This window comes from Pseudomonas sp. FYR_2 (assembly GCF_043106425.1).
Classification (GTDB): Bacteria; Pseudomonadota; Gammaproteobacteria; order Pseudomonadales; family Pseudomonadaceae; genus Aquipseudomonas; species Aquipseudomonas monteilii.
This window is the reverse complement of record NZ_JBICMM010000047.1, coordinates 54,128-111,798: the sequence shown is the minus strand read 5'-3', so window position 1 is coordinate 111,798 and position 57,671 is coordinate 54,128. Positions and strand designations below refer to the sequence as shown.

The window sequence follows — 57,671 nt, the reverse complement described above, 5'->3', positions numbered from 1 at the left end:
CCGGTGGCAAGGGCAAGGTACCGGCAACAATCCATAACTTGAGGTCACGGGCGGTGCGTTTCAACCATGGCAGGATCGGCCCTTCGCCCAACGCTTCGGCTCGGCCGATGGCAGCGGCATCCTTACGGCCCATGGCAGCGAAATTTTCTGGCAGCACCGCCAGCCGTGCGCCGCCCATCGCGGCCTGCTCCAACAGGGCACCGGCACGCTGCAGGTTGGCCAGCACATCGTCCTGGCTGACCATCTGGATTACCGCTGCCTTCATGGGCACTCCTAGCGGGATTTCTCGAAAGGTTTCACAAAGGTGATTCTAGGCTCTTTAACCGGTCCTTCGACACGGTAGTGCACACTGGCAAAGCGCGAAACACGGTCACCGATCAACCGATCGACCAGGAACAAGGCGCCACCTACGGCCGGCGCGCCGACAATCAGTGCCGCCAGCGGCAGGTTGTTCGTCACCGGCAGGCTCACCTGCAGGTTGGCGTCGATCCGGTCGCCTAGCATGTCCAGGGTCCCATCCAGCTCGAAATTGCTCGACGGGCCGGTCACGCTGATGGGCTCGCGGGTCACATACACCCCGTCACTGGCCACCAGCAGCCCCTTGACCCGGTCATAGGCCAGGCCTTTGTCGAACAGGTCGGAGAAGTCCAGACGCAGGCGTCGACCAATGGAGTTGAAGTTGAGCAGGCCAAATACCCGCAACGCCTGGGCGCTGCCCTCAACCTCGACGAACTGGCCGGTACGCAGTGCCGCGTCCATGCTGCCCGAGAAGCGCTTCAGCCCCACCGCAGCCGGCGAACCCGGCCAGCGGCCATCCACATCCAGGCGGAAATCGCGGCTGGTCACGGTCGGCGCAAAGCCCCAGGCCTTGAGTACATCGGCCAGGTTCTTGCCGTCCAGGCGCCCTTTGTACCAGCTGCTGGTCTTGCCAGTTTCGCCTTCCCAGCCACCACCGCCGTCGATACGCAGGCCTTTGAAGTCGAGGTCGATATCACTGGCGCTAACACCACGCGCGGTGGGTCGCAACTTGATCGAGGCACTGCCGAACAAGTCGTCGCCGCGGTACAGCTTGTCGATGCTCAGGTCCAGCGCCGGGACCTTGCGCGGGTCGAACTCGGCCAGCGGATCGGGGCCATCCTCGGCTTGCGCCTGGGCAGGGTCGGCCGCCGGCAAACGCAAGGTTTGCATGCGCACCACCATGGGCGAACCTTTGGCATCCGGCACGCGTGCGTTGCCTATCACTTCCTTGCTGTCAAGGCGCAGGTCCCAAGCCTGGCCGCCTCGTGCCAGCCTCACCACTGCCTGATTCAGGTCCATGCCAAAGGCTTTCAACTGGCCAATGCTCAGGTCTACGCTTTGCAGGTTTTGCCGCGCGCTGCCACCGGGGTCGTCGCCCGCCAGGCGTGCTGCCTGCTCTTGCCAAGGTGCCAGGTCCAGCGCCTCCAAACGGCCACGTACCCGCAACCCTTGACCGCCCGGCAGTTGAGCGTTACCGGCGCCCAGCAGCAACTCACCGCGCCCCTGGGCCAGTGCGTCGGCCGGCGCGGAATAGGCAAAGCGGGCAAGGTCGGTGTAGGCAGCATCGAAGCGACGCTCCGTCCCCTGCAGGTTCATGCTGAAACGGCTGTCGCGGGTATCTGCCCCCGCTTTGCCGAACGGTGCCGGCAGGTCGATCGCCAGGCCCTTGAGGTTGGAAGTGACGTTCAGGCTGTTTTCCCGGCTACCCAGGTTGACCTGTAGCTGGTAAGGCAAGTCGCCGGAGGCCGGCAGGGCCTGCTTGAACTGCAGCCATTCGGTCAACGCCTTGAGCGACACCTGGCCATTGGCATTAATGCGGGTCTGCATCTGGCCGGCCTGGCCTTCAGCAGTGATTTGCGCCGTTACCGGCTTGCCGAAGGCTTGCAGGCTGATGCCCTTGCCGCTCAGGCCTTTGTCGAAATCAAAGCTGAAATCACCCTTCAGGCGGTTCAACTCCAGGCTCGGCGGGGCGACTTTCAGGCGCGCCTCGTTGGTGGCGAAGTCCACCTGCACTTTCGGTCGCAGCCCATGGGCCAAGGGGATATCGAGCTTGACCTTGCCCGTCAGCGGCCCTTCACCCTCCCAGCCGGCGAACATCTCACCGGTGCCGATTGGCGCTTCCTTGAGAATCTTCAGCCCGTCACCCAGGGTGCCGTCGAAGTCTCCATCCAGGTACAGGTGGCTGTGCTGGTCACCGTCGACATGCGGGATATCGACCGTCACATCGCTGACCTTGGTATCGAGCAGCACGCCGCGTTGGGCCTTGATGCGAACACCGCTGTCCTCGATGAACACATCGCCATCCACGTGCTGAACCTGCGGCCAGCCAGGCTGGAAGTCCAGGGCGGCATCACGCACCTTGAAGAACAGGCTGATACTGCGCGCTTCAGGAGCCGCGCCATGATTCAGCGAGCCCTGGTACTGGAAGTAGCCTTCATCCACCGTGCCTTTGATGATGGCGCTGCGCAACCACTCGTCGAGGGCGGGGCTGAGCACCTCGGGCAAGTACTTGGCGGTATAGCGGCCATCGCCTTCGGTCAGGCCGACGCGCAGGTCCATGTAGTCCTCGCGGCCTTCCTCGAACAACAGGCGAATCAGGAAATCACCGGCGATCTTGCCCTCTTCGCCCAGCACCTTGAGGTACGGCGCTATCAGGGTGAAACCGTCTTTGTCCAAGGCCCAGGTCAGGCGTGCATTGGCCTTCTGGTAGTGCCAGGGCTTGGCGAAGATCGGGTACAGATGCAGCATGAACGCCTCAGTATCCAACCGCAGCTCACCATGGCCCAGGTCGCCACTGATGCTGCCGCTGACGTTACCGGCAGCCGGGGCATTGTGATAGGCATCGAAACCGACCTTTTCCAGGTTGGCCTCGAACTGCAGGCGTTTGTCGCCCTCGGCTTTCGGCCGGGCCTCCAGGCGCACATTGCGCAGCGCGCCGGTTACCTTCAGGCCATCGACCACAGCCATGACGTTGTCAGGCAACGGCGCCAAAGCATCGATCAGCGGGGTCAAGGGCGTGAGGTCGAGCCGGTCGGCCTGCACCCGCCAGTTTTCATCGGCTGCGTTCTCGCCCGGGCGCTGCTGCAACTGCAAGTGCGACTCCCAGCGGGACTCGCCGATGTCCATGGCCAGGGAGTCGACCACCACATCGAAGCCTTGATCCCGGCGCTGGAACCAGGCGCCCAGGGCCAGGTTGCTCAGCGTGGCAGCCTTGCGGCCGGTATAGGCACCCCGCAGTTCAGGCGCATTAAGCCGCACCACAGCCTGCTGCAACTGCCCTTTGCGCCAATCGACCCAGAACTCGCCGCCCGCTCGCAACGCGTCAGCTTGCCACTCACCGAGCAGGCGTGGTGGCAACCAGCGCGCCCAGTCACTTTGCGGCAGGCTCAGGTAGGCCTCCACCTGGCCATCACGCCAGGCCTTGGCTGACACACGGCTTTGCAGGTTCAGCGACAGAGGCTGGCCATCGGGCAAGGTGGCGCGCAACTCCAGCACTTGCCGTGAAGCACCCGCCTTCAGGCCGGCGCTGACATAGGTGAGGGTGAGCGGGTCACGCTGCCAGGGGTGCAAGGTGACCTGGCTGTCGAACACATCGACGCGGCCCAATTGACGCAGGCGCTGCAGCAGGTCGGCGGGGTCGAGTGGTGCGTCGTCTTTTTTCGGCAGGCCTTCGAGGTTCCAGGCGCCCTGCTCGTTCTCGCGCAAGATCAGTTGCAGGCCGCCCAGCTGAATACGCGCCAGGCGCACTTCACGGGCGGTAAGGCTGGCCCAGACATCAGGCACCACCTTCACGTCATCCAGGCGCAACGCCGTAGCGCCTTCGCCCAGTTGCAGGTCGCGCACCCGCAGCACCGGAGCCAGCCCGCTCCAGCGGCCCTCAAGGGCACCGACATGCACCGGCAGGCCCAGCGCCTGCTCGGCCTTGCTTTCCACATCGGCGCGGTACTCGGCCACCAGCGGCACCAGTTCGCGACCGAGGCTGACATACAGCGCCACCAATACCGCCAACAGGGCGCATAAGCCCAGCCCCCAGCGGGTCAAGGCGACAAGAACGCGGGTCAGACGTCCCATGGCCATGGCCCTCCAAGTCGTTTATCCATGATGGCCGGCGGCGGTTTTGCCAGCCCGACCATCCTGCGGCGTGTTCTGGAAGAACTCAGAGCAGCACCACGTCGTATTGTTCCTGCGAATACATCGACTCAACCTGGAAGCGAATGGTTCGACCGATGAAAGCCTCCAGCTCAGCGACGTTGCCAGATTCTTCATCCAGCAGCCGGTCGACCACCTTCTGGTTGGCCAGTACACGGTAGCCCTCAGCCTGATAGGCCCGGGCCTCACGCAGGATCTCACGGAAGATCTCGTAACAAATGGTCTCGGGGGTTTTCAGCTTGCCGCGCCCCTGGCAGGCCAGGCACGGCTCACACAGCACCTGCTCCAAGCTTTCACGGGTGCGCTTGCGGGTCATCTGCACCAGGCCCAGCTCGGTAATACCGATGATGTTGGTTTTGGCGTGATCACGCTCCAGCTGTTTTTCCAGGGTGCGCAGCACCTGGCGCTGGTGCTCTTCATCTTCCATGTCGATGAAGTCGATGATGATGATGCCGCCGATGTTGCGCAGGCGCAGTTGCCGGGCAATGGCAGTGGCGGCTTCCAGGTTGGTCTTGAAGATGGTCTCTTCCAGGTTGCGATGACCGACGAACGCGCCGGTGTTCACATCGATGGTGGTCATTGCTTCGGCCGGATCGACCACCAGGTAGCCACCCGACTTGAGCGGCACCTTGCGCTCAAGCGCACGCTGGATCTCGTCTTCAACGCCGTACAGGTCGAAGATCGGTCGCTCGCCCGGGTAGTGCTCGAGGCGGTCGGCGATTTCCGGCATCAGTTCGCCAACGAACTGCATGGTTTTCTGGAAGGTTTCCCGCGAGTCGATACGGATCTTCTCGATTTTCGGGTTGACCAGGTCACGCAGCGTGCGCAGGGCCAGGCCCAGGTCTTCGTAGATGACCGTGGGCGCACCGCACGTCTTGATCTGGGTGCCAATCTGCTCCCACAGGCGACGCAGGTAGCGGATGTCTTGCAGAATTTCTTCAGCGCGCGCGCCTTCTGCGGCGGTACGCAGGATAAAGCCACCGGCATCCTTGATGTTTTCGCTTTCCATGCAGTCGCTGACCACCTGCTTGAGGCGATCACGCTCGGCTTCGTCTTCGATCTTCAGCGATATGCCAACATGGCTGCTGCGGGGCATGTACACCAGATAGCGCGAAGGGATCGACAACTGGGTGGTCAGGCGCGCGCCCTTGGTGCCGATCGGGTCTTTGGTCACCTGCACCACCAAGGCCTGGCCTTCGTGGACCAGGGCGGTGATGTTCTCGACCGCCGAGCCTTCGCGCTGGGAAATTTCCGAGGCATGGATGAACGCCGCGCGCTCCAGGCCGATGTCGACGAAGGCCGCCTGCATGCCCGGCAGCACGCGCACCACCTTGCCCTTGTAGATATTGCCAACGATGCCACGGCGCTGGGTGCGCTCGACGTGCACCTCCTGCAGTACCCCGTTTTCCACCACCGCCACGCGTGACTCCATCGGGGTGATGTTGATCAGGATCTCTTCACTCATGGCACGTTCTCGTCAAGGATGTTCGGTAATGATGGATCGCAGTGGGGTGGCTGGCTAGCGCGGCGCTGATACTCCGTGTTGCTGCCAGCACGCGATGGAAAACGCATCCAGCAGGCGCGCAGTTTCGAATAGGGGCAGGCCGACCACGGTCGAGTAACTGCCCATCAGTTCCCTGACGAAGACTGCGCCCAGGCCCTGGATGGCGTAGCCGCCGGCTTTGTCATGGGGCTCACCGGTGGCCCAGTAGCGCTGCGCTTCTTCTGGGCTGATGGCACGGAAATAGACATGAGTACCTACGCACACGTCCAGGCAGCGAGCGCCGTCGGTCACGGCCACGGCGGTGATCACCTGATGATGGTCATCTGACAGCTGCGCGAGCATGGCCAGCGCGTGTTCGCGGTCACGGGGCTTGCCAAGGATCTGGCCGCCAATCGACACCACGGTATCGGCACCCAGCACCACACCGGGGCCGTTGAGCCCGGCCAAGCCGGCAGCAGCCTTCGCACGGGCAAGGCGCAGGGCGTACTCGGAGACGCCTTCATCCGGCAGCGGGGTTTCGTCGACAGAGGCACTGACAACGGAAAAGTCGACGCCGATCTGAGCTAACAGTTCGCGCCGACGGGGTGAGCCAGAAGCCAGGTAAAGCGGGGTCATCGGACATCTCCCTGTCAGTGGCACCGTGGCCGTCAATTGATGTGCAGGCGTCGGCGTGCGTCGCGCAAGGCAAAGCTTATCCATGGCCAGAGCAGTGCACTGATCACGGCCGACCAGACCAGTGCCAGGGTCGGCAGGCGGTTACCGGTGAGCGCGCTGAGCCACAGCTGAACCAGCTGGGCGATACCGAACACCACCAGGATCACCAGGCTCTGCTGCCACATGGGGAACATGCGCAAACGCTGTTGCAGTGACAGCACGAGGAAGGTGATCAGGGTGAGAATAAGCGCGTTTTGCCCAAGCAGGGTACCGTAGAGCACATCCTCGGCCAGGCCAAGCACGAATGCCGTGGTCATGCCGACTTTGTGCGGCACGGCGAGGGTCCAGAACGATACCAGCAAGGCCAGCCACATGGGGCGGAACACTTCCATGAACTGAGGCATGGGCGACACGCTGAGCAGCAGGCCGATGGCGAAGGTCAGCCAGATGAACCAGCCGTTGTTGCGGCGCGACGCTGCCATCACGGCCTCCTGGGTTGAGCGGTTGCCGCTGGCGCCGCAGCCGGTGTGGCAGGTTGCGCTGCGTGTGTGGCGGGCTTGGTCACTGCCGGCGCGGCCTGCTCGGGTGCGGCTGTGCCCTGCCCGGCTGCCGGCGCCCCCTTGCGATCGGCCTCTTCCTGAGCGATGGCGGCATCGGTGGCGCGCTCTTCAGGGGTGCGGCGATCACTGAACACCAGCAACATGTAGCGGCTGCGGTTCAGCGCGGCAGTAGGGATGGCACGCACGATAGCAAACGGCTGGCCGGAGTCGTGGATCACTTCGTTGACCGTGGCAACGGGGTAGCCAGCCGGGAAACGCTGGCCCATGCCGGAGCTGACCAGCAAATCCCCTTCCTTGATGTCTGCCGTATCGGCCACGTGACGCAGCTCCAGCCGTTCGGGGTTGCCGGTACCGCTGGCAATGGCGCGCAGGCCGTTACGGTTGACCTGTACCGGAATGCTGTGGGTGGTATCAGTGAGCAGCAGCACCCGTGAGGTGTAGGGCATCAACTCGACCACCTGGCCCATCAGGCCACGCGCATCGAGTACCGGCTGGCCCAGGAACACGCCGTCACGCTCACCCTTGTTGATCAGGATACGGTGGGTGAATGGGTTGGGGTCGACACCGATCAGTTCGGCCACCTCGACCTTTTCGTTAACCAGTGCCGATGAGTTGAGCAACTCGCGCAGGCGCACGTTCTGCTCGGTGAGGGCTGCCAGCTTCTGCAGGCGCCCCTGCAACAGCAGGGCTTCGGTCTTGAGTTTCTCGTTTTCGGCAATCAGCTCGTTGCGGCTGCCGAACTGCCCCGCCACCCCTTGCCAGACACGCTGCGGCAGGTCGGTGATCCAGTAGGATTCCATGAGCACCAGGCCCATTTGGCTGCGCACAGGTTTAAGCAGGTCGAAACGCGCGTCGACAACCATCAACGCGACCGACATCACTACCAGAACAAGCAGGCGCACGCCCAGCGAAGGGCCCTTGGAGAAAAGCGGTTTAATGGGCCGTTCCTCGTGGACGACTCAGGAGGTCATTGGACATGGGACAACGCACCAGCCTGGTTGCGGGTTGACGGATACGGCGCCCTGAACGGGCGCCAGCCCAGCACATACAGGTAGCACTGTGCGTACTGCCTGTAAACCGGGCGCTCGCGAACAGCAAGTGGGATCACTCGCTGGAGAGCAGGTCCATCGCGTGCTTGTCCATCATCTCCAGAGCGCGACCGCCGCCACGGGCGACACAGGTCAGCGGGTCTTCGGCGACGATCACCGGCAGGCCGGTTTCCTGGGCCAGCAGCTTGTCGAGGTCACGCAGCAGCGCGCCACCGCCGGTCAGCACCAGGCCACGCTCGGCGATGTCCGAAGCCAGCTCAGGCGGCGACTGCTCCAGAGCGCTCTTGACCGCCTGAACGATGGTCGCCAGCGATTCCTGCAGCGCTTCGAGCACTTCGTTGGAGTTCAGGGTGAAGGCACGCGGTACGCCCTCGGCCAGGTTACGGCCACGCACGTCGACTTCGCGCACTTCGCCGCCCGGGTAGGCGGTACCGATTTCCTGCTTGATGCGCTCGGCGGTGGACTCACCGATCAGGCTGCCGTAATTGCGGCGCACGTAGGTGACGATGGCTTCGTCGAAGCGGTCGCCGCCAACGCGGACGGATTCGGCATAAACCACGCCGTTCAGCGAGATGAGGGCGATTTCAGTGGTACCACCACCGATATCGACGACCATCGAACCGCGGGCTTCTTCAACCGGCAGGCCGGCACCGATGGCAGCAGCCATGGGCTCTTCGATCAGGAACACTTCACGGGCACCGGCACCCAGGGCCGACTCGCGAATGGCGCGGCGCTCCACCTGGGTCGACTTGCACGGCACGCAGATCAGCACACGCGGGCTTGGCTGCAGGAAGCTGTTCTCGTGAACCTTGTTGATAAAATATTGCAACATTTTTTCGCACACGCTGAAGTCGGCGATGACGCCGTCCTTCATCGGACGAATGGCAGCAATGTTGCCAGGCGTACGGCCCAGCATGCGTTTGGCTTCGGTACCGACGGCGACAACGCTTTTCTGGTTGCCATGGGTACGGATGGCAACAACCGAGGGCTCATTCAGGACGATACCGCGCTCACGCACGTAAATAAGGGTGTTGGCAGTACCCAGGTCGATGGAAAGATCGCTGGAAAACATGCCACGCAGTTTCTTGAACATGGGAAAGTGACCCTGGGGAAAGCGTGGGTAAAAAAGTGCGGCAAACTCTAACAATGGCAGGGATTTTGGGCAAGGAGCCAATATGTTAAATTGGCTGTTTTTCCGAGCACGCCAGCAGAAATTCGCGGCCGTTAGACCGTCAGAAAGCTGACATGTTCCTCACTGCGGACCCAAATTCCGTTCTTTGTTTCCCCTGGAGATCCCCATGGCGCTTGAACGCTGCGATGTGGAAAAGATCGCCCATCTGGCCCGCCTGGGCCTGAATGATGGCGAACTGCCACGCATTACTGACGCCCTGAACAGCATTCTCGGGCTGGTCGACCAGATGCAAGCGGTCGATACCACTGGCATCGAACCCCTGGCCCACCCCCTGGAGGCCAGCCAGCGCCTGCGCCCCGACCAGGTCACCGAAAGCAACCAGCGCGATGCCTACCAGGCAATCGCGCCGTCGACCGAAAGCGGTCTGTACCTGGTTCCCAAAGTCATCGAGTAAGGGATAGAGCCTGCCATGCATCAATTGACCCTGGCCGAGATCGCCCGCGGACTCGCCGACAAGTCGTTTTCTTCCGAAGAGCTGACCGGCGCCCTGCTGGCGCGCATCAAGCAGCTCGACCCGCAGATCAACAGCTTCATCAGCGTCACCGAAGACCTGGCCCTGGGCCAGGCGCGTGCCGCCGACGCCCGTCGCGCCGCTGGCGAAACCGGCGCGCTGCTGGGTGCACCCGTCGCCCACAAGGACCTGTTCTGCACCAACGGTGTACGCACCAGCTGCGGCTCGAAGATGCTCGACAACTTCAAAGCGCCGTATGACGCCACCGTGGTCGCCAAGCTGGCCGAAGCCGGCATGGTCACCCTGGGCAAGACCAACATGGACGAGTTCGCCATGGGTTCGGCCAATGAATCCAGCCACTACGGCGCGGTGAAGAACCCGTGGAACCTTGAACACGTTCCGGGCGGTTCGTCGGGTGGTTCGGCCGCTGCCGTGGCTGCACGCCTGCTGCCGGCCACTACCGGCACCGACACCGGCGGCTCGATCCGCCAGCCGGCAGCACTGACCAACCTCACCGGCCTCAAGCCGACGTACGGTCGCGTTTCGCGCTGGGGCATGATCGCCTACGCCTCCAGCCTCGACCAGGGTGGCCCGCTGGCCCGCACGGCCGAGGACTGCGCCCTGCTGCTGCAAGGCATGGCCGGTTTCGACGTCAAGGACTCCACCAGCATCGAAGAGCCGGTGCCGGACTACAGCGCCAACCTCAACGCCTCGCTCCAGGGCCTGCGCATCGGCCTGCCGAAGGAATACTTCGGCGCCGGCCTCGACCCGCGCATCGCCGACCTGGTCCAGGCCAGCGTCAAGGAGCTGGAAAAGCTCGGCGCCGTGGTCAAGGAAATCAGCCTGCCGAACATGCAGCACGCCATCCCGGCCTACTACGTGATCGCTCCGGCTGAAGCCTCCTCCAACCTGTCGCGCTTCGACGGCGTGCGCTTCGGCTACCGCTGCGAAGCACCGAAGGACCTCACAGACCTGTACAAGCGCTCCCGTGGCGAAGGCTTCGGTGTTGAAGTACAGCGCCGTATCATGGTCGGGACCTACGCCCTGTCGGCCGGCTACTACGATGCCTACTACGTGAAGGCGCAGCAAATCCGCCGCCTGATCAAGAACGACTTCATGGCCGCCTTCAACGACGTCGACCTGATCCTCGGCCCGACCACGCCAAACCCGGCCTGGAAGCTTGGCGCCAAGAGCAGCGACCCGGTCGCCGCCTACCTGGAAGACGTCTACACCATCACCGCCAACCTGGCGGGCCTGCCGGGCCTGTCGATGCCCGCCGGCTTCGTCGATGGCCTGCCGGTCGGCGTGCAACTGCTGGCGCCGTACTTCCAGGAAGGCCGCCTGCTCAACGTCGCGCACCGCTACCAGCAAGTGACCGACTGGCACACCCGCGCCCCCAACGGCTTCTGAGGAATTCACACATGCAATGGGAAGTTGTGATCGGGCTGGAAATCCACACTCAGCTCGCCACCCAGTCGAAGATCTTCTCCGGCAGCGCCACCACCTTTGGCTCCGAGCCGAACACCCAGGCCAGCCTGGTTGACTTGGGGATGCCCGGCGTACTGCCGGTGTTGAACCAGGAGGCCGTGCGCATGGCGTGCATGTTCGGCCTGGCCATCGATGCCGAAATCGGCAAGCGCAACGTGTTCGCGCGCAAGAACTACTTCTACCCGGACCTGCCCAAGGGTTACCAGATCAGCCAGATGGACCTGCCGATCGTCGGCAAGGGCCACCTGGACATCGCCCTGGAAGACGGCACCATCAAGCGCATAGGGGTCACCCGCGCGCACCTTGAGGAAGACGCCGGCAAGAGCCTGCACGAAGACTTCAGCGGCTCCACCGGCATTGACCTGAACCGCGCCGGCACACCACTGCTGGAAATCGTCTCCGAGCCTGACATGCGCAGCGCCAAGGAGGCCGTGGCCTACGTCAAGGCTATCCACGCACTGGTGCGCTACCTGGGCATCTGCGACGGCAACATGGCCGAAGGCTCGCTGCGTTGCGACTGCAACGTGTCGATCCGCCCGAAAGGCCAGGCCGAATTCGGCACCCGCTGCGAGATCAAGAACGTCAACTCGTTCCGCTTCATCGAGCGCGCGATCAACAGCGAAATCCAGCGCCAGATCGACCTGATCGAAGACGGCGGCAAGGTGGTGCAGGAAACCCGCCTGTACGACCCGAACAAGGACGAAACCCGCTCCATGCGCAGCAAGGAGGAAGCCAACGACTACCGTTACTTCCCCGACCCGGACCTGCTGCCGGTGGTCATTGAGGACAGCTTCCTCGAAACCGTCCGCGCCGGCCTGCCGGAACTGCCACCGCAGAAGGTCGAGCGCTTCCAGAGCCAGTACGGCCTGTCGGCCTACGACGCCAACGTGCTGGCGTCGAGCCGCGAACAGGCTGACTACTTCGAAGAAGTGGTCAAGATCGGTGGCGATGCCAAGCTGGCCGCCAACTGGGTCATGGTCGAGCTGGGCAGCCTGCTGAACAAGCTGGGCGTCGAAATCGACCAGGCACCGGTCAGCGCCGCACAGCTGGGTGGCATGCTGTTGCGCATCCGCGACAACACCATCAGCGGCAAAATTGCCAAGACTGTGTTCGAGGCCATGGCCGCCGGTGAAGGCGATGCCGACAGCATCATCGAGAGCAAAGGCCTGAAGCAGGTCACCGACACCGGTGCGATCGACAAGATGCTCGACGAGATGCTGGCAGCCAATGCCGAGCAGGTCGAACAGTACCGCGCGGCCGATGAAGCCAAGCGTGGCAAGATGTTCGGCTTCTTTGTCGGTCAGGCAATGAAAGCCTCCAAAGGCAAAGCCAACCCGGGGCAGGTGAACCAATTGCTCAAGGCCAAGCTCGAAGGGTGATTGTTTTACCCCTGTAGTCCTGCGAGGGCTTCGCCCTCGTTCGCGAGCAAGCTCGCTCCCACAGTTACAGCGCCGCTGTCACGGGCGGTGATATACCTGTGGGAGCGGGCTTGCCCGCGAATGGCCACACCGGAGCATTTAAATTGCTGAAACGATCACTGAGCACCCTTGCCCTCTTCTCCTTGCTGGCCGGCTGCGCCAGCCACGACATCGACCCACGCGGTTATGACAAAACCGGAACCGCCTCCTATTACGGTTCACGCCACCACGGCAAGCGCACCGCCAGCGGCGAACCCTTCAACCAGCATGGCCTCACCGCCGCCCACCGCAGCCTGCCTTTCGGCACCCGCGTACTGGTGACCAACATGGCCAACCAGCGCAGTGTGGTGGTACGCATCAACGACCGTGGCCCACATACCCGCGGCCGGCTGATCGACCTGTCACGCGCCGCCGCAGAAAAAATCGGCATGCTCCGTAGCGGAACAGCGCGCGTGCGAGTACAAGGGCTTAGCGACTGACGCGACAGGAGTCCGACCATTTTCGACCTGGCCACCCTTCCCACCTTCAGCCTCCTGCAACTGGGCATCGCCCTGGTGTTGCTGGTTGGCGGCGCCGAGTTGCTGGTGCGCGCCGCGCTGCGCCTTGCCCAGCGCCTTCACGTACGCCCGCTGATCATCGGCCTGAGCCTGGTGGCCTTCGGCAGTACCGCGCCACAACTTACCGTAAGCCTGCAGGCTGCCTACCAGGGCGCGCCGGACGTGGCGGTGGGCAGCGTAATCGGCAGCAATATCTTCAACGTGCTGGTCATTCTTGGCCTGGCCGCGCTGATCATTCCCCTGCGCGTGTCGCGCCAACTGGTGCGCCTGGACATTCCGCTGATGATCATCGCCAGCGGCCTGGTCTATGCGCTGTCTGCCAACGGCCACCTGGGCCGGGTTGAAGGGGGGCTGTTGCTTCTGGGCCTGGGCGGTTACCTGGCGATGCTCTGGCACCAGTCGCGTCACTATGCCCGTACCTACCCTGCCCCGGACAGCGCAAAAACCGGTGCCGGGCGCTTCTGGTCCGGCACGCTGCTGCAGGTGCTGGCCGGCCTTGGCTTGCTGAGCCTGGCGGGCCACCTGCTGCTGGAGGCCGCTGTGGAGGTTGCCACCGACCTGGGCCTGTCCGAACGCATCATTGGCCTTACCGTTGTCGCCATCTGCACCTCCCTGCCTGAGCTGGCCGCCGCGCTGATTGCCGCCCTGCGCGGCGAACGGGAAATCGCCGTGGGTACGGTGATCGGCAGCAACCTGTTCAACCTGCTGGCTGTATTGGGCCTGACCGCACTCGTCACGCCCGAGCCGCTGTCGATTTCACCCAATGCGCTGTCTTTCGACCTGCCAGTGATGCTCGGCGTTGCGGCACTGAGCCTGCCGGTGTTTTATTCCGGCTATCGCGTCACCCGTGCCGAAGGCCTGGTATTCCTTTGCCTGTACCTAGCCTACGGCCTGCACGTAGCAGCCTTTACCATGGGGATGCCGCTGGCTGGTCGACTTGAACATTTGATGCTGTTCTATGTACTGCCGGTGCTCGCCGTGGTGCTGCTGTTCACCACTGTGCGCGCCTGGCGTCGCCAACACTAAGGAAAACAACATGGCTGATAGCAACAAGACCGGCGAACAGATTCGCCGCCAGGTAATGGGCGATGCATTCGTCGACCGCGCACTGGGCAATGCCACCGACTTTACCCAGCCGCTACAGGACTTTGTCAATGAACATGCCTGGGGCAGCGTATGGGCCCGCGAGGGGCTACCACTGAAGACCCGCAGCCTGATTACCCTGGCCACGCTGACAGCACTCAAGTGCCCGCAAGAGCTCAAGGGGCATGTGCGCGGGGCATTGAACAATGGCTGTACGGTGGAGGAGATTCGCGAGGCGTTGCTGCATTGCGCAGTGTATGCGGGAGTGCCGGCAGCAATTGATGCCTTCAGGGCGGCACAGGAAGTGATCGACAGCTATCAGTAGTTGCCTGCACCGGCCTCTTCGCGGGCAAACCCGCCAAGAGGCCGGCACTGCCTTACTTGGCTTGGCGAGCCTTCTTCATCTTGAAGGCCACCCACAGCACCAGGATCCACCCCGGGATCAGCATCACCGAAATGCGGATCGGCGGCGTCAGGTACATCACCACCAGAATCAGCACGATGAACGCCAGGCACAGGTAGTTGGTCAACGGGTGCCCCCAGCTCCTGTAGAACGGGGTAATGCCTGCGGCCAGCTTGGCCTTGCGGAATTTCAGGTGGGTAATACTGATGCTCGCCCAGTTGATGACCAATGCCGACACCGCCAAGGCCATCAGCAAGCCAAAAGCCTCACCCGGCATCAGGTAGTTGATCACCACGCACAGGCCGGTGGCAAAGGCCGACACACCCAATGCAGTCAGCGGCACGCCGCTGCGGCTCACTTTCAGCAATTGACGCGGCGCGTCACCCTGGCTGGCCAGGCCGAACAGCATGCGGCTGTTGGCATACACACAGCTGTTGTACACCGACAGCGCGGCCGTCAGCACCACGATGTTGAGGATGGTCGCTACCAGGTCGCTGTCCAGCTCGTGGAAGATCATCACGAACGGGCTGCCGCCCTGCACCACCTTCTGCCACGGGTACAGCGACAGCAGCACCGCCAGGGCACCGATGTAGAAGATCAGGATGCGGTAAACCACCTGGTTGGTGGCCTTGGGAATGCTCTGGCGAGGGTTGTCAGCCTCGGCAGCGGTGATACCCACCAGCTCCAGGCCACCGAACGAGAACATGATCACCGCCAGCGCCATCACCAGGCCAGTGACACCGTTAGGGAAGAAGCCGCCGTATTGCCACAGGTTGGCCACGCTGGCATCCGGGCCGCCATGGCCGCTGCTCAGCAGCCAGGCGCCAAAGCCGATCATGCTGACGATGGCGACCACCTTGACCAGGGCGAACCAGAACTCCATCTCGCCGTAGACCTTTACCTGGGTCAGGTTGATGAGGTTGATCACCACGAAGAAGATCGCTGCCGTGGCCCAGGTCGGGAACTCTGGCCACCAGTACTGCACGTAGATACCCACCGCAGTCAGCTCGGCCATGCCGACCAGCACGTACACCACCCAGTAGTTCCAGCCCGACACGAAGCCGGCGAACTCGCTCCAGTACTGGTGGGCGAAGTGGCTGAAGCTGCCGGCGACCGGCTCTTCCACCACCATTTCGCCCAACTGGCGCATGATCAGGAAAGCCATCAGGCCAGCGATGGCATAACCCAGCAGAACGGAAGGGCCGGCCAGCTGAATGGTCTGGGCGATACCCAGGAACAACCCGGTACCGATGGCCCCACCCAGCGCGATCAGCTGGATATGGCGATTCTTCAGCCCGCGCTGTAACCGCTCGGGCGTGCTCTGGTCTTGCATGAAGTGTCCTTTAGCTCAGTGAGGCTGTGTTTTTTGTGTTGTTTGCAGTCAAGGATCTAGATCCATCCGCCCCACTGCAAGATGAAAATGCCGATATTGGTGGTGATCGCCGCCATTAGCGTGGTAATTACGATGATCGACGCTGCCAGCTCATGGTTACCATTGGCCGCTCGCGCCATCACATAGCTGGCGGCGGCGGTCGGGCTGCCGATGTACAGGAACAGGATACCCAGCTCCGCACCCCGGAAACCGCACAACCATGCGCCAAGGGTACCGAGCAGTGGCAGCCAGACCATCTTCACCAGGCTGGCATCGATGGCCAGCCTGCCACTGTCGCGCAACGCCGCCAGCGACAGTGTGCCGCCAATGCAGATGAGCGCCAGCGGCAGGGTCATCTGCGCCAGGTAATCGCCCGAGGTCAGCAGCCAGTTGGGCAGCGGCACCTGGCCGTAAGCCATGGGCGTGGCTACCAATACGCTAATGATCAACGGGTTGCTGAAAATGCTCTTGCAGATGCTCCACGGGTCGGACTTGAGGTCCGGGCTGTACACCGCCAGCACCAATGCCGACAGCGAGTTGTACATGAGGATGACCAGGCCGGCGAGCACCGCCCCCAAGGAAATACCATAGTCACCGTACAGGCTGGCGGCCAAGGCCAGGCCGATCACGCCGTTATTGCCGCGAAACGCGCCCTGGGTATAGATGCCGCGCTCTGCCAGCGGGCTGCGCCAGATGGCCAGGCCCCAGGCGATGGCGAAACCGACCAGGGTGGCGACGATAAAGTAGAGGATGACACCCGGTTTTACCGCAGAGGCCAGGTCGGCGTGGTAGATGCCGAGAAACAGCAGCGCCGGCATGCAGACGTTGAACACCAGTTGCGAGGCGACGCGATTGAAATTGTCATCGATCAGATGGATGCGTTTGAGCAGTACGCCCATGAACAGCATGGCGAAGACCGGTGCCGTGATGTTCAGCGTCTGGATAAGAAGGGCGAGCATGCGCAAGCGATCCTGGAGGGGGTTGCCGTTAGGGGGCTAATGATACGCCAACGGCTGGGATTTGCGGGGATCGCGGGGTGTTATAGAGAAATTTCTGTCAGTGCCGGCCCTTTCGCGACGGTTCGGCGCGAAGGGGCCAGCACTGCCAATAAAGAATCAGCGCCGAACCGGCCGCTTCTGCAATTTGCGCTGTAAAGTCCGCCGGTGCATGCCCAGCGCCCGCGCAGTGGCTGAGATGTTGCCCTCGTGCTCATTCAACACGCGCTGGATGTGCTCCCACTGCAGGCGGTCGACCGACATCGGGTTTTCCGGCACCAGGGTATCCAGGTCGGTGTGCTCCGACAGCAGCGCCGCCAGCACATCATCGGCATCGGCCGGCTTGCACAGGTAGTTGCAGGCGCCCCGCTTCACCGCCTCCACCGCCGTGGCAATGCTCGAGTACCCGGTCAGGATCACCACGCGCATTTCCGGGTCCAGTTCCAGCAGCTTGGGCAGCAGCACCAGGCCCGAGTCACCGTCCATCTTCAGGTCCAGCGTGGCGTAGTCCGGCAGGTCCTGCTGGGCCAGGATCAAGCCCTCCTCGGCAGAACTGGCAGTGCTCACGCGGAAACCGCGGCGGCTCATGGCCCGGGCCATGACCCGGGTGAAGGTGGCATCGTCATCCACCAGCAGCAGGTGCGGCAGCTCTTCGCTTTCGACCTGGTTTTCTTCGCTCATCATTCATCTCCTCGCTTGCCATAGGGCAGGCGCAGTTCGGTCAGGGTGCCACCCTGTTCATGACTATAGAGTTTCACCGAACCGCCCGCACGGGTCACGCTGGCCTTGCTCAAGAACAGGCCAAGGCCGAAGCCTTTGCCTTTGGTGGTAATGAAGGGTTTGCCGATGGCTTCGGCAATGGCCGGCGGCACGCCCGGGCCGTGGTCGCGGATGCTGATGACGATGTCGTGGGCGTCCCAGTCCAGGCGCACCTCCAGGTCATCGGGGCAGGCATCGGCGGCATTGTTCAACAGATTCAGCAACGCCTGGGTCAGGTCCGGTGGCGGAGTCAGGCGCGGCACTTTGCCGTCGCGCAGGCGCTGGAAGCGGTAACTGGCTTCCGGGCGCATCAAGTGCCAACGGTTCAGCGCCTCGTCCAGCCAGGCGGTCACGTCCTGCTCCACGATAGCAAGGCGACGGTTGGCTTCGGCGGCACGCACCAGCTGCTGCAACGTCTCTTTGCACAGTTTTACCTGGTCTTGAAGGATTTGCAGGTCTTCTTGCAGCAACGGGTCGGCGTGGTCCTGGCGCATTTCATTCAGTAGCACGCTCATAGTCGCCAACGGCGTGCCCAGTTCATGGGCGGCGCCAGCGGCCTGGGTGGCCACGGCCAGTAGCTGCTCGTCTCGCAGGCTTTCTTCCCTGCGCTCGGAACGCAGTTGCTCCTGGCGGCGCAGCTCTTCGGCCATGCGCGCGGCAAAGAAGGTGATCACCGCTGCGGCCAGGGCAATACTGAGCCACATGCCGTACACCTGCATCTTGTCCCGCGCCATCGGCAGGCCTTCGAGCGGGTAGAACTGCACCAGCAGCAGGCTGTAGGCCGTCAGGGCAATGCCCGAAAGAATCAGCGAATACAGCCACGGCAAGGTCACCGCAGCAATCGCCAGCGGTACCAGGTAATACGACACGAACGGGTTGGTCGAGCCACCTGAGTAATACAGCAAGGCACTGTGGATCAGCAGGTCGCAGGCCAGCTGCAGGGCATATTCCATTTCGGTGACCGGCAGCGACAGGCGCAGGCGCAGCGCCGTGAAGGCGCACAGCAGCGAGGACAAGGCCAAGGTGCCAGCCAGCGACAGCCAAGGTAAAGGCAGCAGTTCGGTCCAGTAGGCAACGCCCACGGAGCCTGCCTGGGCAGCCAGGACCAGGACCCGAATGACGGTCAGGCGCCAGAGGTTCTGGCGGGTAGCAGACAGCGGTTGTACGGCGGCGAGCATGAGCTCTCCTGATGAGTGCTCCAGAAAAATCGGCTGGAGTATACCGAAGCCGGGCGCCTCGCTGCAGCGATGCGGCAAAGCGCCACACTTTGTCACAGGTTCATGATGGCACTTTTGAACCCACTACACTGTTGCCGGTCAGATGGGCCATGCGTGGAATGGATGACCAGACCCCACGCCTTTTATTGCCAAGGAGTACCACATGCAAATCCCTCGTCGCGGCGCCGCCCTTGTCCTGTCTTGCGGCCTACTCGCCAGCCTGCCGGTGCTGGCTGCCGATGAACCGCGTTACAACCAGGTATCGCTGCGTGCCGAAGTCAGCAAGGAAGTGGCGCGTGACCTGATGGTCGTCACCCTGTACAGCGAAGCGCAGAACACCGACCCGGGCAAGCTCGCCAAGCAGATCACCGAAGCCATGAACAAGGCCGTGCAGCAGTCGCGTCAGGTCAAGGATGTGAAGATCAGCCAGGGCAGCCGCAACAGCTACCCGGTCTATGACAGCAAGGGCCAGAAGATCACCGGCTGGCGCGAGCGCGCCGAGCTGCGCCTGGAAAGCGCCAACTTCCCGGCCCTGTCCCAGCTTACCGCTGACCTGCTGCAAGAACTGAAAATGGGCGGCATGGACTTCTCCATTGCCCCGGCCACACGCAAGGCCAGCGAGGATGCACTGCTCAAGGACGCGGTCGATGCCTTCAAGGCGCGTGCGCAACTGGCCACCGAGGCGCTGGGCGGCAAGGGCTACAAAGTGGTCAGCCTGAACCTCAACAGCAGCGGCTACCCGCGCCCGTACCTGCGTAGCGCACCGATGGCAATGAAGGCCATGGGGGCTGACGAGGCGGCGCCAGCGCCGGATATCGAGGCGGGTACCAGTGAAGTGAGCATGAATGCCGATGGCTTGATCGAAGTGCAGATGCCCTGACAGCCACAAGCTTCAAGCAGCAAGCGACAAGTGGACCGTGAACACCGTCTGCTTTGCCTTGCAGCTTGAAGCTTGCCACTTATAGCTGTTTTTCAGACCTTTCCTACGCACCACAAAGGTGCCTCCTACATTTACCCCCGCCCCGAAACATTCTGCAAAATGCCATCATTTTGCCTGCGCAAACGTTTAACTTCGTCGAAAGTTACAACGATGCGACATCCATGTACGGCCGTACCACTTTTCTGGCGCCAACTATCCTTCTACCTGTTGCATTGGGAACATCCCCTGCATAAGTATCCGCAGGTCGGCTCACGAGGCCACCTCATCCGAAAAATGACAACAATGAGGCCACCATGCTCAAACACGCAGTCATTCCGTTCCTGCTGGGTGCAGGCTTGCTCACCGGCGCACCGTCGGCGCTTGCCGCGTCCAACCTGGTGTTCTGCTCCGAAGGCAGCCCGGCCGGTTTCGACCCGGGGCAGTACACCACCGGGACCGATTTCGATGCCTCGGCCGAGACCGTGTTCAACCGCCTGACCCAGTTCGAGCGCGGCGGTACGGCAGTCATCCCGGGCCTGGCGACCAAGTGGGAAGTCTCCGACGATGGCAAGACCTACACCTTCCACCTGCGTGAAGGCGTCAAGTTCCACACCACCGACTATTTCAAGCCCTCCCGCCCCTTCAACGCCGACGACGTGCTGTTCACCTTCAACCGCATGCTCGACAAGGACCACCCCTTCCGCAAAGCCTACCCCACCGAGTTCCCGTACTTCACCGACATGGGCATGGACAACAACATCGCCAAGGTGGAGAAACTCGACGAGCACACGGTGAAATTCACCCTCAACGAAGTCGACGCCGCGTTCATCCAGAACCTGGCCATGAGCTTCGCCTCCATCCAGTCCGCCGAATACGCCGACCAGTTACTGAAAAACGGCAAGGCCGCCGACATCAACCAGAAACCGATCGGTACCGGCCCGTTCGTGTTCAGCAAGTATCAGAAAGACGCGCAGATCCGCTTCAAGGGCAACAAGGACTACTGGCAACCCGATGACGTGAAGATCGACAACCTGATTTTCGCCATCACCACCGATGCCTCGGTGCGCATGCAGAAGCTGAAGAAGAACGAGTGCCAGGTCACCCTGTTCCCCCGCCCGGCCGACATCGAGCCGCTAAAGGCCGACAAGAACCTGCAAATGCCACAGCAGGCCGGCTTCAACCTTGGCTACATCGCCTACAACGTGATGGACAAGATCAAGGGCAGTAATGAGGCCAACCCGATGGCCCAGCTGAAAGTGCGCCAAGCGCTGGACATGGCGGTGGACAAGAAGAAGATCATCGAGTCGGTCTATCAGGGCGCCGGCCAGTTGGCCGTCAACGCCATGCCACCGACCCAGTGGTCGTATGACGACAGCATCAAGGATGCGCCATACGACCCCGAAAAGGCCAAGCAACTGCTCAAGGAAGCCGGCATCAAGGAAGGCACCGAAATCACCCTGTGGGCCATGCCCGTGCAACGCCCGTACAACCCCAATGCCAAGCTGATGGCCGAAATGCTCCAGTCCGACTGGGCCAAGATCGGTATCAAGGCGAAAATCGTCAGCTACGAATGGGGCGAATACATCAAACGCTCCAAAGGCGGCGAACAGGGCGCCATGCTGATTGGCTGGAGCGGCGACAACGGCGACCCGGACAACTGGCTGGGCACCCTCTACGGCTGCGATGCGGTCGACGGCAACAACTTCTCCAAATGGTGCTACAAGCCCTACGACGACCTGATCAAGCAGGCCAAGGCCACCTCCGATCAGGCCAAGCGCACCGAGCTGTACCAGAAGGCACAGCACATCCTCAAGGAGCAGGTGCCGATCACCCCGATCGCCCACTCCACCGTGTACCAGCCCATGAGCGCCAAGGTGAAGGACTTCAAGATCAGCCCGTTTGCGCTGAACGCCTTCTACGGCGTCAGCGTGGACAAATAGGGTTAACTGCGGCACCCGGGCAATAGCGGGTGCCTTCCCCATCACCTCTTCAATGTCGTCCTGCGGCTACCCGCTGCGGGTTGGGTGAACTGTTGCCGCCATTCATACCCGAGGCGGTGCAAACAGACGAAAAAGGATTCGCCATGCGCCACGCTACCTGCCTATCAGCCCTGTTGGCACTAGGCCTGATCAGCCAATCCCTTCCCTCGCTGGCCAACAGCCTGGTGTTCTGCTCCGAAGGCAGCCCAGCCGGTTTCGACACGGCCCAGTACACCAGCGCCACCGACAACGACGCCGCCGAACCGATCTACAACCGCCTGGTGGAGTTCGAGCGCGGCGGCACCGCCGTACACCCTGCCCTGGCGACGCGCTGGGAGGTATCGGACGATGGCCTGCACTACACCTTCCACCTGCGCGAAGGGGTGAAGTTCCACAGCAACAAGGCCTTTACCCCGAGCCGTGACTTCAACGCCGACGACGTGCTGTTCACCTTCAAACGCATGCTCGACAAGGGCCACCCGTTCCGCCAGGCCTACCCCACCGAGTTCCCCTATTTCATCAGCATGGGCCTGGACAAGAACATCGCCCGTGTCGAGAAAATCGACCCGATGACCGTGGCATTCACCCTGAAATCGGTCGATGCCGCGTTCACCCAAAACCTGGCGATGAGTTTCGCCTCCATCCTCTCTGCCGAATACGCCGACCAATTGATGGCCAGCGGTCGCCCCAGCGACATCAACCAGCAGCCCATCGGCACCGGGCCGTTCGTGTTCCAGCGTTACCAGAAGGATTCGCAGATCCGCTACAAGGGCAACAAGGATTACTGGGCACCGAATGAAGTGAAGATCGACAACCTGGTGTTCTCGATCAACATCGACCCTTCTGTGCGTATCCAGAAGCTGCGCCGCAACGAATGCCAGGTCACCCTGCACCCACGCCCGGCCGACCTGCCGGCACTCAAGGCCGACAGCAAGCTGCAGGTGTTGCAGCAGCCGGGCTTCAACCTCGGCTACATCGCCTACAACACCCAGCACCCGCCATTCGACCGCCTGGAAGTACGCCAGGCGATGGACATGGCGGTGGACAAGGCAGCCATCATCCAGGCGGTGTATCAGGACTCCGGCCAACGGGCGGTCAACGCCATGCCGCCCACCCAGTGGTCCTATGACGAAAGCCTCAAGGACGCACCCTACGACCCGGAAAAGGCCAAACAGCTGCTCCAGCAGGCCGGGGTCAAGCCTGGCACCGAAGTCACTTTGTGGGCCATGCCCGTACAGCGCCCGTACAACCCCAACGCCAAACTGATGGCTGAAATGCTCCAGGCCGACTGGAACAAGCTCGGTTTCAAGGTGCGCATCGTCAGCTACGAGTGGGGTGAATACCTCAAGCGCATGAAAAGCGGCGAGCACGACATCGCCCTGATCGGCTGGACCGGTGACAACGGTGACCCGGACAACTGGCTGGGCACCCTCTACAGCTGCGACGCCATCGGCAGCAATAACTACTCGCTGTGGTGCGACCCGCAATACGACAGCCTGGTCAAGCAAGCCAAGCAGGTTACCGACCGCACCCAGCGCACCGCCCTGTACCAGCAGGCCCAGCAGCGGCTGAAGCAACAGGTGCCGATTACCCCGGTGGCGCATTCCACGGTCAACCAACCGCTCAGCGTCAAGGTTTCCGAGTTCAAGGTCAGCCCGTTTGGGCGCAATGATTTTTCCGGTGTGAGTGTGGACTGATTTGTAGCCCTCAAGGGCCTCTTCGCGGGTAAACCCGCTCCCACAGCGTTATCCCCTAGCCAGGAGTCTGCACAGATCCCTGTGGGAGCCGGCTTACCGGCGATTGGGCCAGTACAGGCAACACAACACCCCGATTTTAGCCCGGCGATCCCGCGGCAACCCTGGCAGCACCGCAATAACCATCCGGCCCACAAGGCCGGCAATAACTAGAAAAGAATGGGAGCTTCAACCTTGAGAGTATTCACCTTGACCGCACTTGCTTTATCCATCAGTGCCTTATCCACCGTGGCCCAGGCCGACCCGCAAAGCCAGGACTACCTCCCCCTCACCCTCAAAGACAGCAGCGAGCAAGCGCAAGCCAGCGGCTTCATCGACGGCCAGAGCCTGTCCGGCACCACCCGCAACTGGTACGCCCGCGAACGCGCCGCCCGCGCACCGCTGTGGCGCTACTACAAGAGCGACGGCACCCGCAAACCTACCCACAGCCGCGAAAACTGGCTGCAGGGCAGCATCCTCAACTACAGCTCCGGCTTTACCCAGGGCACCGTGGGCTTTGCTGTCGAGGCCGCCGGCTACAAGGCCATCGCCCTGCAACAGGACCGCCAGGCCGTCGCCGGCCCCAACAACCGCACCCTCACTCACAGCGATGGCGACCCCATCGGCCAGTGGAGCAAACTGGGCCTGGGCAACATCAAGGCACGCGTGTCCAACACCACCCTTACCCTGGGCCGTCAGTCGGTGGACACTCCAATGATCGCCTACATCGGCAACCGCGCCTTGCCATCCAGCTTCCAGGGTGCGTTCCTGCACAGCGCCGAGTTCGACAACCTCAGCTTCGACCTGGGCACCTTCGACCGCGTCTCGCCACGCACCGAGCAAAGCCTCAGCAAATTCCGCAGCGAATACAGCGCCACCGGCGTGGAAACCGATCGCGCCAGCACGGCCGGCATCAACTACCAGCCGCTCAAGAGCCTGAGCACCAGCCTGTACGCCACCAAGGTCGACGACTTCTGGAACCAGTACTACTTCGGCGCCAACCACGTGCTGGGCGACAGCGCGGTACTCAGCCTGAGCACCGGCCTGAACTACTACAAGACCGTGGACGCCGGCAGCCAGAAGATGGGCAAGATCGACAACGACACCTACAGCCTGTCGCTCGACCTGACCCACCAGGCCCACACCATCGGCGCCTCGTGGCAGCAGGTGAACGGTAACGAGTACTTCGACTACCTGCACGAAACCAACGGCATCTACCTGGCCAACTCGCTGCTGTCGGACTTCAACGGCCCCAACGAAAAATCGCTGAAGATCTCCTACGTGCTGAACATGGCGCCCTACGGCGTACCGGGCCTGAAGTTCAATCTGTACAACGCCCGCGGCTGGGGCATCGACGGTACCCATTACCGCGGTACCGCCTACGACGTGAACGGCCTGGACGGCGAAACCCACTACGAGTGGGGCATCGGCACCAGCTACGCGGTGCAAAGCGGGCCGCTGAAAGACACCAGCATCCGCGCCACCTACACCACCCACCGCGCCAGCAAGGCCCAGGGTGACGGCAGCCTGGATGAGTTCCGGGTGGTCACCACCATTCCATTCAACATTCTCTGACCGCTGACGCCACGGCCCGGTCTGTGCGGGCCGTGGCAGCTACGCTGGAATCAATGCAAGCCGGGAGACCTGAACCCATGCAGAGTGCTTTCATGAAATCGTTACCGTTGCGCCTTGCCCTCGCCGCGCTGGTGCTGGGCAGCGCCACGCATCTGGCGGCCAAACCGTTGGTGGTCTGTACCGAGGCCAGCCCGGAAGGATTCGACGTTGTCCAGTACACCACCGGGGTCACGTTCGATGCCACCGCCGAAACGTTGTTCAACCGCTTGGTCGACTTCAAGCCCGGCACCACCGACATCGAGCCGGCACTGGCCGAACGCTGGGACATTTCACCCGACGGCCTGACTTACACCTTCCACCTGCGCGAAGGGGTGAAGTTCCACACCACCGACTACTTCAAGCCAACCCGTGAGTTCAATGCTGATGACGTGCTATGGAGCCTACGCCGCCAGCTCGACCCTGCTCACCCGTGGCATGACAAGACCAGCGTCGGTTACCCGTATTTCGAAAGCATGGCCTTCAAAAGCCTGCTCAAGTCGGTGGAAAAGACCGACGACCGCACCGTCGTGATCACCCTCACCCGCCCCGAAGCACCGTTCCTGCGGGACATGGCCATGGGCTTCACGTCGATCTACTCCGCCGAATACGGCGACCAGTTGCTCAAGGCCGGTAAAACCGCCGAGCTGAACAGCAAGCCGATCGGCACCGGCCCGTTCATCTTCCAGCGCTACAACAAGGACGCCCAGGTGCGCTTCAAGCCCAACCCGGACTACTTCCGCGGCAAGCCACCGGCCGATGCACTGATTTTCGCCATCGCCACCGACAGCAACGTGCGTCTGCAAAAACTGCGCGCCAATGAATGCCAAGTTGCGCTCTACCCCAAGCCGGAAGACGTGCCGGCGATCAAGGCCGACGCCAAACTCAAGGTGGCCGAGACCGAAGCGCTGGTCACCGGCTACATCGCCATGAATACCGAGCACAAGTACCTCAACGATGTGCGCGTGCGTAAAGCCATCAACATGGCCTTCGACCGCCAGGCCCATGTTGACCAGCTTTTTGGCAAGGGCAATGCATTGGTCGGGGTGAACCCTTACCCACCGACCATGATCGGTTACAACACCAGCAACCAGAACCCGCCGCGAGACCTCGACAAGGCACGCGCCTTGCTCAAGGAAGCTGGCGTACCACAAGGTACGGTCATCAACCTGTTCACACGCAACGGCGGCGGCATGACCAATCCCAACCCGAGGCTGTCCGCCGAAATGCTGCAGGCTGACCTGAAACAGATCGGCCTGAAGCTGGATATTCGCGTAATGGAATGGGCCGAAATGCTGCGCCGCGCCAAAAAGGGCGAAGCCGACCTGGTGTCCACCGGCTGGGCCGGCGACAACGGCGACCCCGACAACTTCCTCACCCCGCTGCTGAGCTGCGAAGCGGCGAAGAACGGCGAAAACTACGCCCGCTGGTGCAACCCGAAATTCCAGGAGTTGATCACCCGCGCCCGCGAAGTGATCAATGACGACGAACGTGCAAGGCTCTATAGCGAGGCATTGAAGGTGTACGATGACGACCAACCCTGGATCAGCATGGCCCACCCCAAGGTGTTCGTGGTCATGCGTGACAACGTGGAGGGCTACGTGATCAGCCCTCTGACCAAAAATAACTTCGCCACCACCAAGGTGAAGTAGAACAACAACGACCGCCGGCAACCCACACGGGAACCGGCGGCACTGCCGTGGCGTGCTGCTGGCCCCACGGTCTGAAGAGGTAACCCCGACAATGTTGAGCTTTATTGCCCGGCGCCTGGGCCTGCTGATACCGACCTTTTTCGGCATCACCTTGCTGACCTTCGCGCTCATACGCCTGATCCCCGGCGACCCGGTGGAAGTCATGATGGGCGAGCGCAGGGTCGACCCCGAAATGCATGCCCAGGCCATGGAACGCCTGGGCCTGAACAAACCACTGCCGCTCCAGTACCTGGACTACGTCGGCAAGCTCGCCCAAGGTGACCTGGGTGAATCGCTGCGTACCCGCGAAAGCGTGTGGCGCGAGTTTCTCACCTTGTTCCCGGCCACCCTGGAACTGGCCTTCGCCGCCCTGCTGTTCGCAGGCATCGTCGGCCTGCTGGCCGGGGTGATCGCCGCGCTCAAGCGCGGTTCGCTGTTCGACCATGGGGTGATGGGTATTTCCCTGGCCGGCTACTCGATGCCGATCTTCTGGTGGGGCCTGATCCTGATCATGTTCTTCTCGGTGAGCCTGGGCTGGACCCCGGTGTCCGGGCGCATCGACCTGCTCTACGACATCGAGCCGAAAACCGGCTTCATGCTCATCGACACCCTGCTCAGCGACGAAGAAGGCGCGTTCAAGGACGCGGTGATGCACCTGATATTGCCGGCCATCGTGCTCGGCACCATCCCGCTGGCGGTCATCGCCCGCATGACCCGCTCGTCGATGCTCGAAGTATTGCGCGAAGACTACATCCGCACCGCCCGCGCCAAAGGCCTCTCGCCAGGGCGCGTGGTGTTCGTGCATGGCCTGCGCAATGCCTTGATCCCGGTGCTGACCGTGTTCGGTTTGCAGGTCGGCACATTGCTGGCCGGTGCGGTGCTGACCGAAACCATCTTTTCCTGGCCGGGCATCGGCAAATGGCTGATCGAAGCCATCGGCGCCCGTGACTACCCCGTGGTCCAGAACGGCATCCTGTTGATCGCCTGCCTGGTGATCCTGGTCAACTTCGTCGTGGACATTCTCTACGGCCTGGCCAACCCACGCATCCGTCATCAGCGCTGAGGCCCTTGCCATGACTAGCCCGATTCCCAAACCCGTGTCGCCGGCCAGCCCGGTGGACCAGAGCCTGCTCTACCCCTCGCCGTACAAAGAATTCTGGCAAGCCTTCGCGCGCAACAAAGGCGCTGTGATGGGCCTGGCCTTCATGAGCCTGGTGGTGTTCTGCGCGCTATTTGCACCCTGGGTTGCCCCGCACGACCCCAGCGAGCAGTACCGCGACTTCCTGCTGACACCGCCCGTGTGGCTGGAGGGCGGCACTTGGCAATTCATCCTCGGCACTGACGAGCTGGGCCGCGACCTGCTTTCGCGCTTGATCCAGGGCGCGCGGCTGTCGCTGCTGATCGGCCTGTCGTCAGTAGTGATGTCGCTGATCCCGGGCATCCTGCTGGGCCTGCTGGCCGGCTTTTTCCCGCAGTTGCTCGGCCCGTCGATCATGCGCCTGATGGACGTGATGCTGGCCCTGCCCTCGCTGCTGCTGGCCGTAGCCATTGTCGCTATCCTCGGCCCTGGCCTGATCAATACCGTGATCGCCATCGCCATCGTTTCACTGCCCTCTTACGTGCGCTTGACCCGCGCCGCCGTGATGGGCGAACTGAACCGCGACTATGTCACCGCTGCACGCCTGGCCGGTGCCGGTCTGCCAAGACTGATGTTCGTCACTGTGTTACCCAACTGCATGGCGCCGCTGATCGTGCAGGCCACCCTCAGCTTCTCCTCGGCGATCCTTGACGCGGCCGCCCTGGGTTTCCTCGGCCTAGGCGTGCAACCGCCGACCCCGGAATGGGGCACCATGCTGGCTTCGGCGCGCGACTACATCGAGCGCGCTTGGTGGGTGGTGAGCCTGCCTGGCCTGACCATTCTGCTCAGTGTGCTGGCAATCAACCTGATGGGCGACGGCCTGCGCGATGCGCTGGACCCGAAACTCAAGAACGCCGTCTGAGGAGAACGCCATGTCACTGTTGCAGATCAACAACCTGAACGTGCGCTTCGGCGACGCCACGGCGGTACCGGTGGTCGACGGCCTGGACCTGACGGTAGAAGCCGGCGAAATCCTGGCCATCGTCGGCGAATCCGGGTCGGGCAAATCGGTCACCATGATGGCCTTGATGGGCCTGATCGACGCCCCCGGGCGCATCACCGCCGACGCCCTCACCTTCGATGGCACCGACATGCTCAAGCTGAGCGGCCGCCAGCGGCGCAAGGTGGTGGGCAAGGACATCGCCATGGTCTTCCAGGACCCGATGACCGCGCTCAACCCCAGCTACACCGTGGGCTACCAGATCGAGGAAGTGCTGCGCCAGCACCTGGGCCTGAAGGGCAAGGCCGCGCGCCAGCGCGCCCTTGAGCTGTTGAAAAAGGTCGAGATCCCGGCAGCGGAAAGCCGCCTGGATGCTTACCCGCATCAGCTGTCTGGCGGCATGAGCCAGCGCGTGGCGATTGCCATGGCCATTGCCGGCGAGCCCAAGCTGCTGATCGCTGACGAGCCTACCACCGCGCTGGATGTGACCATCCAGGCGCAGATCATGGAACTGCTCGTCAACCTGCAGAAGGAGCGCAACATGGCGCTCATTCTGATCACCCACGACCTCGCCGTGGTCGCCGAAACGGCCAGGCGCGTGTGCGTGATGTACGCCGGCCAGGCGGTGGAAGTAGGCCAGGTACCGGAGCTGTTCGACGTTCCCGCCCACCCTTACAGCGAAGCCTTGCTGGCGGCCATCCCCGAGCACAGCATCGGCGCCGAACGCCTGACCACCCTGCCCGGCATCGTCCCCGGCCGTTACGACCGCCCTGTCGGCTGCCTGTTGTCGCCGCGCTGCCCCTATGTGCGGGACAACTGCCGCCACCAACGCCCGCCCCTTGATCCCCAGGTTCACAGCCTGGTGCGCTGCTTCTACCCGCTGAACCAGGAGGTGGCGTAATGACCGTCGTTCTATCCGCCCGGGAGCTGACCCGGCATTACGAAGTCTCCCGCGGGCTGTTCAAAGGCCATGCGTTGGTCCGTGCGCTGAATGGTGTGTCGTTCGAACTGGAAGCCGGCAAGACCCTGGCCGTGGTTGGCGAGTCCGGCTGTGGCAAATCGACCCTGGCCCGCGCACTGACCCTGATCGAAGAGCCTTCTTCCGGCTCGCTGCAAATCGCCGGCACCGAGGTGAAAGGCGCCAGCAAGGCTGAGCGCAAGCAACTGCGCCGCGACGTGCAGATGGTGTTCCAGAGCCCCTACGCTTCGCTCAACCCACGGCAGAAGATTGGCGACCAGTTGGCCGAGCCCCTGCTGATCAACACGTCACTGAGCAAGGCCGAACGGCGCGACAAAGTGCAGAAGATGATGGAGCAGGTGGGCCTGCGCCCCGAGCACTACCAGCGCTATCCGCACATGTTCTCGGGTGGCCAGCGCCAGCGTATCGCCCTGGCCCGAGCGATGATGCTGCAACCGAAGGTGCTGGTAGCGGACGAGCCGACCTCGGCGCTGGACGTGTCGATCCAGGCGCAGGTACTGAACCTGTTCATGGACTTGCAGAAGGAGTTCAACACCGCCTACGTGTTCATCTCGCACAACCTGGCGGTGGTGCGACATGTGGCCGATCAGGTGCTGGTGATGTACCTCGGGCGACCTGCGGAAATGGGGCCGAAAGAGGATATCTACGAGAGGCCGTTGCACCCGTATACCCAGGCGTTGCTGTCGGCAACTCCCACTATTCACCCGGACCCGCTGAAGCCGAAGATCCGCATTGTCGGGGAGCTGCCCAACCCCCTGAATCCGCCAGACGGGTGCGCGTTTCACAAGCGATGCCCGTATGCGACGGAGCGGTGTGCCAAGGAGGTGCCGGGGTTGCGGCAGGTGAGTACGCGGCAGGTGGCCTGCCATTATGCGGAGCAGTTTCTGTAGATGACGGGGGGCGCTTTGCGCCCCATTCGCAGCCTTATGCTGCGAGGGGGGCAGCAAAGCGGCTCTTTCGGTCAATGCATGAAAATGGCGATCAGGATGATGACCGGAATTGGTACCCCAAGCATCCAGAGCAGTATCGAGCGCATGTCGGTTCTCCTTGCTTAACGTTGAATGGTGCGATGGGCGACGTATTCGCCTTCCAGCCACTGCACCTGGTCACGACGGCGACCACCATAAAGCGCTGCAAGGCTGGCGAAGAAAGCGCCACACAGCAGTGCTACAAAGGTCCACAGCGCGGTCCATGCAGCAGCCTTCGCGGCAGCCTCAGCCGCTTGCTTGGCCTGCAGCTTGAGCTGTTGCACCTGGGCCATCACCTGGTCAACGCGGGCCTCTGCTTCGGGTTGAGTCAAGCGGGTGCGTTGCGCCACCAACTGCGCCAGGTAAGCGCGGTCTTCAGGCGCAAGTGCACCGTCACCTGCCAGGCCCTTGACCAGAATGCGCGCCGCTACCCCATTGGCAGCGTCCTCGCTCACCGGCGCAGGGCCGTCACCACGGAACAGGCTGTCGACGAAATACCCCATCGAATCCTTATCGGCATTGGCAGCCGCCGCGCCACCGGCAGCAGCACTCATGCCAACCACTTGCGTCGCCGCGCTGGCTCCAGCACCTACCAGGTTGCCCGCCGTACCCAGGACCAGCATCGCAGCTACCAAGGTGGCGACTGCCCAGGACAGGAACCCATGGGCGGTGTCGCGGAAGTACACTTCATCGCCATGCAAGTTGGCCCACTTCACACGCAGCCTGCCGGCGATATACCCGCCCAGGCCAGAAGCGATGATCTGCGTCAGCAACAGCCAGATGATGGTGGAAACCGCCAGCGTTTTCGCGCTCGCGCCCTCGTTGGCCCAAGGTGAAGTGGCGGCAAAGCCCAAGCCCGCACCCAGCACCACCAATATCAAGGATAAAGCGGCCGCCGCAGCAGCACCCGCGAAGATGGCCGCCCAGGAAACACCTGAGCGGCCTTGAGTATCGAAAACGGAGGAGTCGGCAGAGGGGATCATGATATGTGCGCCTATGTATGTTGTTAGCGAGAAGTCCATTCGCGCAGTAACCGTTGCAGAGGCTGTGCCATTCATTACAAAAAATTAATTACATAAAAATCAGATAGTTAGTGAATTCTTTGATTTAAGAATCGTGCAAAAAGCGCGAGTGGCGCTCCGGCATCAGGTGTTCTGCAATATTGTGGCCTTTACGCCGGCGAGGCATGATCTGGCAATGACGCTCCCTGACGACTCCGCCCAGACCCCGCTCACCGCTGACACCGTGCTGCGCTACCACCTGTGCTGGAAGCATCGTGACCTGGACGGGGTCATAGCGCTGTACCACCCCGACATCCAGTACCACGACTTTTTCCAGAACCGGGTGCTTGGCTACGTTGAGATGCGCGACTACGTACGCGCCTGCCTGCCCCATGAAGCCGGCGAAGACATCGTTCACAGTGACCGCATCCGCGTCGATGGCTGCACCGCATTCATCCAGTACCAGGTCACGGTCCAGGGTGGCGATGGCCTGGTGGCGTTCCAGTCCAGCGAGGCGATCACCGTCAAGGATGGCCTGATCTGGCGGGTCAACGAATACGCCACGCTGGTTCGCCAGAACAGCAGCGGGCACGCCAGTACCGGCCCGCGCCCTGCCACCAGCCGCCTGGGGTTGTCACCACGGCAACTGTCGACCATGGCCCAGGACCTGGAACACTACTTCCAGCGCCAGTGCCCCTATCTGGACCCGGAGCTGGACCTGCAGCAAGTGGCCGATGCCAGCGGCTATAGCCGCAACCAGATTTCCTACCTGCTCAACCAGGTGCTTGGGCAAAGCTTCTACCGCTACGTCAACCAGGCGCGCTTGCAACACCTAATGGCCAGCCTGGACAACGACAGCGTCGAGGCGACGATTGACGAGTTGGCATTCAGCGCCGGCTTCAACTCACTGTCAGCCTTCTACAAGTGCTTCCGGGAACACACCGGCCTGACGCCCAAGGCGTACTTGAAGCAAATTTCCCTGCGTGCACGCACGTAAGACAGCCGCCCGCACACCCCACTAGGATCGCCCACAGACCTTGACGGATGTGGAGCCCGACCCGATGCAACCCCTGCGCACGCTCAGCCTGTGGATGGACCAGCTCGACGAGCCACTGTGCGCTCGCCCGGCCCTGCGTGAAGACCTGGTTGCGGATGTGTGCATCATCGGTGCCGGCTACACCGGACTGTGGACTGCCTACTACCTCAAGCGCCAAGCCCCGCAGCTGAACGTCGCGGTGATCGACGCCAACATCGCCGGTTTCGGCGCCTCCGGGCGCAACGGCGGCTGGCTGATGGGCAACCTGCTGGGCGAAGACCGCCTGCTGGCCACCCTGTCGCCACAACAGCGCCGGGCCAGCATCGACCTGCTGCACGGCATTCCCGATGAAGTACAGCGTGTGCTGCAACGCGAAGGCATCGACTGCGACTACCGCAAAGGCGGCGTGCTGTACTGCGCCGCACGCTACCCCGAGCAGGAACGCAGCCTGCGCGCCTACCTGGACGATCTGTATCGCCAAGGCATGACCGAAGACGACTACCGCTGGCTGCGCCCCGAGCAACTGGACGCCCAACTGCGGGTCAGCAATGCCTTTGGCGCCATCTACAGCCCGCACACCGCGACCATCCAGCCGGCCAGACTCGTGCGCGGTTTGGCTCGGACAGTGGAGGCGATGGGCGTACCAATCTATGAAAACACGCCGGCCATCGATTGGCAGCCCGGCGAGGTGCGCACGCCGCTGGCACGGATTCGCTGCCAGTGGGTAGTGCCTGCCGTGGAAGGTTACGCTGCCAGCCTGCCGCCACTGGGCAAACATCAGTTGCCGGTACAGAGCCTGCTGGTGGCCACCGAGCCGCTGCCGGACTCAACCTGGGAGCAGATCGGCCTGAGCCAAGGCCAGGCCTTCAGCGAAAGCAGCCGCCAGGTTACCTATGGCCAGCGCACCGCCGACAACCGCCTGGTATTCGGTGCCCGCGGAGGCTATCGCTTCGGCGGCCGACTGCGCGAAAACTTCAACCTCGACGCGCATGAAATCGAACTGCGCCGTTACCTGTTCAGCGAGCTTTTCCCGCAACTGAAACACGTACGCATCACCCACTCCTGGGGGGGCAACCTGGGCATGGCCCGACGCTTCCGCCCGCACATGCTGTGCGACCGCCAGCGTGGCATTGCCCTGGCTGGCGGCTACGGCGGCGAAGGTGTCGGCGCCACCAACCTGGGCGGGCGCACGCTTGCAGCATTGATCCTCAACCAGCACAACGAACTGACCGCGCAGCCCTGGGTGCTCGACAACCGCGCGGTTTCCAGCCTGGCCAGCTGGCCACCCGAACCCTGCCGCTGGCTGGGCTACAACGCCATCATCCAAAGCTTCGTCCACGAGGACCGGACCCTCGCCAACCCCGCCAGCGCGCCCTGGAGGCGGCGCCTGGCCAGCTCGCTTGCGGACTTCATGGAAGGCTTCATGCACTGACTTCCTTTTCCCCTACACAGGATCCACCGGTCATGAGCATCACCCAGTTCAAGAACACTGACAGCGCCGTGCTCGACAGCAGCAACCCGGTCGCGGTACCGCTTGGCGAACCCGTAGCCGTGACGTCGGTCACCTGCGTGGAGCGCAGCGACGGCGTGGAAACCGGCATCTGGGAATGCACCCCCGGGCGCTGGCGCCGGCAGATCGTGCAGCAGGAGTTCTGCCATTTCATCAAGGGCCGCTGCACCTTCACCCCCGACGGTGGCGAACCCCTGGTCATAGAAGCCGGAGACGCATTGATGCTACCGGCCAACAGCACTGGCACCTGGGACATCCAGGAGACCGTGCGCAAGACCTACGTCCTTATCTTCTGATCCGCTGATCGCCTGCCTTCGATAACAACAGACAAAGCAAGGTAACCCCGACATGCGCACGCTCCTTCTTGCACCCCTGATGCTGGCCGCCAGCGTGGCCGGCGCCGCCGAAACAGTGAAGATCTACAACTGGTCCAGCTATGTCGCCCCCGACACGCTGAAGAACTTCCAGCAAGCCAGCGGCATCGTGCCCACCTATGACGTGTACGACAGCAACGAAACCCTCGACGGCAAGCTGATGACCGGCAACTCCGGCTACGACGTGGTGTTCCCCTCCAACCACTTCATGGCCCGGCAAATCCAGGGCAAGGCCCTGAAGCGCCTGGATAAGTCGCAGTTGCCCAACTGGAAAAACCTCAACCCCGTGCTGCTCAAGGCGCTGGAAGTGAACGACCCAGGCAACCAGTACGGGTTCCCTTACCTGTGGGGCAGTACCGGCATCGGCTACAACATCGACAAGGTGAAGGCGGTGCTCGGCGACAATGCGCCGGTTGATTCGTGGGACCTCATCTTCAAGCCCGAGTACATGAGCAAGCTGAAAAGCTGCGGCGTTGCGGTGCTGGACAACGGCCCTGAACTGCTGCCTATTGCCTTGCACTACCTGGGCCTGCCACACCATAGCCAGAACCCGGCGGACTACGACAAGGCCAAGGCATTGCTGATGCAGGTACGCCCTTACATCAGCTACTTCCACTCATCGAAGTACACCGGCGACCTGGCCAATGGCGACATTTGCGTGGTGGTGGGCTTCTCGGGGGATGTGTTGCAGGCGAAGAACCGTGCCGAAGAAGCGAAGAACGGGGTGAAGGTGGGCTACTCGATCCCCAAGGAAGGCGCGCCCATGTGGTTCGACATGGTGGCCATGCCGGCGGATGCTCCGGATGAAAAAGCCGGGTATGCCTACATGAACTACCTGCTACAGCCGGACGTGATGGCCAACATCAGCAACCATGTGCAGTACGCCAATGGCAACCTGAGGGCGGACGGGCTGGTGGACCCGGCGATGAAGGGTAATACGATGATTTACCCGAGCGAGGATGTGATGGGCAAGCTGTATGCGCTGGAGGCGATGCCGGCGAAGATCGACCGCATTCGCACACGGATCTGGACCAGTATCAAGGCCGGAAACTGAAAGGGGCCGCTTTGCGGCCCCAATCAAGCAATCAGTGATGCTCGCGGGTAGCGCGGAACTTGATGTCCGGCCAGCGCTCTTCCATCAGCGACAGGTTGACCCGGGTAGGCGCCAGGTAGGTCAGGTGACCACCACCGTCGATGGCCAGGTTTTCCATGGCCTTGGTCTGGAATTCCTCGAGCTTCTTCTTGTCGTCGCAGCTGATCCAGCGGGCCGACCACACGGTGATCGGCTCGTAGGCGCACTCGACCTTGTACTCTTCCTTCAGGCGGCTGGCGACCACGTCGAACTGCAGCACACCGACCGCACCGAGGATGATGTCGTTACTGCGCTCCGGGAAGAACACCTGGGTGGCACCTTCTTCAGCCAGCTGCTGCAAGCCTTGGCGCAGCTGCTTGGACTTCAGTGGGTCCTTGAGGCGCACGCGACGGAACAGCTCCGGGGCGAAGTGCGGGATACCGGTGAAGCCCAGCGCTTCGCCCTCGGTGAAGGTGTCACCGATCTGGATGGTGCCGTGGTTGTGCAGGCCGATGATGTCACCGGCAAAGGCCTCTTCCAGCTGTTCACGCTCGGAGGAGAAGAAGGTCAGCGCATCGCCGATACGCAGGTCCTTGTTCAGACGCACGTGGCGCATCTTCATGCCCTTCTCGTACTTGCCCGAGCAGATGCGCATGAAGGCGATACGGTCGCGGTGTTTCGGGTCCATGTTCGCCTGGATCTTGAACACGAAGCCGGTGAACTTCTCTTCCACAGGCTCGACGGTACGCTCGTGGGCAACGCGGCCCAGCGGGCGCGGCGCCCAGTCGACCACGGCGTCGAGCACGTGATCCACACCGAAGTTGCCCAGTGCCGTACCGAAGAACACCGGGGTCAGCTGACCGTTGATGAACTCTTCCTGGTTGAACTCATGGCAGGCACCCTGCACCAGTTCCAGTTGCTCGACAAACGAATCGTACTGGTCACCCAGGTGTGCGCGGGCTTCGTCCGAGTCCAGCTTCTGGATGATCTTGGCTTCGGTGCGCTCATGGCCATGGCCAGGGGTGTACACCACGATGTAGTCGCCGGTGAGGTGGTACACGCCTTTGAAGTCGCGGTAGCAACCAATCGGCCAGGTGATCGGCGCGGCCTTGATCTTCAGTACGGCTTCGATCTCGTCCAGCAGTTCGATCGGGTCACGGATGTCACGGTCGAGTTTGTTGATGAAGCTGACGATCGGCGTATCGCGCAGGCGGCACACGTCCATCAGGGCGATGGTACGCGGCTCAACACCTTTACCACCGTCGAGCACCATCAGCGCCGAGTCCACTGCGGTCAGGGTGCGGTAGGTGTCTTCCGAGAAGTCTTCGTGGCCGGGGGTGTCGAGCAGGTTGATCATGTGCTCGCGGTACGGGAACTGCATCACCGAGGTGGTGATGGAGATGCCGCGCTGCTTCTCCATTTCCATCCAGTCGGAGGTGGCGTGGCGGTCGGACTTGCGCGACTTCACGGTACCGGCGACGGCAATGGCCTTGCCCATCAGCAGCAGCTTCTCGGTGATGGTGGTCTTACCGGCGTCGGGGTGGGAAATGATTGCGAAAGTGCGGCGCTTCGCGACTTCGGCGGCCTGGTTGGTCATGGGAAATCGCCTGACTGGGGGATTAAAAAGGGGCGATATCATACCTGAAGTTGGGCGGGGACCAAAATCTAGTGAACCAGCGGCACCTGTTCCGGCCTCATCGCCGGCAAGCCAGCGCCCACAAGGACCTCCACAGCATTAACGCCTTGCGCAGTACCTGTGGGAGCTGGCTCGCCGGCGATAGGGCCAGACCAATAGCAACCTATTCATCAGGCAATCGCTTTATCACCACAAATAGCCAAAGCGCAGTGATATCAACGCCTGTGCCGCATTAAGCTGCTGTTTTTTCTCGCCAAAAATTCAAGCCCCCAGTGATTAACGCTGGCCAAATGCCGCTTCAGATGGGAACCTTTACGCCCACGGAGACGTCCACTCCCCTGCAACCCGCTTCGGTTGGGGACTGGTTTCATCAGCATTTTCGGGCCCGACGGGGTTCGGCTCATGGCCTGATCGCAGCCTTCGGCGTGTATCAAGCTGCTACTCGCGAACACACCATTCGCCGCCAGCACTGGCCGGCAAAAAAGAAGTGTGCTCGCCGACAACACAAGGAGTCCGCCTGTGGCTAAACGCTACGGAAAAGGGCTGTTGGGATGCGCCACCGTGCTCGTCATCCTGGCCCTGCTGATCCACTGGATCGGCATCGACACGATCACGCGTTATCGCGATGATCTGGGGTTCTACCTGCAAGCGCACCTGGTACTGGTGCTGGCTTCGATGGCGGCGGCGTTGGCCGTGGGCATCCCCGCCGGCATTGCGCTCAGTCGACCGCACCGGGTCGACAAAGCCGAGCGCTTCATGCAGTTCTTCAACGTTGGCAACACCATCCCTCCCCTGGCCGTTCTGGCCATCGCGCTCAGTATCCTGGGCATTGGCGCCGGGCCTGCGATCTTCGCACTGTTCCTCGCCTCTCTTCTGCCCATCGTGCGCAACACCTACGAAGGCCTGAAAAACGTCCCCGCCTCGCTCAAGGAAGCCGCCACCGGCATCGGCATGACCCCGCGCCAGCAACTCTGGCAGGTGGAATTGCCCAACGCCGTGCCGATCATCGTCGGCGGTGTTCGCGTGGCCCTGGCGTTGAACGTGGGCACCGCCCCCCTGGCTTTTCTGATCGGTGCCAACAGCCTGGGCAGCCTCATCTTCCCCGGCATCGCCCTGAACAACCAGCCACAGCTGCTGCTGGGCGCCGCGTGCACCGCGCTGCTGGCCCTGGTGCTGGACGCAGCGGTGAGTTTCTCCAGCAAGCGCTGGCTGGAACGTGGCCTGGCCCAATAAGGATAGGGAACGTATGAAGAAAAGAATCGCCTTGCTGCTGGGCGCGGCCCTGCTGTTCGCAGGATTTGCCCAGGCAGCGGAAAAACCGCTGGTGCGCATCGGCGCGCGGGTGTTCACCGAACAGACCGTGCTCGCCGAAATCACCGCGCAATACCTGCGTGCCAATGGCTTCGACGTGCGCGTCACCACCGGCCTTGGCAGCAACATCGCACGCCAGGCCCAGGAGACCGGCCAGCTCGACCTGATGTGGGAATACACCGGCGTGTCGCTGGTCTCGTACAACCATATCGACGAGCGCATGCCCAATGCCGAAGCCACCTTCGCCAGGGTGAAGGCGCTGGATGCGAAAAAGGACCTGATCTGGCTGACCCCGTCGAAGTTCAGCAACACTTATGCATTGGGCCTGCCCCGCCAAGTGGCCGAAGCCTACCCGCAGGTCAACACCATCAGCGACCTCAACCAGGTGCTGCGTGACGAAAGCCAGCGTACCCACCTGGTGGCGCTGGACACCGAGTTCGCCAACCGCCCCGATGGTCTGGTCGGCCTGCGCGAGATGTACGGCCTGCCGCTGGACCGTCGCAACATCCGCCAGATGGACGGCGGCCTCGTCTACACGGCCATGCGCAATAACCAGGTGTTCGCCGGCCTGGTGTACACCACCGATGGCCGCCTGAACGCCTTCGACCTCAAGCTGCTGAAAGACGACAAGCACTACTTCCCGGACTACACCGCCGCCCCGGTGGTGCGCAAAGCCGTGCTCGACGCCAACCCGCAACTGGCCAGCCTGCTCAAGCCGCTGGCCGAGCAGCTGGATGACGAAACCATGCGCCAGCTCAACGCCAAGGTCGACGTCGAGCACCAGAACCCGACCGCCGTTGCCGCCGCCTTCCTGCGTGAGCACCCACTGAACAGCGAGGGCCAGCCATGAACCTGATCGATACCTTCAGCCACCTGGACTGGGCCCAGGTGCTGCAACTGACCTGGCAGCACATCATGCTGGTGGGCATCGCAGTGGGCCTGGCGATCCTCGTCGGGGTGCCGCTGGGCATTCTGATGACGCGCTTCCCGGCCCTCGCAGGCCCATTGCAGGCCAGCGCCACGGTGCTGCTGACCATCCCCTCCATCGCCCTGTTCGGCCTTCTGCTGCCGTTCTACTCCAAATTCGGCCAAGGCCTTGGACCACTCCCGGCGATCACTGCCGTGTTCCTCTATTCGCTGCTGCCGATCATGCGTAACACCTACCTGGCCCTGACCAACGTCGAGCCCGGCATCCGTGAAGCCGCACGCGGCATCGGCATGACCTTCGGCCAGCGCCTGCGCATGGTCGAGCTGCCCATTGCCGTGCCGGTGATCCTCGCCGGCGTGCGCACCGCCGTGGTCATGAACATCGGCGTCATGACCATTGCCGCCACCATCGGTGCCGGCGGCCTGGGTGTGCTCATCCTCACCTCCATCAGCCGCAGCGACATGTCGATGCTGCTGGTCGGCGCCGTGCTGGTCAGCCTGCTGGCAATCATTGCCGACCTGCTCCTGCAAACCCTGCAACGTGCCCTGACTCCAGAAGGACTGCGCTCATGATCGAACTGAAGAACCTCAGCAAAACCTTCAACGTCAACGGCAAGGACGTGAAAGCCGTCGACGCGGTCAACCTCACCGTCAACGAAGGGGAAATCTGCGTGTTCCTCGGCCCCTCGGGCTGCGGCAAAAGCACCACGCTGAAAATGATCAACCGCCTGATCACGCCCACCTCGGGCCAGGTGTTCATCAATGGCGAAGACACCACCGGGCTGGACGAAGTGACCCTGCGCCGGCACATCGGCTATGTGATCCAGCAGATCGGTTTGTTCCCCAACATGACCATCGAAGAGAACATCACTGTGGTCCCGCGCCTGCTCGGCTGGGACAAGCAAAAGTGCCACGAGCGTGCGCGCGAGCTGATGCACATGATCAAGCTCGAGCCCAAGCAGTACCTGCAGCGCTACCCGCGCGAGCTGTCCGGTGGCCAGCAGCAGCGCATCGGCGTGATCCGCGCCTTGGCGGCAGAAGCGCCGGTGCTGCTGATGGACGAGCCGTTCGGCGCGGTCGACCCGATCAACCGCGAGATGATCCAGAACGAGTTCTTCGAGATGCAGCGGGCGCTGAACAAGACGGTGATCATGGTCAGCCACGACATCGACGAGGCGATCAAGCTGGGCGACAAGATCGCCATCTTCCGTGCCGGCAAACTGTTGCAGCTGGACCACCCGGACACCCTGCTGGCGCACCCGGCGGATGAGTTTGTCAGCAACTTCGTTGGCCAGGACAGCACCCTCAAACGCCTGTTGCTGGTGCGTGCCGAGGATGCGGCGGACAACGCGCCGTCGGTGAGCCCGGAAACGCCTGTGAGCGATGCGTTGGAGCTGCTGGATGAGCACGACCGCCGCTACGTGGTGGTGACCGATACACAGAACAAGGCGCTGGGCTATGTGCGCCGGCGTGACATGCACCGCCAGCAGGGCACCTGTGGTGAATTCCTGCGGCCGTTCAATGCCACGGCGTCGCATGATGAGCATTTGCGCATCCTGCTGTCGCGGATGTACGAGTTTAATAGGGCGTGGTTGCCGGTGCTGGATGCGGAGCAGGTGTTTTTGGGCGAGGTGACGCAAGAGTCGATTGCGGCTTACCTGAGTTCGGGCAGGTCGCGCGGAGCGAAGACCAGCATTGTCTCGCCCGCTGAGGCGGTGGTTTCGTAATCGCTGGGGGCGCTTTGCGCCCCCGGCGATCTCAGATCAGAACCCTACACTGGCCTGCACATAAAAGGTTCGCGGCTCCCCCACATAAATGCCGGCATTGTTGTCGCTGGAACGGGTGAAGTACTGCTTGTCGAACAGGTTCTTCACCCCCGTCGGCATTGATCCCGGTGCCCGGCGCACGCTGCTTGGATTGGGCGTAGGCATCCAGGTTCCAGGTCCAGCGGTTGACCGCGTAGCGCACGCCGGCAGTGACCACCTGACGTGAATAGAACGGCAAGTCACGGCCCTTGAAGCCCGGGATCTCACCTTCATAGGTTGCACGGGTAAAGGTGTAGCCACCGCTCACCGACAAGCCATCCAGGCGCGGGTCCAGCCCGGCCAGGTCATAGCGCACAGAAGCCTCGACCCCTTGGTGCTTGGTCGCACCCAGGTTGGTCCAGCCCACGTCGTTGCTGATGTATTGCAGTTCGTCATCGAAGTCGATGTAGAACGCCGTCAGCTCACCGGCAAAACCGCCATCGTCATAACGCGTGCCGATTTCGTAGGTCTTGGCCTTTTCCGGCTCCAGGCCATTGGCCGTGCTGTTGCCTGTCCCGCCCTGCCCCAGCTGGAAGTACTGCAAACTGCCGAACGAAGTTTCGTAGTTGGCGAACACTTTCCACGCGTCGGAGATGTGGTACATCACGCTCAGCGCCGGCAGCGGCTCGTTGCTGGTAATGCTGCGTTTCTTCTCCGCCACCGAGCGGTTGTTGGCATCCAGCACCGGGCGGTCGCGCCAGTCAGTGTTGATGTGCTCGAAGCGGATGCCCGGGGTGATGGTCCAGTTGCCCACGTCGATCTTGTCGTCGATGTAGTAGGCACTGGCCTCGGTGCCACCGCTGCGGTCCTGGAACACATGGCCGTCGGAGGTCGGGGTCACGGTGGGGACGTTGTCGATCAGCGCCAGGCGCGTCGACTGCTCACGCATCGCTTCCTTCAGGTAGCGGTAACCCACACTGACTTCCTGCGTGGTCGGGCCGGCAAAGAAGATGCGCGACACACGCGGCTCGATGGCGAAGGTGTGGTAGTTGCGCGGGTACGACGACAGGGTCTTCATGTCACGCGAAGCGATGGCACTGCAATGGAAGCTGTCGGTGTAATAAGTCAGCACTTCGAACTGGGTGGCATCGTCGAGCTGGCGTTGCCATTTGAACGACACGTCCTTGCGCCGACCGGCGAAGTAGTCGTGGTCGCGCAGCGACTGGTACGGGTTGCTGTCGTACTGGGCCTGGGTCAGGCCACCGGGCATGTCAGCACGGCCATCGTAGTAGTGGAAGTTGAGCCAGAACTCGTCGACATCGGTCGGCGCCCAGTGGGTCTTGAGGATAACGTCGTCGATATCGTTGCCGTTGTTGCTTTCACGGTAGCCGTTGCCGTTGAGCCCGGTGTACAGCAGCGCCACACCCATGCCGTTGTCTGCCGTGCCGCCGACGAAGGCCGACTCGGTGTGCTTCCAGCCGCCGTGCTGGGAAGTTTCCAGCGTGGTGGACAACTCTGCGGAAGGTTTTTCCGGAATCGCCCGGGTGACGAAGTTGATCACCCCGCCCACGCTCTGCGGGCCATAGCGTACCGAGCCTGCACCACGTACCACGTCGATGCTGTCGAGGTTGCCCGAGGAAATCGGCGCCATCGACAGCTGCGGCTGGCCATACGGCGCGAACGCGGCCGGGATGCCGTCGATCAACACGGTGGCGCGCGGCGACAGGCGCGAGGTGAGGCCGCGCACGGCCACGTTCAGCGACAGGTCGCTACCGCCGGTGCCGTTGGAATCCTGCACCTGCACACCCGGGATGCCGCGAAGCACATCGCGCACGTTCATCGCGCCCTTCTCCACCATCGCCTCGCGGCGTACCACGGTGCGCGCGCCGGGGTGGTTCTGCACCACACTCTGCTGCGCATCGCCAGTACCCGGACAAAGGCATCGTGGGTGAGGTCCTCGGCCTGCTGACGACTGCGCAGTTTGCGCGTCCAGGTGCCGATCAGCTCATGGTCGGGGGTCATCAGGGAGGCAGATAAGGGTGCGAATAGTAATGTTTCTCATCAAAACCGGCAAATCCGCCATTCGGTAACAAAAAATTTATGAGCAATTTCCTGTACGTGGGTGCCAGGAAAATGTGGCCATAAATATGAACACCTGAAGCCATTTCCCGGGCACGCCCGCTCCCCCAGAAAGCGCGCGATGCCTGTGGGAGCGGGCGCGCCCGCGAAGGAGCCAATACGGTCTATTCCACAATATTTAACGCTTGAAACATCGTGGGGAACATCAGCCGGTCACATGGGTCGGTTATTCAAATGGCTGGTCGTCGATCCACGCCGATCACGCCCGGATTACCTGTTGATTCTGCATTCTTCACGCCCTAAAGTGCGCGCCGAACGTCCATGCTGGAAACGATCCATCCGGCTCAAGTACTGAGTAGGCGAACCAAAGTGGGGATACGGAGGACGTTCAGTTTGCAGCCACTTATTCTTTCAGTTTGCCCATGGAGTCCCTGAGCATGTCGATCCAGGTCGAAGACTATTTCGCGCGTGACACCTTCCAGAAAATGAAGGCATTCGCCGACAAGCAGGAAACCCCGTTCGTACTCATCGATACCCAGATGATCAGCCAGGCCTATGACGACCTGCGCGCCGGTTTCGAATTCGCCAAGGTGTACTACGCGGTCAAGGCCAACCCGGCCGTCGAAATCATCGACCTGCTCAAAGAGAAAGGTTCGAGCTTCGACATCGCCTCGATCTACGAGCTGGACAAAGTGCTGGGCCGTGGCGTCAGCGCCGACCGTATCAGCTACGGCAACACCATCAAGAAGTCCAAGGACATCCGCTACTTCTACGAGAAGGGCGTGCGCCTGTACGCCACCGACTCCGAAGCCGACCTGCGCAACATCGCCAAGGCCGCACCGGGTTCGAAAGTGTATGTGCGTATCCTGACCGAAGGCTCCACCACTGCCGACTGGCCACTGTCCCGTAAATTCGGCTGCCAGACCGACATGGCCATGGACCTGCTGATCCTTGCCCGCGACCTGGGCCTGGTGCCTTACGGCATCTCCTTCCACGTGGGCTCGCAGCAGCGCGACATCAGCGTATGGGATGCTGCCATTGCCAAGGTCAAGGTGATCTTCGAGCGCCTGAAGGAAGAAGACGGCATCGAGCTCAAGCTGATCAACATGGGTGGCGGCTTCCCGGCCAACTACATCACCCGTACCAACAGCCTGGAAACCTACGCTGAAGAAATCATCCGCTTCCTGAAGGAAGACTTCGGTGACGAGCTGCCGGAAATCATCCTGGAGCCAGGCCGTTCGCTGATTGCCAACGCCGGTATCCTGGTCAGCGAAGTGGTGCTGGTGGCGCGCAAGTCGCGTACCGCCGTCGAGCGCTGGATCTACACCGACGTGGGCAAGTTCTCCGGCCTGATCGAAACCATGGACGAAGCCATCAAGTTCCCGATCTGGACCGAGAAGAAAGGCGAAGCCGAAGAAGTGGTCATCGCCGGCCCAACCTGCGACAGCGCCGACATCATGTACGAAAACTACAAGTACGGCCTCCCGCTGAACCTGGCCATCGGTGACCGCCTGTACTGGCTGTCGACCGGCGCCTACACCACCAGCTACAGCGCGGTGGAATTCAACGGTTTCCCGCCGCTGAAGGCTTACTACCTGTAATGCAGAACGGGGCCGCAAGGCCCCGTTTTCATTTGTGTGCTGTCAGTGCCGGCCTCTTCGCGGGCACAGTCAACTCAAGCTTCGCGCCGTTCAATCTCTTCGGCATACCGCTCCGCAAAGGCCATCAACACCGGTCCAGCGCCTTGCAAGGTCACCAACGCAGCACGCAGGAAATTGATGTTCCCCTCAACCCGCGCCCGCTCCAGCCACTGCCCGGCCTCCGCCATTTGCCCACGCTCGACCAGCACCAGTGCCAGGCTGAACATCCCGCGAAAATCGCCCGCCTCGGCCGAGCGTCGATACCAGCGCACTGCCCGCGCCGGGCTGGGTGCCGTGGCAATGCCCTGCTCCAGGTAACGCCCATACAAGTTCATCGACTTGGCATGCCCCATCTGCGCAGCCTTCTCGTAGCACATCAGGGCCTGTCCCTGATTGGCCGGTACACCGCGCCCGGTAGCCAGCAGATTACCCAGGTTGTACAGGCCCCAATCCAGCCCGGCGTCGGCCGCGCGAGCATAGTGGATAGCCGCCTGCGTCAGGCTTGGCTCACCGCCCCAACCATGCTCCAGGCAACGCCCGAGCATGTTGTGCGCCATGGCACTGCCACCCTGTGCGGCGATGCCGAACCAACGCCGGGCCACGGTGGCGTCTTCTTCGATACCGCGGCCATCCAGCAGGATTTGCCCCAACAGCAACTGCGCCTCGACCGCGCCCTGCCCCGCCGCCGCCAGAATCGCTTGCGCGGCCTTGCCGGGGCTTTCCTCCAGCATGGCCTGCAAACCGGCCACATCCACCACTTCCTCACGTCGCAACTGGTAGGACACGGCTCAGACCTCGGCCCAGCGGCGCAGCAGGTTGTGGTAGGTGCCGGTCAGTTGCAGCAGCGACGGATGGTCCGGCACATCGGCAGTCAATTGCTGGATAGCGTTATCCATCTCGAACAACAGCGCCCGCTGGCTGTCCTCACGCACCAGGCTCTGGGTCCAGAAAAAAGCGGCGTAACGCTGGCCACGGGTTACCGGGTTGACCTTGTGCAGGCTAGTGCCGGGGTACAGCACCAGGTCTCCGGCGGCCAACTTTACCTGCTGCACGCCGTAAGTGTCCTGAATCACCAACTCGCCACCGTCGTAGCTGTTCGGGTCGCTGAGGAACAGCGTGGAAGAGAGGTCGGTACGCACCCGCTCGGCGCTGCCCTTGGGCTGGCGCAGGGCGTTGTCGATGTGGAAGCCGAAATTGCCGCCTTCGCGGTAGCAGTTGATCAGCGGCGGGAACACCTTGTGTGGCAAGGCCGCCGACATGAAGCGCGGGGTTTTCCACAGCCGGTCGATCAGCGCGCTGCCAATCTCCTTGGCCAGCGGGTGCCCTTCCGGCAACTGCAGGTTGTGCTTGGCCTTGGCCGACTGGTAACCCGCCGTAGCCTTGCCATCAGCCCAGTCGGCCTGCTCCAGCGCCTCGCGAATACGGGCCAGCTCATCAGCGTCGAACAGGCCTGGGATGTGAAGCAGCATGGCAGCAGCACCGTTAGGAAGTGTAAAGGTAGCAATGATATTGATTCCCTTTTGCGCTGCACAAGTCCCATTCGCCGCTTAAGACGTTTCAGCTGTATGAAACCGTAAAGGCAAATTGTAAAGATTGTAAATTCTTCACGAATGGTAACGACTCTCAATTGTGAGTCACAATTGCTTACATTAAGATCCGCCGCCTCAACACCTTGGGGAAGGTCCTTAGCAATGCGCCAGTCCGTACCATCTGCTGTGAGTTCGCCACGCCTGATCGTGTCTGCCATCGGTGTCGCCCTTAGCGCCACGTCGGTCTACGCCGCCGACCCTGCCGCGAACAGCGCCATTACCCTCGACGCCACCAGCGTCAATGGCAAGGCTGAACAAGCCAGCACCGATTACAAGGTCGAAAAGGCCTCCTCGCAGAAGTACACCACGCCGCTGGTAGACACCCCGCGCTCGGTTACCGTGATCCCGCAGCAAGTGATCAAGGACACCAATGCCCTGACCCTGCAGGACGCACTGCGCACTGTGCCGGGCATTACCTTCGGTGCCGGCGAAGGCGGCAACCCGCAAGGCGACCGTCCGTTCATCCGTGGCTTCGACGCCCAGGGCGATACCTACCTGGACGGCGTGCGAGACACTGGCGCTCAAACCCGCGAAATCTTCGCCATCGAGTCGGTGGAAGTGGCCAAGGGCCCTAACTCGGCCATCGGTGGCCGTGGCGCTGCCGGCGGTACCATCAACCTGGTGAGCAAGCGTGCGCATCTGGGTAACTCGCTGGACGGCGCCTGGACCTGGGGCAGCGACCAGACCCAGCGCTACACCTTCGATGGCAACTACCAGTTCAGCGATACCGTTGCCGGCCGCCTGAACCTGATGACCCACGAAAGCAACGTCGCCGGCCGCGACAAGGTCAACTACGACCGCTGGGGTATCGCCCCGTCGCTGGCATTCGGCCTGGGCACGCCAACCCGCGTCAACCTTGACTACTACCACCTGGAAAGCGACGACCTGCCGGATTCGGGCATTCCGTACACCATCCCGACCAATGGCAGCGGCGGGCGCACCTCGGCGCACCCGAGCAAACCGGATGACGGCGGCGACAGCGATAACTTCTACGGCCTGACCGGTCGCGACTTCCGCAAGACCCGCGTGGACATCGCCACCTTGGCCATCGAGCACGACCTGACCGACGCGCTGACCATCAAGAACACCCTGCGTCACGGCAACAGCATGCAGGACTACATCCTGACCCAGCCTGACGACAGCAAGGGCAACGTCAATAACGGCAGCGTATGGCGCCGGGCCAACACCCGTGTGGGCAACACCGCTACCACCACCAACCAGACCGACCTGTTTGGCGAGTTCTACGTCGGTGGCCTTAAGAACAGCTTCTCCACCGGTATCGAACTGAGCCGTGAAGAAAGCGAGCGCTCCAGCTACACCGTTGACACCGACACCGTCCCAGGTGGCAGCGCCAATACCAACTGCACCCCGGGCATGATCGGCGCCACCAGCGGCTACAACTGCACCTCGCTGAGCAACCCGAACCCGGATGATCCGTGGAACGGCACCATCTCGCGCAACTACGCTGGCACCACCACCAACAGCAAGACCCGTGCGATCTACGTGTTCGATACCCTGGAGCTGACCCCCGAGTGGCTGGTCAACATGGGCCTGCGATACGACCACTTCGACACCGACTACAAAACCTACAACGCCGCTGGCACCACCACTGCCAAAGGCAACGACGTCAGCGAGTTCGTGACCGGCCAACTGGGTCTGGTGTGGAAGCCGGCCGAAAACGGCAGCATCTACGTGTCCTACGCCACCTCCGCTACGCCACCAGGCGCCATGCTCGGCGAAGGTACCGAAGGCAACCCGCTGGGTGGCACACCTGACCGCAACGGGAATCTGCTGGCCAGCGATATGGAGCCGGAAGAAACCACCAACTACGAGATCGGCACCAAGTGGAACCTGCTTGACGAGCGCCTGTCTCTGGCGGCGGCGCTGTTCCGCACCGAGAAAGAAAACGCCCGGGTACAGGTCAACACCAACACCTACGAGAACGTCGGTGAAACCCGCGTGCAAGGTATTGAACTGTCTGCCAGCGGCAAGCTGACCGACAAATGGCAGGTGTTCGCCGGCTACACCTACATGCAGGCCCGCCAGATCGACGGCGGCCCGCTGGGCAAGGCCAACGACGGCAACCAACTGCCCAACACGCCAAACAACAGCGCCAGCCTGTGGACCACTTACGCGATCACACCGAAGCTGACCATCGGTGGTGGTGCGTTCTACGTGGATGACGTGTACGGCAGCGTGGCCAACACCACCATGGTCGACAGCTATGTCCGCTACGACGCCATGGCGGCCTACAAACTGACCAAGAACGTCGACCTGCAGCTGAACGTGCAGAACCTGACCAACGAGGTGTACTACGACAAGGCCTTCTCCACTCACTTCGCCAACCAGGCGGCCGGGCGGACTGCACTGTTGACCACCAGCGTTCACTTCTAAAGCAGCAACCCTAAGCCCCGTTCATTCCAGTGAGCGGGGCTTTTGCGTATCAAGGCATAATGCGCGCCGCGCAGGTAGCGGCAGCAACACAAGGTGAGAGACGTGGTGAAGAAGACGCTGTTCCAATTGCACTGGTTCTTTGGCATCACCGCTGGCCTGGTGCTGGCCTTGATGGGCATCACCGGGGCCTTGTATTCGTTCCAGGAAGAACTGCTGCGCGCATTCAATGCCGATGTGCTTAAGGTAGAGGTGCGCGCCGAAGGCGTGCTGCCGCCAGCCGAACTGGTGCAGCGTGTAGAGGCCCAACAACACGACAAGGTGTCGATGCTGTGGGTCGACGTGCGTGAAGGTAACGCCGCGCGGGTCTTCTTCATGCCGCCACCGGGCGAACGCCGTGGCGAGCTGCGCTATGCCGACCCTTATACCGGCGAACTGAAGGGCGAAGTGGCCGGGCAAGGCTTCTTCAACCTCATGCTCAACCTGCACCGTTTCCTGGCCATGGGCGACACCGGCCGGCAGATTACCGGTGCCTGCACCCTGATGCTGGTGTTCTTCTGCCTCTCCGGCCTGTACCTGCGCTGGCCGCGCAAGGCACTGGACTGGCGCACCTGGCTGACCTTCGACTGGGCCAAGAAAGGCCGAGCCTTCAACTGGGACCTGCACGCCGTGGCCGGTACCTGGTGCCTGCTGTTCTATCTGCTGTTCGCCCTGACCGGGCTGTTCTGGTCCTATGAATGGTACCGCGAAGGCCTGAACAAGCTGCTGGCCGACGCGCCGGCGGCCGGCCAGCAACAAAAACGCGGCGAAGGCCGTGGCCGCCACGGGCCGCAGAAAGTCGACAAGAACGCCCCGCCGCTGGTGGTCGACTACGACGCAATCTGGGCCAACCTCAAAAACGCTGCCGGCCCAGGCCTTGCCGCCTACAACCTGCGCCTGCCAGCGGTTGGCGGCCAGCCGGCCAACCTGTTCTACCTGCTGGAAGACTCCGCCCACCCACGCGCCTTCAACACCCTGGTGCTGGACCCGGCCACCGGCCAGGTGAAAAACCACGACCGTTACACCGACAAGTCCTTCAAGGCCCAGCTGCTGCAGAGCGTCTACGCCCTGCACGTTGGCGAATACTTCGGCCTGCTGGGCCGCATCATCGTCACCCTCGCCAGCCTGACCATGCCGCTGTTCTTCGTCACCGGCTGGCTGCTGTACCTCGACCGCCGCCGCAAGAAGCGCCAGGTGCGCGAGGCACGAGGCAACGTGGCCAGCAACGATGGCAGCGGCGAAAGCTGGCTGATCGGTTTTGCCAGCCAAAGCGGCTTTGCCGAGCAGCTGGCCTGGCAGAGCGCCGGGCAGCTGCAAGCAGCTGGCATGCCGGTACAGGTGCGCGCCCTGGCCGAACTGGGTGAAAACGACCTTCGCCAAGCCCGCCGCGCGCTGTTCGTGATCAGCACCTTCGGCGACGGCGAAGCCCCCGACAGCGCCCGCGCCTTCGAGCGCAAGGTGCTTGGCCAACCTTGGGCGCTGAACAACCTCAGCTACGCTGTACTCGCCCTCGGCGACCGCCAGTATCCGCACTTCTGCGGCTTCGCCCGCCGCTTGCAGGCATGGCTGGGTGAGCGCGGCGCCAGCAGCGCGTTCAGCCCGGTGGAAGTGGACAATGCCGACCAGGCAGCGCTGCAGCAGTGGCAGCAAGAACTGGCGCAGCTGACCGGCGCCCAGCCGGTGGCCGCCTGGCAGCCGCCGAGCTTTGGCAACTGGTCACTGGTGCGCCGCGAACTGTTGAACCCTGGCAGCCAGGGGCAGCCGGTGTACCTGCTTGGCTTGCAACCGCAAGCGCCTGCCAGCTGGGAGGCCGGCGACCTGGTGGAGATCCTGCCACTCAATGGCCAGCCCCGTGTCGACGCTTTCCTCAATGGCCTGGCGCTAGACGCCAGTGCCAAGGTACAGGTGAATGGCCTGAGCGAAACCCTGGCCCTGGCCCTCGCTGGCCGCCAGTTGCCGGCACGCCGTGATCACTTGATCGGCTTGCAGCCGCAGGCGTTGATCGATGCACTGGTGCCGATCGGCAGCCGCGAATACTCCATCGCCTCGATCGCCAGCGATGGCGTGCTGGAGCTGATCGTGCGCCAGGAACGCCATGCCGATGGCCACCTGGGCCTGGGCTCGGGCTGGCTGACCGAGTACCTGCCGCTGAACGGCACCTTGAGCCTGCGCCTACGGCGTAACAGCGGCTTCCACCTGCCGGAAAGTGCTGCACCGATGATTCTGATCGGTAACGGCACCGGTCTGGCCGGTCTGCGTAGCCTGATCCGGGCGCGGGTGAATGCTGGCGAGCAGCGTAACTGGCTGCTGTTCGGCGAGCGTAACCGGGCGCATGACCTGCTGTGTGGCGAAGAGCTGCAAGGCTGGCTGGAAAGCGGTGATCTGGCACGGCTGGACCTGGCGTTCTCGCGAGATCAGGCCGAGAAGGTGTATGTGCAGGATGTGTTGCTGCAGCAGGCCGAGGCGTTCAAGCGCTGGGTGGCTGACGGCGCATGCGTGTACGTCTGCGGCAGCCTGCAAGGCATGGCTGCGGGGGTGGATGCAGCGCTCAACGGCATGCTTGGGGAAGCGGCTGTACAGCAGCTGATCGAGGATGGGCGGTATCGGCGGGATGTGTACTGATCAGATATTGATTTAGCCGGTGCCGGCCTCTTCGCGGGCAAGCCCCCTCCCACAGGGTCCACACAGATTTCGAATACTGTGCGGTACCTGTGGGAGCGGGCTTGCCCGCGAAGAGGCCGGTTCAGGCTGTCAGTGCAGCTCGAAGGTATCGGCATCCAGGTTGGCCGGAAACTTGGCCCGGTAAGCCGACAGCTCCGCCGCGCTCAACACTGCGGTAAACACCCCGTCCGCCTCCCCGGCACTGAGCAGGCTCTCGCCCTGGAAGTCCAGCACCTGGCTGTCCCCCGAATACGCAAAGCCCTTGCCGTCCGTCCCCACCCGGTTAACCGCCGCCACATAGCACAGGTTCTCGATCCCCCGCGCCGGCAGCAGCCGGTTCCAATGCTGGCGGCGCGCAGCCGGCCAGTTGGCGGTGTACAGCAGCAGGTCGGTGTCCTGGGCATCGCGGCTCCACACCGGGAAGCGCAGGTCGTAGCAGATCAGTGGGCGAATTCGCCAGCCCTTGAGCTCAAACTGGACCTGGCGCTCGCCCGGGGTGTAGTGCTTGTGCTCACCGGCCATGCGGAACAGGTGGCGCTTGTCGTAATGCAGGATTTCGCCGTCCGGCCGCGCCCACAGCAGGCGGTTGCGGTGGCTGCCGTCAGCGGCCTGGATGATCACGCTACCGGTAATCACCGCGTTGCACTTCTTCGCCTGAGTCTTCAACCACTTGTAGGTCGGGCCATTCTCCGGCTCGCACAGGCTTTCCGATTGCATTGAAAAACCAGTGGTGAACATTTCCGGCAGGATTACCAGGTCCACCTCGCCCACCTGCTCCAGCAGCACCTCGAAGTGCGCATAGTTGGCCTCACGGTCGTGCCAGGCCAGGGTGGTTTGCACCAGGGCGACTTTCAGGTTCGGCAGTGTGCTCAGATCGCGCATAGTCGTTCCGCTGCCTGACGCAGCGTCTCCTCTCGTTTGGCAAAGCACAGGCGAACCAGGCGTTGCTCGGGAATGGGTTGCTGGTAGAACACCGACACCGGAATGGTCGCCACCCCGTGCTCGCGGGTAAGCCACAGCGACATGTCGACATCGTTCAGGTCCGGGCGGATCTGCGAGTAGTCCACCAGCTGGAAATAGGTACCCGCCGTGCGGGTGAAGCTGAACCGCGAACCGTCCAGCAAGCCGCAGAACAGGTCTCGCTTAGCCTGGTAGAAGGCCGGCAGTTCATCGATGTGCTCGGGGTGTTCGGCCATGAAGTCGGCCAGTGCGCACTGCAATGGCGTCACGCCACAGAAGTTGACGTACTGGTGCACCTTGCGCAGCTCCGCACTCAGCGCCGGAGGGGCGATCACGTAGCCGGTCTTCCAGCCGGTAACGTGGTAGGTCTTGCCGAACGAGCTGACCACGAAGGCGCGTTGGTACAACTGCTCATGGGCCAGCACGCTGGCGTGGCGCACGCCGTCGTACACCAGATGCTCGTAGACTTCATCGCTGACCAGGTAGATATCGCGGTCGGCAATAAGCTTTGCCAGCTGGTCAAGGTCTTCGCGGGTGATCAGCGCGCCGCTGGGGTTGTGCGGCGAGTTGAGGATGACCATGCGCGTGCGCGGGCTCAAGGCATCGCTGAACTTCTGCCAGTCGATGCGGAAGTCGCCGTCGCTGAGTTGCACATGCACGCAGCGGCCACCGGCCAGTTCCACGGACGGCTCGTAGCTGTCGTAGCAAGGGTCGAAGACGATGACCTCGTCATCGGCATGCACCACGGCCTGAATGGCACAGAAGATCGCCTCGGTGGCACCGGGGGTGATGGTCACCTCCTGGTCGGCATCCACCCTGGCGCCGTACAGGCGCTCGACTTTGGCCACCACCTGTTGGCGCAGCGCCGGCAGGCCGGTCATTGGCGAATACTGGTTATGCCCGGCAGCCACATGCCGGCCTACTGCATCGAGCAGGGCCTGCGGGCCGTTGAAATCGGGGAAGCCTTGCGACAGGTTGAGCGCGCCGGTCTGCACGGCGAGCTGGGACATGGTGGTGAAGATGGTCGTGCCGACATTCGGCAGTTTGCTGCGGATCATGGAGCCCTCTTTCCTGGGGTGTATCCGGCACGGGTTGGAGTCCGAGCATAGCGGATCGAGCGGTCAGGAAAAAGGTTGAAACATTAGGGGCATTGCGCTGGATCAACGGGCCTCTTCGCGGCTAAAGCCGCCCCACAGGGACACCACAGATTTCGAAAACTGTGCAGTACCTGTGGGAGCGGGTTTACCCGCGAAGAGGCAGACGCGGAATCAGCGCTTGTCGCGGCGCTTTTTCTCGGCCTTCTTGTGGTGCGACATCAGGCGGCGCTTCTTGTTGACCTGGCGGTCGGTGAGGGTGTTCTTCTTGCCCTCGTACGGGTTCTCGCCGCCCTTGTACTCGATGCGGATCGGCGTACCGACCAGCTTCAGCACCCGGCGATAGGTGTTCTCCAGGTAACGGGAGTACGACTTCGGAATGCTCTCGGTCTGGTTGCCGTGGATCACGATCAGCGGCGGGTTGGCACCACCGAGGTGAGCATAGCGCAGCTTGATGCGGCGGCCGTTGACCAGTGGTGGCTGGTGCTCGCTGACAGCATCTTCGAGGATCTGCGTCAGGCGGCTGGTTGGCCAGCGGGTCACCGCCGAGGTGAACGCGGCCTGCACCGACTTGTACAGGTTGCCCACGCCGGTGCCGTGCAAGGCGGAGATGAAGTGGATATCGGCGAAGTCGACGAAGAACAGCCGACGCTCCAGCTCGGTCTTCACGTAGGCACGTTCACCCGGCTCCATGCCATCCCACTTGTTCAGCGCGATGACGATGGCGCGGCCAGCTTCGAGGGCGAAGCCCAGCAGATTGAGGTCATGGTCAACCACGCCTTCGCGGGCGTCCATGACGAAGATCACCACGTTGGCGTCCTTGATCGCCTGCAGCGTCTTGACCACCGAGAACTTCTCGACTTCCTCGTGGATCTTGCCGCGCTTGCGCACCCCGGCTGTGTCGATGAAGGTGTACTTGTCACCATCACGCTCGAACGGGATGTAGATACTGTCGCGGGTAGTGCCCGGCTGGTCGTAGACCACCACGCGCTCCTCACCGAGCATGCGGTTGACCAGGGTGGATTTACCCACGTTCGGGCGGCCGATGATGGCGATCTTGATGCCATCTTTCTCGCTCGGGCCAGGGATGCGCACGGCCTCTTCGCCTTCGGCGACTTCGGCATCCAGGGCTTCTTCGACCTGGTCGCGCGGCAGGTGGCCGAGCACGGCCTCCATCAGCGCGTTGATACCGCGGCCCTGGGAGCCCGCCACCGGAATGGCGTTGCCCATGCCCAGCGGCGAGAACTCGGCGCGGGCGACGTCGGCGTCGATGTTGTCGATCTTGTTGGCAACCAGAATCGCCGATTTGTTGCGCTTGCGCAGGTGCTCGGCAATCATCTGGTCAGCGGCGGTCATGCCGGCGCGGGCATCGACCAAGAACAGCACATAGTCGGCTTCTTCAATGGCCATGAGCGACTGCTCAGCCATTTTCTCGTCCATGCCCACTTCGTCACCGGTAATACCACCGGTGTCGATCAGAATGAAGGAACGACCCTGCCAGCTGGCATCGCCATACTGGCGGTCACGGGTCAGGCCCGACAAGTCACCGACGATGGCATCGCGGGTTTTGGTCAGGCGGTTGAACATGGTGGATTTGCCGACGTTCGGGCGGCCCACCAGGGCAATTACGGGAACCATCGGCTCTCCACTCTCGAATTCTTGAAAATGCAAAGGCCGCTGCAAGGCAGCGGCCGGAGTACGGGCGGCGTGTCCTACGCCGCGGCTTGAAGCCCGCCAAGGCTTCAAGCATAGCTTCAGCGGATGGTCAGTGCCTCGAGCTTGCCGCTGTTGCCAAAGACGTAGATGGTGTCGCCGACCACAAGTGGGCGGGCGCGCAGGCCATCGCTGTCGATACGCTCACGGCCTACGAAGCGGCCGTCCACCTGGCTCAGCAGGTGCAGGTAACCCTCGAAGTCACCCACTGCCACGTAGCTGCTGAACACTTCAGGCGCGGTCAACTGGCGGCGAGCCATGCTGTCGTTGCTCCACAGGGCACTGGAAGAGCGCTCGTCCACGCCTTCCACGGTACCCGATGCTTCGCTGACGTAGACGTTACCGAAGCCCTGGGCAACGCCCACATAGCTGGAAGCATCGCGCTGCCACAGCTCGCGACCGCTTTCCAGGTCCAGGCCCGCTACACGGCCTTGGTAGGTGCTGACGTACAGGGTACCACCAGACAGCAGCAAGCCGCCGTCGATATCAACCACACGGTCCAGCTCGGAGCGGCCCTTGGGGATGGCCACACGGCTTTCCCACACGGGTACGCCATTGTTGATGTCCACCGCGACCACCTTGCCGGTGGACAGGCCGGCCACGGCCAGGCGGTTGGTGGCAATCGGCGCGCCGGTGCCACGCAGGGTCAGCACGGCCGGGGAGTTTTCGTAGATCCAGCGGCGGTCGCCGGTGGCGGCATCCAGGCCGATCAGGCGGTCGTCCTGGGTCTGAACTACCACTACGTCACCGTTGTTGGCGGGTGGGGCTAGCACTTCGCTGGTCACGCGGGAGCGCCAACGCTCTTCACCGGTGCTGGAATCCAGGGCAATGACTTCACCCTTGAGGGTGCCGAGCATGACCAGGCCGTAGCCCACGCCAACTGCGCCGGAAACCTGCAGCTCCAGGTCCTTCTTCCACACGACATCGCCAGTGATGCGGTCCAGGGCGAACACTTCGCCGTTGACGTCGGAGGCGTAGATACGGTCGTTCTCGATGGCCGGCACCAAGGTGTTGTAGGTCTTACCCTGGCCGTCACCGATCGAACGGCTCCACTGCTTCTTCAGCACCACTTCCTCGGTGAACTTGGTCAGCTCGGCCGGAGGCAGTTCCTTCTTGCTGTTGCTGCTGCAACCTGCGGCCAGTACGGCCAGGGTCAGCACTGCTGCATGTTTCCAACCGATCACTTACGCGTCCCCTTTAGCCAGGTCATCCAGCTTCAATTGCAGGCCACCGACTGCCGCGTCATCGGACAGCGCAGCCTTGGCTTTTTCGTAAGCGCTGTGTGCGTCGGCAGCACGGCCCAGTTGCACCAGCAGGTCACCTTTCAACTCTTCACGGCTGGCCAGGAAGGCTTTGTCGGCGTCGCCGTCGAGCAGCTTGAGGGCGTCTTCGGCCTTGTTCTGGGCGGCCAGCACGCGAGCCAGGCGCTGGCGCGAAATCTCGCCCAAGGTCACGTCGGCCGGCTTGTCCAGCACGCTTTTCAGCTCGGCAGCGGCGTCGTCGAGCTTGCCGCTCTCGACTGCCACCTTGGCCACGAACAGGCTGCCGTACTGGGCGTAAGCAGTACCGCCGAACTCGCTCTTGAGCTTGCCGGCCAGTTCCGCGACCTTGGAGGCGTCTGGCTGGCCAGTCGGCGTCAGGCTGGTCTCAAGCAACGCCTGATACAGCTGCGAGGCACCTTGCGACTGGTTGTTCTGGTACTTGTGCCAGGTATTCCAACCCAACACCACCACGCCGGCCAGCAATGCGCCGGTCAGCAGCGGCTTGCCGTTGCGGTTCCACCAGTCCTTGACGCCTGCCAGATCATCATCATCGGTACTCGACACCCCAATACTCCTTTTCGCCTATTCGTTGTTGAACCGCGTTACGCCTGCGCGATCGCGGTTTCCAGGTGCTCTGCCAGAGCATCCCAGGCAATGTTCTGTTGTTCGCCCTGGCCACGCAGGGGCTTCAAGCCGATTTCTTGCTTGGCCAGCTCGTCGTCGCCCAGGATCAGGGCGAACAGCGCGCCACTCTTGTCGGCTTTCTTGAACTGGCTCTTGAAGCTGCCACCACCGGCGTTTACC

47 protein-coding genes and 2 pseudogenes (2 of these 49 running past the window's edge) are annotated in these 57,671 nt (G+C 62.5%); 26 read left to right on the top strand and 23 right to left on the bottom strand.

All coding sequences use genetic code 11. The features are described from left to right. The 7 genes from ACF8R4_RS20775 to mreB form a co-directional block, all read right to left on the bottom strand. Positions 1-265, bottom strand: the beginning of a protein-coding gene (locus ACF8R4_RS20775; protein ID WP_060501765.1) for a carbon-nitrogen hydrolase family protein. It extends 587 nt beyond the left edge of the window; the window shows 265 of its 852 coding nt (coding positions 1-265); it begins with the start codon at positions 263-265; the stop codon falls past the left edge of the window. 8 nt (positions 266-273) lie between these two features. Continuing rightward, positions 274-4,095, bottom strand: coding sequence for a YhdP family protein (locus ACF8R4_RS20770; protein WP_392493364.1), 3,822 nt, complete (start codon positions 4,093-4,095; stop codon positions 274-276). 79 nt (positions 4,096-4,174) lie between these two features. Beyond that, the gene (gene rng, locus ACF8R4_RS20765; RefSeq protein ID WP_060501769.1) at positions 4,175-5,632 is read right to left on the bottom strand and encodes a ribonuclease G; all 1,458 of its coding nucleotides are present in this window, start codon (positions 5,630-5,632) and stop codon (positions 4,175-4,177) included. Positions 5,633-5,686: 54 nt separating this feature from the next. After that, a complete protein-coding gene (locus tag ACF8R4_RS20760; RefSeq protein WP_104834033.1) occupies positions 5,687-6,286 on the bottom strand; it encodes a nucleoside triphosphate pyrophosphatase in 600 nt (199 codons plus the stop codon). A gap of 32 nt (positions 6,287-6,318) precedes the next feature. Continuing rightward, a complete protein-coding gene (gene mreD, locus ACF8R4_RS20755; protein WP_060501773.1) occupies positions 6,319-6,807 on the bottom strand; it encodes a rod shape-determining protein MreD in 489 nt (162 codons plus the stop codon). After that, positions 6,807-7,763, bottom strand: a complete 957-nt coding sequence (mreC, locus tag ACF8R4_RS20750; protein WP_392493376.1) for a rod shape-determining protein MreC — start codon at positions 7,761-7,763, stop codon at positions 6,807-6,809. The genes mreD and mreC overlap by 1 nt, the downstream gene beginning before the upstream one ends. Before the next feature lie 226 nt (positions 7,764-7,989). Next, the gene (gene mreB, locus ACF8R4_RS20745; RefSeq protein WP_003255163.1) at positions 7,990-9,027 is read right to left on the bottom strand and encodes a rod shape-determining protein MreB; all 1,038 of its coding nucleotides are present in this window, start codon (positions 9,025-9,027) and stop codon (positions 7,990-7,992) included. A gap of 205 nt (positions 9,028-9,232) precedes the next feature. Here mreB and gatC point away from each other — a divergent pair, with 205 nt between their 5' ends. From gatC to ACF8R4_RS20715, 6 genes are all read left to right on the top strand, one after another. After that, positions 9,233-9,520 (top strand): Asp-tRNA(Asn)/Glu-tRNA(Gln) amidotransferase subunit GatC, encoded by a 288-nt coding sequence (gene gatC, locus ACF8R4_RS20740; RefSeq protein WP_003255165.1) that lies wholly within the window; start codon positions 9,233-9,235, stop codon positions 9,518-9,520. Positions 9,521-9,535: 15 nt separating this feature from the next. Next, positions 9,536-10,987: an Asp-tRNA(Asn)/Glu-tRNA(Gln) amidotransferase subunit GatA gene (gene gatA / locus ACF8R4_RS20735; RefSeq protein WP_060501777.1), complete on the top strand. Its 1,452-nt coding sequence runs from the start codon at positions 9,536-9,538 to the stop codon at positions 10,985-10,987. 11 nt (positions 10,988-10,998) lie between these two features. Continuing rightward, a complete protein-coding gene (gene gatB / locus ACF8R4_RS20730; protein WP_016713158.1) occupies positions 10,999-12,444 on the top strand; it encodes an Asp-tRNA(Asn)/Glu-tRNA(Gln) amidotransferase subunit GatB in 1,446 nt (481 codons plus the stop codon). A 143-nt stretch (positions 12,445-12,587) separates the two neighbouring features. Continuing rightward, entirely contained in the window at positions 12,588-12,962 is a 375-nt protein-coding gene (locus tag ACF8R4_RS20725; RefSeq protein ID WP_177337148.1) for a septal ring lytic transglycosylase RlpA family protein, read from the top strand. A 60-nt stretch (positions 12,963-13,022) separates the two neighbouring features. Then, positions 13,023-14,066: a calcium/sodium antiporter gene (locus ACF8R4_RS20720; RefSeq protein WP_060501783.1), complete on the top strand. Its 1,044-nt coding sequence runs from the start codon at positions 13,023-13,025 to the stop codon at positions 14,064-14,066. Between the two features lie 10 nt (positions 14,067-14,076). Then, positions 14,077-14,448: a carboxymuconolactone decarboxylase family protein gene (locus ACF8R4_RS20715; RefSeq protein ID WP_016713161.1), complete on the top strand. Its 372-nt coding sequence runs from the start codon at positions 14,077-14,079 to the stop codon at positions 14,446-14,448. Positions 14,449-14,500: 52 nt separating this feature from the next. Here the strand turns inward: ACF8R4_RS20715 and ACF8R4_RS20710 are convergent, their stop codons facing one another. The 4 genes from ACF8R4_RS20710 to ACF8R4_RS20695 form a co-directional block, all read right to left on the bottom strand. Continuing rightward, positions 14,501-15,859: an amino acid permease gene (locus ACF8R4_RS20710; protein ID WP_182408655.1), complete on the bottom strand. Its 1,359-nt coding sequence runs from the start codon at positions 15,857-15,859 to the stop codon at positions 14,501-14,503. 56 nt (positions 15,860-15,915) lie between these two features. Then, positions 15,916-16,857, bottom strand: coding sequence for an AEC family transporter (locus ACF8R4_RS20705; RefSeq protein ID WP_060501787.1), 942 nt, complete (start codon positions 16,855-16,857; stop codon positions 15,916-15,918). A gap of 156 nt (positions 16,858-17,013) precedes the next feature. Then, a complete protein-coding gene (locus tag ACF8R4_RS20700; protein WP_003255244.1) occupies positions 17,014-17,574 on the bottom strand; it encodes a response regulator transcription factor in 561 nt (186 codons plus the stop codon). Then, positions 17,574-18,830: an ATP-binding protein gene (locus ACF8R4_RS20695; RefSeq protein ID WP_016713164.1), complete on the bottom strand. Its 1,257-nt coding sequence runs from the start codon at positions 18,828-18,830 to the stop codon at positions 17,574-17,576. The genes ACF8R4_RS20700 and ACF8R4_RS20695 overlap by 1 nt, the downstream gene beginning before the upstream one ends. 202 nt (positions 18,831-19,032) lie before the next feature. Here ACF8R4_RS20695 and ACF8R4_RS20690 point away from each other — a divergent pair, with 202 nt between their 5' ends. The 9 genes from ACF8R4_RS20690 to ACF8R4_RS20650 all read left to right on the top strand — a co-directional run bounded on the left by ACF8R4_RS20690 (position 19,033) and on the right by ACF8R4_RS20650 (position 30,749). Continuing rightward, positions 19,033-19,749: an SIMPL domain-containing protein gene (locus ACF8R4_RS20690; protein ID WP_060501789.1), complete on the top strand. Its 717-nt coding sequence runs from the start codon at positions 19,033-19,035 to the stop codon at positions 19,747-19,749. A 353-nt stretch (positions 19,750-20,102) separates the two neighbouring features. Next, positions 20,103-21,728, top strand: a complete 1,626-nt coding sequence (locus tag ACF8R4_RS20685) for an ABC transporter substrate-binding protein (protein WP_060501791.1) — start codon at positions 20,103-20,105, stop codon at positions 21,726-21,728. A 143-nt stretch (positions 21,729-21,871) separates the two neighbouring features. Further along, positions 21,872-23,464: an ABC transporter substrate-binding protein gene (locus ACF8R4_RS20680; protein ID WP_392493358.1), complete on the top strand. Its 1,593-nt coding sequence runs from the start codon at positions 21,872-21,874 to the stop codon at positions 23,462-23,464. A 231-nt stretch (positions 23,465-23,695) separates the two neighbouring features. Continuing rightward, complete coding sequence (locus ACF8R4_RS20675; RefSeq protein ID WP_392493357.1) at positions 23,696-25,075, top strand: OprD family porin; 1,380 nt, start codon at positions 23,696-23,698, stop codon at positions 25,073-25,075. Between the two features lie 77 nt (positions 25,076-25,152). Continuing rightward, positions 25,153-26,763, top strand: a complete 1,611-nt coding sequence (locus ACF8R4_RS20670) for an ABC transporter substrate-binding protein (protein ID WP_392493356.1) — start codon at positions 25,153-25,155, stop codon at positions 26,761-26,763. 91 nt (positions 26,764-26,854) lie between these two features. Then, the gene (locus ACF8R4_RS20665) at positions 26,855-27,865 is read left to right on the top strand and encodes an ABC transporter permease subunit (RefSeq protein WP_060501798.1); all 1,011 of its coding nucleotides are present in this window, start codon (positions 26,855-26,857) and stop codon (positions 27,863-27,865) included. 10 nt (positions 27,866-27,875) lie between these two features. Next, positions 27,876-28,802, top strand: coding sequence for an ABC transporter permease subunit (locus ACF8R4_RS20660; RefSeq protein WP_156867108.1), 927 nt, complete (start codon positions 27,876-27,878; stop codon positions 28,800-28,802). A gap of 10 nt (positions 28,803-28,812) precedes the next feature. Then, on the top strand, positions 28,813-29,781 hold the full coding sequence (locus ACF8R4_RS20655) for an ABC transporter ATP-binding protein (RefSeq protein WP_060501802.1): 969 nt from the start codon (positions 28,813-28,815) through the stop codon (positions 29,779-29,781). Further along, complete coding sequence (locus ACF8R4_RS20650) at positions 29,781-30,749, top strand: peptide ABC transporter ATP-binding protein (RefSeq protein ID WP_104834028.1); 969 nt, start codon at positions 29,781-29,783, stop codon at positions 30,747-30,749. Before ACF8R4_RS20655 ends, ACF8R4_RS20650 begins: the two co-directional genes overlap by 1 nt. A 161-nt stretch (positions 30,750-30,910) precedes the next feature. On the opposite strand, the gene ACF8R4_RS20645 is transcribed toward ACF8R4_RS20650, so the two are convergent. Then, positions 30,911-31,810 carry a hypothetical protein gene (locus ACF8R4_RS20645; RefSeq protein ID WP_392493353.1) on the bottom strand — a complete coding sequence of 300 codons (900 nt, stop codon included), beginning with the start codon at positions 31,808-31,810 and terminating at the stop codon, positions 30,911-30,913. Between the two features lie 214 nt (positions 31,811-32,024). On the opposite strand from ACF8R4_RS20645, the gene ACF8R4_RS20640 reads away from it, so the two are divergent. The 4 genes from ACF8R4_RS20640 to ACF8R4_RS20625 all read left to right on the top strand — a co-directional run bounded on the left by ACF8R4_RS20640 (position 32,025) and on the right by ACF8R4_RS20625 (position 35,802). Further along, the gene (locus ACF8R4_RS20640; protein ID WP_104834027.1) at positions 32,025-32,825 is read left to right on the top strand and encodes a nuclear transport factor 2 family protein; all 801 of its coding nucleotides are present in this window, start codon (positions 32,025-32,027) and stop codon (positions 32,823-32,825) included. Positions 32,826-32,889: 64 nt separating this feature from the next. Next, positions 32,890-34,296 carry an FAD-binding oxidoreductase gene (locus ACF8R4_RS20635; RefSeq protein WP_060501807.1) on the top strand — a complete coding sequence of 469 codons (1,407 nt, stop codon included), beginning with the start codon at positions 32,890-32,892 and terminating at the stop codon, positions 34,294-34,296. A gap of 32 nt (positions 34,297-34,328) precedes the next feature. Further along, on the top strand, positions 34,329-34,670 hold the full coding sequence (locus ACF8R4_RS20630) for a cupin domain-containing protein (protein WP_016501370.1): 342 nt from the start codon (positions 34,329-34,331) through the stop codon (positions 34,668-34,670). 52 nt (positions 34,671-34,722) lie between these two features. Next, a complete protein-coding gene (locus ACF8R4_RS20625; RefSeq protein WP_060501809.1) occupies positions 34,723-35,802 on the top strand; it encodes a polyamine ABC transporter substrate-binding protein in 1,080 nt (359 codons plus the stop codon). Between the two features lie 31 nt (positions 35,803-35,833). Here ACF8R4_RS20625 and ACF8R4_RS20620 read toward each other — a convergent pair whose 3' ends face one another. Further along, positions 35,834-37,417, bottom strand: a complete 1,584-nt coding sequence (locus ACF8R4_RS20620; protein WP_016713179.1) for a peptide chain release factor 3 — start codon at positions 37,415-37,417, stop codon at positions 35,834-35,836. Positions 37,418-37,975: 558 nt separating this feature from the next. On the opposite strand from ACF8R4_RS20620, the gene ACF8R4_RS20615 reads away from it, so the two are divergent. From ACF8R4_RS20615 to ACF8R4_RS20600, 4 genes are read left to right on the top strand one after another with little or no spacing between them, the layout of a single operon-like run. After that, on the top strand, positions 37,976-38,689 hold the full coding sequence (locus ACF8R4_RS20615; protein WP_028698933.1) for an ABC transporter permease: 714 nt from the start codon (positions 37,976-37,978) through the stop codon (positions 38,687-38,689). A gap of 13 nt (positions 38,690-38,702) precedes the next feature. After that, complete coding sequence (locus tag ACF8R4_RS20610; protein WP_060501812.1) at positions 38,703-39,617, top strand: glycine betaine ABC transporter substrate-binding protein; 915 nt, start codon at positions 38,703-38,705, stop codon at positions 39,615-39,617. Continuing rightward, the gene (locus ACF8R4_RS20605; protein ID WP_016713182.1) at positions 39,614-40,267 is read left to right on the top strand and encodes an ABC transporter permease; all 654 of its coding nucleotides are present in this window, start codon (positions 39,614-39,616) and stop codon (positions 40,265-40,267) included. The genes ACF8R4_RS20610 and ACF8R4_RS20605 overlap by 4 nt, the downstream gene beginning before the upstream one ends. Next, complete coding sequence (locus tag ACF8R4_RS20600; protein ID WP_060501814.1) at positions 40,264-41,421, top strand: betaine/proline/choline family ABC transporter ATP-binding protein; 1,158 nt, start codon at positions 40,264-40,266, stop codon at positions 41,419-41,421. Before ACF8R4_RS20605 ends, ACF8R4_RS20600 begins: the two co-directional genes overlap by 4 nt. A 36-nt stretch (positions 41,422-41,457) precedes the next feature. Here ACF8R4_RS20600 and ACF8R4_RS20595 read toward each other — a convergent pair. Both ACF8R4_RS20595 and ACF8R4_RS20590 read right to left on the bottom strand, forming a co-directional pair. Continuing rightward, positions 41,458-43,363, bottom strand: a pseudogene (locus ACF8R4_RS20595) (TonB-dependent receptor family protein); the annotation flags it as partial. Continuing rightward, positions 43,363-43,461 (bottom strand): annotated as a pseudogene (locus ACF8R4_RS20590) (RNA polymerase subunit sigma-24); the annotation flags it as partial. The pseudogenes ACF8R4_RS20595 and ACF8R4_RS20590, both read right to left, overlap by 1 nt. 494 nt (positions 43,462-43,955) lie before the next feature. On the opposite strand from ACF8R4_RS20590, the gene ACF8R4_RS20585 reads away from it, so the two are divergent. Beyond that, positions 43,956-45,119: a type III PLP-dependent enzyme gene (locus ACF8R4_RS20585; RefSeq protein WP_016713187.1), complete on the top strand. Its 1,164-nt coding sequence runs from the start codon at positions 43,956-43,958 to the stop codon at positions 45,117-45,119. Positions 45,120-45,193: 74 nt separating this feature from the next. On the opposite strand, the gene ACF8R4_RS20580 is transcribed toward ACF8R4_RS20585, so the two are convergent. Further along, positions 45,194-45,943, bottom strand: coding sequence for a tetratricopeptide repeat protein (locus tag ACF8R4_RS20580; protein ID WP_060501816.1), 750 nt, complete (start codon positions 45,941-45,943; stop codon positions 45,194-45,196). Positions 45,944-45,946: 3 nt separating this feature from the next. Next, positions 45,947-46,627, bottom strand: a complete 681-nt coding sequence (locus ACF8R4_RS20575; RefSeq protein WP_060501818.1) for a Fe2+-dependent dioxygenase — start codon at positions 46,625-46,627, stop codon at positions 45,947-45,949. Between the two features lie 222 nt (positions 46,628-46,849). Here ACF8R4_RS20575 and ACF8R4_RS20570 point away from each other — a divergent pair, with 222 nt between their 5' ends. Both ACF8R4_RS20570 and ACF8R4_RS20565 read left to right on the top strand, forming a co-directional pair. Further along, positions 46,850-49,141, top strand: a complete 2,292-nt coding sequence (locus ACF8R4_RS20570; RefSeq protein WP_392493347.1) for a TonB-dependent receptor — start codon at positions 46,850-46,852, stop codon at positions 49,139-49,141. A gap of 102 nt (positions 49,142-49,243) precedes the next feature. Further along, positions 49,244-51,799 carry a sulfite reductase flavoprotein subunit alpha gene (locus ACF8R4_RS20565; RefSeq protein ID WP_060501822.1) on the top strand — a complete coding sequence of 852 codons (2,556 nt, stop codon included), beginning with the start codon at positions 49,244-49,246 and terminating at the stop codon, positions 51,797-51,799. Between the two features lie 129 nt (positions 51,800-51,928). On the opposite strand, the gene ACF8R4_RS20560 is transcribed toward ACF8R4_RS20565, so the two are convergent. The 6 genes from ACF8R4_RS20560 to hisS all read right to left on the bottom strand — a co-directional run. Continuing rightward, on the bottom strand, positions 51,929-52,720 hold the full coding sequence (locus tag ACF8R4_RS20560; protein WP_060501824.1) for an amidohydrolase: 792 nt from the start codon (positions 52,718-52,720) through the stop codon (positions 51,929-51,931). Continuing rightward, entirely contained in the window at positions 52,708-53,856 is a 1,149-nt protein-coding gene (locus ACF8R4_RS20555) for a pyridoxal phosphate-dependent aminotransferase (protein WP_156867111.1), read from the bottom strand. The genes ACF8R4_RS20560 and ACF8R4_RS20555 overlap by 13 nt, the downstream gene beginning before the upstream one ends. A gap of 210 nt (positions 53,857-54,066) precedes the next feature. Further along, a complete protein-coding gene (gene der, locus ACF8R4_RS20550) occupies positions 54,067-55,530 on the bottom strand; it encodes a ribosome biogenesis GTPase Der (RefSeq protein ID WP_104834022.1) in 1,464 nt (487 codons plus the stop codon). 116 nt (positions 55,531-55,646) lie between these two features. Next, positions 55,647-56,789 (bottom strand): outer membrane protein assembly factor BamB, encoded by a 1,143-nt coding sequence (bamB, locus tag ACF8R4_RS20545; RefSeq protein ID WP_060501830.1) that lies wholly within the window; start codon positions 56,787-56,789, stop codon positions 55,647-55,649. Beyond that, the gene (locus ACF8R4_RS20540; protein WP_060501832.1) at positions 56,790-57,431 is read right to left on the bottom strand and encodes a tetratricopeptide repeat protein; all 642 of its coding nucleotides are present in this window, start codon (positions 57,429-57,431) and stop codon (positions 56,790-56,792) included. It lies immediately after the preceding gene. Positions 57,432-57,469: 38 nt separating this feature from the next. Then, on the bottom strand, positions 57,470-57,671 hold the final stretch of the coding sequence (gene hisS, locus ACF8R4_RS20535) for a histidine--tRNA ligase (RefSeq protein WP_016713198.1). Its footprint extends 1,088 nt past the window's final position; the window shows 202 of its 1,290 coding nt (coding positions 1,089-1,290); its start codon lies beyond the right edge, outside the window; it ends in the stop codon at positions 57,470-57,472.

Excerpts from the sequence above, each read along its gene's own strand:
- ACF8R4_RS20770 (WP_392493364.1), bottom strand. The coding sequence starts at position 4,095 with ATGGCCATGGGACGTCTGACCCGCGTTCTTGTCGCCTTGACCCGCTGG.
- rng (WP_060501769.1), bottom strand. The coding sequence starts at position 5,632 with ATGAGTGAAGAGATCCTGATCAACATCACCCCGATGGAGTCACGCGTG.
- ACF8R4_RS20760 (WP_104834033.1), bottom strand. The coding sequence starts at position 6,286 with ATGACCCCGCTTTACCTGGCTTCTGGCTCACCCCGTCGGCGCGAACTG.
- mreD (WP_060501773.1), bottom strand. The coding sequence starts at position 6,807 with ATGGCAGCGTCGCGCCGCAACAACGGCTGGTTCATCTGGCTGACCTTC.
- mreC (WP_392493376.1), bottom strand. The coding sequence starts at position 7,763 with ATGTCGGTCGCGTTGATGGTTGTCGACGCGCGTTTCGACCTGCTTAAA.
- mreB (WP_003255163.1), bottom strand. The coding sequence starts at position 9,027 with ATGTTCAAGAAACTGCGTGGCATGTTTTCCAGCGATCTTTCCATCGAC.
- gatC (WP_003255165.1), top strand. The coding sequence starts at position 9,233 with ATGGCGCTTGAACGCTGCGATGTGGAAAAGATCGCCCATCTGGCCCGC.
- gatA (WP_060501777.1), top strand. The coding sequence starts at position 9,536 with ATGCATCAATTGACCCTGGCCGAGATCGCCCGCGGACTCGCCGACAAG.
- gatB (WP_016713158.1), top strand. The coding sequence starts at position 10,999 with ATGCAATGGGAAGTTGTGATCGGGCTGGAAATCCACACTCAGCTCGCC.
- ACF8R4_RS20715 (WP_016713161.1), top strand. The coding sequence starts at position 14,077 with ATGGCTGATAGCAACAAGACCGGCGAACAGATTCGCCGCCAGGTAATG.
- ACF8R4_RS20710 (WP_182408655.1), bottom strand. The coding sequence starts at position 15,859 with ATGCAAGACCAGAGCACGCCCGAGCGGTTACAGCGCGGGCTGAAGAAT.
- ACF8R4_RS20705 (WP_060501787.1), bottom strand. The coding sequence starts at position 16,857 with ATGCTCGCCCTTCTTATCCAGACGCTGAACATCACGGCACCGGTCTTC.
- ACF8R4_RS20700 (WP_003255244.1), bottom strand. The coding sequence starts at position 17,574 with ATGAGCGAAGAAAACCAGGTCGAAAGCGAAGAGCTGCCGCACCTGCTG.
- ACF8R4_RS20695 (WP_016713164.1), bottom strand. The coding sequence starts at position 18,830 with ATGCTCGCCGCCGTACAACCGCTGTCTGCTACCCGCCAGAACCTCTGG.
- ACF8R4_RS20690 (WP_060501789.1), top strand. The coding sequence starts at position 19,033 with ATGCAAATCCCTCGTCGCGGCGCCGCCCTTGTCCTGTCTTGCGGCCTA.
- ACF8R4_RS20685 (WP_060501791.1), top strand. The coding sequence starts at position 20,103 with ATGCTCAAACACGCAGTCATTCCGTTCCTGCTGGGTGCAGGCTTGCTC.
- ACF8R4_RS20680 (WP_392493358.1), top strand. The coding sequence starts at position 21,872 with ATGCGCCACGCTACCTGCCTATCAGCCCTGTTGGCACTAGGCCTGATC.
- ACF8R4_RS20670 (WP_392493356.1), top strand. The coding sequence starts at position 25,153 with ATGCAGAGTGCTTTCATGAAATCGTTACCGTTGCGCCTTGCCCTCGCC.
- ACF8R4_RS20665 (WP_060501798.1), top strand. The coding sequence starts at position 26,855 with ATGTTGAGCTTTATTGCCCGGCGCCTGGGCCTGCTGATACCGACCTTT.
- ACF8R4_RS20660 (WP_156867108.1), top strand. The coding sequence starts at position 27,876 with ATGACTAGCCCGATTCCCAAACCCGTGTCGCCGGCCAGCCCGGTGGAC.
- ACF8R4_RS20655 (WP_060501802.1), top strand. The coding sequence starts at position 28,813 with ATGTCACTGTTGCAGATCAACAACCTGAACGTGCGCTTCGGCGACGCC.
- ACF8R4_RS20650 (WP_104834028.1), top strand. The coding sequence starts at position 29,781 with ATGACCGTCGTTCTATCCGCCCGGGAGCTGACCCGGCATTACGAAGTC.
- ACF8R4_RS20645 (WP_392493353.1), bottom strand. The coding sequence starts at position 31,810 with ATGATCCCCTCTGCCGACTCCTCCGTTTTCGATACTCAAGGCCGCTCA.
- ACF8R4_RS20640 (WP_104834027.1), top strand. The coding sequence starts at position 32,025 with ATGACGCTCCCTGACGACTCCGCCCAGACCCCGCTCACCGCTGACACC.
- ACF8R4_RS20635 (WP_060501807.1), top strand. The coding sequence starts at position 32,890 with ATGCAACCCCTGCGCACGCTCAGCCTGTGGATGGACCAGCTCGACGAG.
- ACF8R4_RS20630 (WP_016501370.1), top strand. The coding sequence starts at position 34,329 with ATGAGCATCACCCAGTTCAAGAACACTGACAGCGCCGTGCTCGACAGC.
- ACF8R4_RS20625 (WP_060501809.1), top strand. The coding sequence starts at position 34,723 with ATGCGCACGCTCCTTCTTGCACCCCTGATGCTGGCCGCCAGCGTGGCC.
- ACF8R4_RS20620 (WP_016713179.1), bottom strand. The coding sequence starts at position 37,417 with ATGACCAACCAGGCCGCCGAAGTCGCGAAGCGCCGCACTTTCGCAATC.
- ACF8R4_RS20610 (WP_060501812.1), top strand. The coding sequence starts at position 38,703 with ATGAAGAAAAGAATCGCCTTGCTGCTGGGCGCGGCCCTGCTGTTCGCA.
- ACF8R4_RS20605 (WP_016713182.1), top strand. The coding sequence starts at position 39,614 with ATGAACCTGATCGATACCTTCAGCCACCTGGACTGGGCCCAGGTGCTG.
- ACF8R4_RS20600 (WP_060501814.1), top strand. The coding sequence starts at position 40,264 with ATGATCGAACTGAAGAACCTCAGCAAAACCTTCAACGTCAACGGCAAG.
- ACF8R4_RS20585 (WP_016713187.1), top strand. The coding sequence starts at position 43,956 with ATGTCGATCCAGGTCGAAGACTATTTCGCGCGTGACACCTTCCAGAAA.
- ACF8R4_RS20575 (WP_060501818.1), bottom strand. The coding sequence starts at position 46,627 with ATGCTGCTTCACATCCCAGGCCTGTTCGACGCTGATGAGCTGGCCCGT.
- ACF8R4_RS20570 (WP_392493347.1), top strand. The coding sequence starts at position 46,850 with ATGCGCCAGTCCGTACCATCTGCTGTGAGTTCGCCACGCCTGATCGTG.
- ACF8R4_RS20560 (WP_060501824.1), bottom strand. The coding sequence starts at position 52,720 with ATGCGCGATCTGAGCACACTGCCGAACCTGAAAGTCGCCCTGGTGCAA.
- ACF8R4_RS20555 (WP_156867111.1), bottom strand. The coding sequence starts at position 53,856 with ATGATCCGCAGCAAACTGCCGAATGTCGGCACGACCATCTTCACCACC.
- der (WP_104834022.1), bottom strand. The coding sequence starts at position 55,530 with ATGGTTCCCGTAATTGCCCTGGTGGGCCGCCCGAACGTCGGCAAATCC.